At 63.9% G+C, this 56446-nt stretch carries 54 protein-coding genes and 2 tRNA genes (1 of these 56 cut by a window edge); 30 read left to right on the forward strand and 26 right to left on the reverse strand.

Annotation, left to right across the window (positions count from 1 at the left end; genetic code table 11):
• Positions 1-127 precede the first annotated feature (127 nt).
• Genes VF673_RS10215 through VF673_RS10230 form a run of 4 tightly spaced genes read left to right on the forward strand, consistent with a single transcriptional unit; the run spans position 128 to position 3855 of the window.
• On the forward strand, positions 128-1672 hold the full coding sequence (locus VF673_RS10215; protein ID WP_090535760.1) for a 2-isopropylmalate synthase: 1545 nt from the start codon (positions 128-130) through the stop codon (positions 1670-1672).
• Positions 1672-2484, forward strand: coding sequence for a hypothetical protein (locus tag VF673_RS10220; RefSeq protein ID WP_440291855.1), 813 nt, complete (start codon positions 1672-1674; stop codon positions 2482-2484). The genes VF673_RS10215 and VF673_RS10220 overlap by 1 nt, the downstream gene beginning before the upstream one ends.
• On the forward strand, positions 2484-2936 hold the full coding sequence (gene rimI / locus VF673_RS10225; RefSeq protein ID WP_440291856.1) for a ribosomal protein S18-alanine N-acetyltransferase: 453 nt from the start codon (positions 2484-2486) through the stop codon (positions 2934-2936). Before VF673_RS10220 ends, rimI begins: the two co-directional genes overlap by 1 nt.
• 31 nt (positions 2937-2967) lie before the next feature.
• Entirely contained in the window at positions 2968-3855 is an 888-nt protein-coding gene (locus tag VF673_RS10230) for a DMT family transporter (protein ID WP_440291857.1), read from the forward strand.
• A gap of 176 nt (positions 3856-4031) precedes the next feature.
• Here VF673_RS10230 and VF673_RS10235 read toward each other — a convergent pair.
• The 4 genes from VF673_RS10235 to VF673_RS10250 form a co-directional block, all read right to left on the reverse strand.
• Positions 4032-4108: transfer RNA gene (locus VF673_RS10235), tRNA-Met, on the reverse strand.
• Positions 4109-4204: 96 nt separating this feature from the next.
• Positions 4205-7081: a DUF748 domain-containing protein gene (locus tag VF673_RS10240; protein ID WP_440291858.1), complete on the reverse strand. Its 2877-nt coding sequence runs from the start codon at positions 7079-7081 to the stop codon at positions 4205-4207.
• A gap of 263 nt (positions 7082-7344) precedes the next feature.
• A complete protein-coding gene (locus VF673_RS10245; RefSeq protein WP_440291859.1) occupies positions 7345-8568 on the reverse strand; it encodes a type II toxin-antitoxin system HipA family toxin in 1224 nt (407 codons plus the stop codon).
• Complete coding sequence (locus VF673_RS10250) at positions 8565-8876, reverse strand: helix-turn-helix domain-containing protein (protein ID WP_087838477.1); 312 nt, start codon at positions 8874-8876, stop codon at positions 8565-8567. The genes VF673_RS10245 and VF673_RS10250 overlap by 4 nt, the downstream gene beginning before the upstream one ends.
• Positions 8877-9404: 528 nt before the next feature.
• Here VF673_RS10250 and VF673_RS10255 point away from each other — a divergent pair.
• Genes VF673_RS10255 through VF673_RS10275 form a run of 5 tightly spaced genes read left to right on the forward strand, consistent with a single transcriptional unit; the run spans position 9405 to position 11871 of the window.
• The gene (locus VF673_RS10255; protein WP_440291860.1) at positions 9405-10061 is read left to right on the forward strand and encodes a hypothetical protein; all 657 of its coding nucleotides are present in this window, start codon (positions 9405-9407) and stop codon (positions 10059-10061) included.
• A 17-nt stretch (positions 10062-10078) separates the two neighbouring features.
• A complete protein-coding gene (locus VF673_RS10260; RefSeq protein WP_440291861.1) occupies positions 10079-10717 on the forward strand; it encodes a hypothetical protein in 639 nt (212 codons plus the stop codon).
• The gene (locus VF673_RS10265) at positions 10714-11130 is read left to right on the forward strand and encodes a hypothetical protein (protein ID WP_440291862.1); all 417 of its coding nucleotides are present in this window, start codon (positions 10714-10716) and stop codon (positions 11128-11130) included. The genes VF673_RS10260 and VF673_RS10265 overlap by 4 nt, the downstream gene beginning before the upstream one ends.
• The gene (locus tag VF673_RS10270; protein WP_440291863.1) at positions 11127-11603 is read left to right on the forward strand and encodes a putative molybdenum carrier protein; all 477 of its coding nucleotides are present in this window, start codon (positions 11127-11129) and stop codon (positions 11601-11603) included. Before VF673_RS10265 ends, VF673_RS10270 begins: the two co-directional genes overlap by 4 nt.
• On the forward strand, positions 11590-11871 hold the full coding sequence (locus tag VF673_RS10275; RefSeq protein ID WP_440291864.1) for a hypothetical protein: 282 nt from the start codon (positions 11590-11592) through the stop codon (positions 11869-11871). Before VF673_RS10270 ends, VF673_RS10275 begins: the two co-directional genes overlap by 14 nt.
• A 356-nt stretch (positions 11872-12227) precedes the next feature.
• Here the strand turns inward: VF673_RS10275 and VF673_RS10280 are convergent, their stop codons facing one another.
• The 12 genes from VF673_RS10280 to VF673_RS10335 form a co-directional block, all read right to left on the reverse strand.
• A complete protein-coding gene (locus VF673_RS10280) occupies positions 12228-13091 on the reverse strand; it encodes a DUF7281 domain-containing protein (RefSeq protein ID WP_440291865.1) in 864 nt (287 codons plus the stop codon).
• Between the two features lie 2 nt (positions 13092-13093).
• Positions 13094-15847, reverse strand: coding sequence for a hypothetical protein (locus VF673_RS10285; RefSeq protein ID WP_440291866.1), 2754 nt, complete (start codon positions 15845-15847; stop codon positions 13094-13096).
• On the reverse strand, positions 15847-16461 hold the full coding sequence (locus tag VF673_RS10290; RefSeq protein ID WP_440291867.1) for a condensin complex protein MksE: 615 nt from the start codon (positions 16459-16461) through the stop codon (positions 15847-15849). The genes VF673_RS10285 and VF673_RS10290 overlap by 1 nt, the downstream gene beginning before the upstream one ends.
• Positions 16458-17717, reverse strand: a complete 1260-nt coding sequence (locus VF673_RS10295; RefSeq protein ID WP_440291868.1) for a hypothetical protein — start codon at positions 17715-17717, stop codon at positions 16458-16460. Before VF673_RS10295 ends, VF673_RS10290 begins: the two co-directional genes overlap by 4 nt.
• 484 nt (positions 17718-18201) lie before the next feature.
• A complete protein-coding gene (gene ychF / locus VF673_RS10300) occupies positions 18202-19302 on the reverse strand; it encodes a redox-regulated ATPase YchF (protein ID WP_440291869.1) in 1101 nt (366 codons plus the stop codon).
• 36 nt (positions 19303-19338) lie between these two features.
• Positions 19339-19914, reverse strand: a complete 576-nt coding sequence (gene pth, locus VF673_RS10305) for an aminoacyl-tRNA hydrolase (protein ID WP_440291935.1) — start codon at positions 19912-19914, stop codon at positions 19339-19341.
• 44 nt (positions 19915-19958) lie between these two features.
• Positions 19959-20594: a 50S ribosomal protein L25/general stress protein Ctc gene (locus VF673_RS10310; protein ID WP_440291870.1), complete on the reverse strand. Its 636-nt coding sequence runs from the start codon at positions 20592-20594 to the stop codon at positions 19959-19961.
• 101 nt (positions 20595-20695) lie between these two features.
• Positions 20696-21637, reverse strand: a complete 942-nt coding sequence (locus tag VF673_RS10315; RefSeq protein WP_320331587.1) for a ribose-phosphate pyrophosphokinase — start codon at positions 21635-21637, stop codon at positions 20696-20698.
• A 126-nt stretch (positions 21638-21763) separates the two neighbouring features.
• Positions 21764-21838: transfer RNA gene (locus VF673_RS10320), tRNA-Gln, on the reverse strand.
• Positions 21839-21872: 34 nt separating this feature from the next.
• Positions 21873-22724, reverse strand: coding sequence for a 4-(cytidine 5'-diphospho)-2-C-methyl-D-erythritol kinase (gene ispE / locus VF673_RS10325; RefSeq protein WP_440291871.1), 852 nt, complete (start codon positions 22722-22724; stop codon positions 21873-21875).
• Entirely contained in the window at positions 22721-23335 is a 615-nt protein-coding gene (gene lolB / locus VF673_RS10330) for a lipoprotein insertase outer membrane protein LolB (protein WP_440291936.1), read from the reverse strand. Before lolB ends, ispE begins: the two co-directional genes overlap by 4 nt.
• Positions 23336-23340: 5 nt before the next feature.
• A complete protein-coding gene (locus VF673_RS10335) occupies positions 23341-25065 on the reverse strand; it encodes a tetratricopeptide repeat protein (RefSeq protein WP_440291872.1) in 1725 nt (574 codons plus the stop codon).
• A gap of 214 nt (positions 25066-25279) precedes the next feature.
• Between VF673_RS10335 and hemA the strand changes: the two genes are divergently transcribed.
• The 6 genes from hemA (at position 25280) to VF673_RS10365 (ending at position 30598) form a co-directional block, all read left to right on the forward strand.
• Entirely contained in the window at positions 25280-26557 is a 1278-nt protein-coding gene (gene hemA / locus VF673_RS10340) for a glutamyl-tRNA reductase (RefSeq protein ID WP_440291873.1), read from the forward strand.
• Positions 26554-27636: a peptide chain release factor 1 gene (gene prfA / locus VF673_RS10345; protein WP_440291874.1), complete on the forward strand. Its 1083-nt coding sequence runs from the start codon at positions 26554-26556 to the stop codon at positions 27634-27636. The genes hemA and prfA overlap by 4 nt, the downstream gene beginning before the upstream one ends.
• Entirely contained in the window at positions 27636-28469 is an 834-nt protein-coding gene (gene prmC, locus VF673_RS10350; RefSeq protein WP_440291875.1) for a peptide chain release factor N(5)-glutamine methyltransferase, read from the forward strand. The genes prfA and prmC overlap by 1 nt, the downstream gene beginning before the upstream one ends.
• Positions 28462-29220 (forward strand): molybdopterin-synthase adenylyltransferase MoeB, encoded by a 759-nt coding sequence (locus VF673_RS10355; RefSeq protein WP_440291876.1) that lies wholly within the window; start codon positions 28462-28464, stop codon positions 29218-29220. The genes prmC and VF673_RS10355 overlap by 8 nt, the downstream gene beginning before the upstream one ends.
• Complete coding sequence (murI, locus tag VF673_RS10360; RefSeq protein ID WP_440291877.1) at positions 29213-30004, forward strand: glutamate racemase; 792 nt, start codon at positions 29213-29215, stop codon at positions 30002-30004. The genes VF673_RS10355 and murI overlap by 8 nt, the downstream gene beginning before the upstream one ends.
• A 69-nt stretch (positions 30005-30073) precedes the next feature.
• Positions 30074-30598: an acyloxyacyl hydrolase gene (locus VF673_RS10365; RefSeq protein WP_090535794.1), complete on the forward strand. Its 525-nt coding sequence runs from the start codon at positions 30074-30076 to the stop codon at positions 30596-30598.
• 39 nt (positions 30599-30637) lie between these two features.
• Here VF673_RS10365 and VF673_RS10370 read toward each other — a convergent pair whose 3' ends face one another.
• Entirely contained in the window at positions 30638-31615 is a 978-nt protein-coding gene (locus tag VF673_RS10370; protein ID WP_440291878.1) for an NAD(P)/FAD-dependent oxidoreductase, read from the reverse strand.
• Between the two features lie 472 nt (positions 31616-32087).
• Here VF673_RS10370 and hemH point away from each other — a divergent pair, with 472 nt between their 5' ends.
• Positions 32088-33107, forward strand: coding sequence for a ferrochelatase (gene hemH / locus VF673_RS10375; RefSeq protein WP_440291879.1), 1020 nt, complete (start codon positions 32088-32090; stop codon positions 33105-33107).
• Positions 33108-33123: 16 nt separating this feature from the next.
• Here the strand turns inward: hemH and VF673_RS10380 are convergent, their stop codons facing one another.
• Positions 33124-33759 (reverse strand): LysE family transporter, encoded by a 636-nt coding sequence (locus VF673_RS10380; protein WP_440291880.1) that lies wholly within the window; start codon positions 33757-33759, stop codon positions 33124-33126.
• Positions 33760-33825: 66 nt separating this feature from the next.
• Between VF673_RS10380 and VF673_RS10385 the strand changes: the two genes are divergently transcribed.
• From VF673_RS10385 to VF673_RS10405, 5 genes are all read left to right on the forward strand, one after another.
• Complete coding sequence (locus VF673_RS10385) at positions 33826-34791, forward strand: 2-hydroxyacid dehydrogenase (protein ID WP_440291881.1); 966 nt, start codon at positions 33826-33828, stop codon at positions 34789-34791.
• Between the two features lie 155 nt (positions 34792-34946).
• Complete coding sequence (gene pilV, locus VF673_RS10390; RefSeq protein ID WP_177197752.1) at positions 34947-35423, forward strand: type IV pilus modification protein PilV; 477 nt, start codon at positions 34947-34949, stop codon at positions 35421-35423.
• On the forward strand, positions 35420-36196 hold the full coding sequence (locus VF673_RS10395) for a PilW family protein (RefSeq protein WP_440291882.1): 777 nt from the start codon (positions 35420-35422) through the stop codon (positions 36194-36196). The genes pilV and VF673_RS10395 overlap by 4 nt, the downstream gene beginning before the upstream one ends.
• A gap of 5 nt (positions 36197-36201) precedes the next feature.
• Entirely contained in the window at positions 36202-36771 is a 570-nt protein-coding gene (locus VF673_RS10400) for a pilus assembly PilX family protein (RefSeq protein ID WP_440291883.1), read from the forward strand.
• Positions 36768-37172 carry a type IV pilin protein gene (locus tag VF673_RS10405; RefSeq protein WP_440291884.1) on the forward strand — a complete coding sequence of 135 codons (405 nt, stop codon included), beginning with the start codon at positions 36768-36770 and terminating at the stop codon, positions 37170-37172. The genes VF673_RS10400 and VF673_RS10405 overlap by 4 nt, the downstream gene beginning before the upstream one ends.
• Before the next feature lie 7 nt (positions 37173-37179).
• On the opposite strand, the gene VF673_RS10410 is transcribed toward VF673_RS10405, so the two are convergent.
• On the reverse strand, positions 37180-38448 hold the full coding sequence (locus VF673_RS10410; RefSeq protein WP_440291885.1) for a uracil-xanthine permease family protein: 1269 nt from the start codon (positions 38446-38448) through the stop codon (positions 37180-37182).
• Positions 38448-39089, reverse strand: coding sequence for a uracil phosphoribosyltransferase (gene upp, locus VF673_RS10415; RefSeq protein WP_440291886.1), 642 nt, complete (start codon positions 39087-39089; stop codon positions 38448-38450). Before upp ends, VF673_RS10410 begins: the two co-directional genes overlap by 1 nt.
• A 155-nt stretch (positions 39090-39244) precedes the next feature.
• Here upp and VF673_RS10420 point away from each other — a divergent pair, with 155 nt between their 5' ends.
• The gene (locus VF673_RS10420) at positions 39245-39802 is read left to right on the forward strand and encodes a hypoxanthine-guanine phosphoribosyltransferase (RefSeq protein ID WP_440291887.1); all 558 of its coding nucleotides are present in this window, start codon (positions 39245-39247) and stop codon (positions 39800-39802) included.
• 3 nt (positions 39803-39805) lie between these two features.
• Here VF673_RS10420 and dauA read toward each other — a convergent pair whose 3' ends face one another.
• Complete coding sequence (dauA, locus tag VF673_RS10425; RefSeq protein WP_440291888.1) at positions 39806-41536, reverse strand: C4-dicarboxylic acid transporter DauA; 1731 nt, start codon at positions 41534-41536, stop codon at positions 39806-39808.
• Positions 41537-41746: 210 nt separating this feature from the next.
• On the opposite strand from dauA, the gene VF673_RS10430 reads away from it, so the two are divergent.
• Entirely contained in the window at positions 41747-42049 is a 303-nt protein-coding gene (locus VF673_RS10430; RefSeq protein WP_440291889.1) for a PA4642 family protein, read from the forward strand.
• A 43-nt stretch (positions 42050-42092) separates the two neighbouring features.
• Positions 42093-42677 carry a YajG family lipoprotein gene (locus VF673_RS10435; RefSeq protein WP_440291890.1) on the forward strand — a complete coding sequence of 195 codons (585 nt, stop codon included), beginning with the start codon at positions 42093-42095 and terminating at the stop codon, positions 42675-42677.
• A 52-nt stretch (positions 42678-42729) separates the two neighbouring features.
• On the opposite strand, the gene VF673_RS10440 is transcribed toward VF673_RS10435, so the two are convergent.
• The 5 genes from VF673_RS10440 to gatC all read right to left on the reverse strand — a co-directional run bounded on the left by VF673_RS10440 (position 42730) and on the right by gatC (position 48611).
• Positions 42730-44760, reverse strand: coding sequence for a BCCT family transporter (locus VF673_RS10440; RefSeq protein WP_440291891.1), 2031 nt, complete (start codon positions 44758-44760; stop codon positions 42730-42732).
• Between the two features lie 72 nt (positions 44761-44832).
• Entirely contained in the window at positions 44833-45231 is a 399-nt protein-coding gene (locus VF673_RS10445) for a septal ring lytic transglycosylase RlpA family protein (RefSeq protein WP_440291937.1), read from the reverse strand.
• Between the two features lie 56 nt (positions 45232-45287).
• Positions 45288-46733, reverse strand: a complete 1446-nt coding sequence (gatB, locus tag VF673_RS10450; RefSeq protein ID WP_440291892.1) for an Asp-tRNA(Asn)/Glu-tRNA(Gln) amidotransferase subunit GatB — start codon at positions 46731-46733, stop codon at positions 45288-45290.
• Between the two features lie 123 nt (positions 46734-46856).
• Entirely contained in the window at positions 46857-48302 is a 1446-nt protein-coding gene (gatA, locus tag VF673_RS10455; RefSeq protein WP_440291893.1) for an Asp-tRNA(Asn)/Glu-tRNA(Gln) amidotransferase subunit GatA, read from the reverse strand.
• 21 nt (positions 48303-48323) lie between these two features.
• Positions 48324-48611: an Asp-tRNA(Asn)/Glu-tRNA(Gln) amidotransferase subunit GatC gene (gene gatC / locus VF673_RS10460; protein WP_090535830.1), complete on the reverse strand. Its 288-nt coding sequence runs from the start codon at positions 48609-48611 to the stop codon at positions 48324-48326.
• A gap of 259 nt (positions 48612-48870) precedes the next feature.
• Here gatC and mreB point away from each other — a divergent pair, with 259 nt between their 5' ends.
• From mreB to VF673_RS10490, 6 genes are all read left to right on the forward strand, one after another.
• Entirely contained in the window at positions 48871-49908 is a 1038-nt protein-coding gene (gene mreB / locus VF673_RS10465) for a rod shape-determining protein MreB (RefSeq protein WP_090535832.1), read from the forward strand.
• A gap of 95 nt (positions 49909-50003) precedes the next feature.
• Positions 50004-50945 (forward strand): rod shape-determining protein MreC, encoded by a 942-nt coding sequence (mreC, locus tag VF673_RS10470; RefSeq protein WP_440291938.1) that lies wholly within the window; start codon positions 50004-50006, stop codon positions 50943-50945.
• Positions 50935-51408, forward strand: a complete 474-nt coding sequence (mreD, locus tag VF673_RS10475) for a rod shape-determining protein MreD (RefSeq protein WP_273127021.1) — start codon at positions 50935-50937, stop codon at positions 51406-51408. The genes mreC and mreD overlap by 11 nt, the downstream gene beginning before the upstream one ends.
• Positions 51398-51988, forward strand: coding sequence for a Maf family protein (locus VF673_RS10480; protein ID WP_440291894.1), 591 nt, complete (start codon positions 51398-51400; stop codon positions 51986-51988). The genes mreD and VF673_RS10480 overlap by 11 nt, the downstream gene beginning before the upstream one ends.
• Positions 51989-52044: 56 nt before the next feature.
• Positions 52045-53502: a ribonuclease G gene (rng, locus tag VF673_RS10485; protein ID WP_090535840.1), complete on the forward strand. Its 1458-nt coding sequence runs from the start codon at positions 52045-52047 to the stop codon at positions 53500-53502.
• Between the two features lie 33 nt (positions 53503-53535).
• Positions 53536-56446, forward strand: the 5' portion of a protein-coding gene (locus tag VF673_RS10490; protein WP_440291895.1) for a YhdP family protein. 965 nt of this gene lie beyond the right edge of the window; 2911 of the gene's 3876 nt are visible here — the first part of the coding sequence; it begins with the start codon at positions 53536-53538; its stop codon lies off the right edge, out of view.

A 56446-nucleotide genomic window follows, 5' to 3' on the forward strand; every position in this document is an offset into this window, starting at 1 on the left:
TTCAAATAGAAAACCCCGATCTGGAAACAGGTTGGGGTTTTTTCTTTGCCGTTGCGCATCCTCTCTCGCTCCTGGCGTTGAGGTATACTTTCCGGCATTACCGCAGTACCACCGAGGAGACAGGCAGATGAGTCAGGATCGCGTCATCATTTTCGATACCACCTTGCGTGATGGCGAGCAGAGCCCCGGTGCGTCCATGACCCGGGAGGAGAAGCTGCGCATTGCCCGTGCCCTGGAAAAACTGCGGGTAGATGTGATCGAAGCCGGTTTTGCGATTGCCAGTCCGGGTGATTTCGAGGCGGTGAAAAGCATTGCCGACACCATCAAGGACAGCCGGATCTGCAGTCTGGCCCGGGCGGTGGACGCGGATATCGACCGTGCCGCCGAGGCGCTGGCCAATGCCAATGCCGGTCGTATCCACACCTTCATTGCTACCAGTCCGATCCACATGGAATACAAGCTGCGCCTGCAGCCCGACCAGGTGATCGAACAGGCCGTGCGGGCGATCAAGCGCGCGCGCAATCTGTGTGAGGATGTCGAGTTCTCCTGCGAGGACGGCGGTCGTTCCGAGATCGACTTCCTGTGTCGGATCATCGAGCAGGCGATCGACGCCGGCGCGCGGACCATCAATATTCCCGATACCGTCGGTTATGCGATTCCCCACCAGTTCGCCGAGACCATTCGCCAGATCATCGAGCGGGTGCCCAACGCGGACAAGGCGATCTTCTCCGTGCATTGCCATAACGATCTGGGACTGGCAGTAGCCAACTCGCTGGCCGCGGTCACCGCCGGTGCGCGCCAGGTGGAATGCACCATCAACGGTCTGGGCGAGCGAGCTGGTAACGCAGCGCTGGAGGAGATCGTCATGGCGTTGCGTACCCGCCAGGACGTATTCCAGGTGGATACCGGTATTGTTACCGAACACATCCTCAGTACCTCGCGCCTGGTATCGAGCATCACCGGTTTCCCGGTGCAGCCGAACAAGGCCATTGTCGGCGCCAACGCCTTTGCCCACGAATCGGGCATTCACCAGGATGGGGTGCTCAAGCACCGCGAGACCTACGAGATCATGAGTGCCCAGTCGGTTGGTTGGCATGCCAACAAGCTGTCCCTGGGCAAGCTGTCGGGGCGCAACGCCTTCCGTACCCGTCTGCAGGAGCTGGGTATCGAGCTGGCCGATCAGGACGAGCTGAATGCAGCCTTCGCCCGCTTCAAGGAGCTGGCAGACAAGAAGCACGAGATCTTCGATGAGGACCTGCAGGCGCTGGTTTCCGACAGCATTACCGATGTGCCGGAGCGCATGCGCCTCAGTTATCTGGATGTCACCAGCCGCACCGGTGAAACACCGGTGGCGAAGATCAGCGTGGAAGTCGATGGCGTTGAACGCCAGGCCTCGGCTTCGGGCTCCGGTCCGGTTGACGCGGCCTTCCGTGCACTGGAGGAAATCGCACACTCAGGTGCCAATCTGCAACTCTACTCGGTCAATGCCATTACCGAGGGAACCGACTCGCAGGGCGAGGTAACCGTACGACTGGAGAAGGATGGCCGCATCGTCAACGGCAATGGCGCTGATACCGACATCGTGATTGCCTCGGCCAAGGCCTATATCAATGCCTTGAACCTGATCCAGTCCGGTGTGCTCAAGGCCCATCCGCAGGTTGAAGGTATCTGATGCTGGAGTCCACACGCCTGGCGTATCTGGAAGCCATGGGCGTGGTTGGCTGGGTGCCGCGTCAACCACTGGCCAATGCGGCCTGGCGTCTGCCGCCCCTGATGCCGGAGTGGGAGGACGAGCCTGACGCCCACACGCAGGCGCCTGAGTCCTCGCTGCCTGAACAGCGTATCGTGATCCGGCCCGGCCCGCAGTCGACCGGCAATAACGCCGGCTCGGCCGTGGAGCAGATCCGTGCGCGTATCGCCGGTGCCGATACCCCCCGCCAGCAAGCTCAGCCAGCCCCTGCTGCCGAAGCGCCGGCGCCGTCCCGGGAGGAGCCTGTAAAGGCCGAGCCACTGGAGTCTTTCTACCTGCAGCTGTGGCAAGCCGGTTCCTGCGCCCTGTTGCTCGAGGTGCACGAGCCGGGACTGGAAAGCGCCTCCCCGGAGCTGAATCTGCTCAGGGATATTGTCAGGGCGGTGCAGTTGCCCCCGCCGGCCTTTGTGGCCGATTTTCGCTGGCCGCTGAACCGCAATCCGCAGCTGGATCGCAGCGCGCCCGCGGCCAGCCGGGCGTTGCAAGTCTTCATGCAGGGGCGTCTGGAAGGGCGTCAGGCGCACTCCGTCGGCTGCTTTGGTCGCTTCCCCCAGCTGCTGCTCGGACCGGACCTGCTCGGCGAGGGCCAGCAGCCCGAGGGTGAGCAGATGCTGGAGGCGTTACCGCCGGCCTGGTTTGCTCCGACGCTGGAGCAACTGCTGGGCGAGCCCCGCTACAAGGCGCGGCTGTGGAGCCAGCTGCAACGCATCATGCATCGCTGGCAGGGTGAGTAATGGTAGAACCGACGTTTCGCCCGATGACCGAGGCGGATGTGGAGGCGGTGCTGACAATCGAGTTCAGCGCCTTCAGTCATCCCTGGACACGGGGCATCTTCCTTGATTGCATCAAATCCGGCTACGAGTGCTGGCTGATGTTCCTCGGCGATCAGCAGGTGGGGCACGGAGTGCTGTCGGCCGCCGGAGATGAATGTCATCTGCTCAACCTGACGGTCAAGCCGGAAAGCCAGTCCAACGGTCTGGGTGGCAAGCTGCTCGATCATCTGCTGTTGCAGGGGCGCGGGCGGGGAGCCGAGACCGCGTTTCTCGAGGTGCGCGAATCAAACCAGCCCGCTATCCGCTTGTACGAGCGCACCGGGTTCAATGAGATCGGTCGTCGACGTGGCTACTACCCCGCAGTGGGTGGCCGTGAGGACGCGCTGGTGATGGCTTACACTCTGCTCGATTGAAGCAAGACCAGCAGATACACGCGGGGTATATATGGGCGTGCGGCAACGGGCCGTGTTCTGGTTGGTGCTGACCGCACTGGCCTGGGCTGGCAACGCACTGATTGCACGGGCTGCGATTGGCATTCTGCCACCGATCGGCCTGTCCTTCTGGCGCTGGAGTCTGGCTCTGATCCTCTTGTTGCCGTTTACGGCCAGAGGGTTGTGGCAGCACCGGCGCGCGCTGCTGGCCAGCTGGAAACAGCTGGCGGTACTGGCGGCGCTGAGCATCTCTTCCTACAACACCCTGCTGTACCAGGCTGCGCAGAGCACCTCGGCGATCAATCTTACTCTGGTCGGCACCGGGCTGCCGGTGGCGGCATTCTTCTGGTCCGTCCTGCTGCTGCGCCAGTGGCCGAACCGCGCGGCCATCAGCGGTACCCTGTTGGGCCTGGCTGGCCTGCTGCTGGTGTTGTCCGCTGGTCAGCTTGGACGTCTGCTGCAGCTGGAGTTCAACCGAGGCGACCTGATCATGGTAGTGGCGGTGCTGTCCTGGGGGCTGTATTCGGTGCTGCTGCAGCGCTGGCCGATCCAGGCGCCGGGTCTGGTGCTGATGGCCGCCATGCTGCTGTGCGGTGTGCCCCTGCTGACTCCCTTCTTCCTCTGGGAGCAGGCGCGGCTCGGCCCCATGCCGCTCACCTGGCACACGGCAGGCGCGGTGAGCTACACCGCCCTGTTCGCCTCGTTGCTGGCCTACGTGGCCTGGAATCACGGAGTGAAGGTGCTGGGACCCTCCGCTGCTTCACTGTTCAGCTATCTGGTGCCGGTATTCACCGCACTGCTCGGGGTGCTGCTGCTGCAGGAGCAGCTGCGGTGGTTCCATCTGGCCGGTGGTGCGCTGACCTTCATGGGGCTGCTGGTGGCGACCCGCTGGAAGCGTTGACACCCCCGCGCCGCGTAATTGGCGTTACCTGTCTCTGCACGCTACTCAGCTGCTTGTATGGCAGCAGCATGCTAGCTCCACGCGGTCGACGGCGGTGGCGACGATCGGCGGAAAAATCCGAGGCAAATCCGAAGGGCAAAAAAAAGGCCTAGCCGAAGCTAAGCCTTTGAATTTGTTGGTGGCTACACCTGGACTTGAACCAGGGACCCCAGCATTATGAATGCTGTGCTCTAACCAACTGAGCTATGTAGCCATCTGAGGCGCGCATTATTCCCATACGGGAGAACCTTGTCAAGAGGGATTTCGCGCAATTGGTAAAATTTTCAATCGCTTACCCGGGAGGGCGAGCCTAGCGGATCCCCAGCTGCAGTCGCGTGGCGATCTGCCCCTGATCTGCCTTACCGGTCTCGTCCACGTCGAGAAGATGGATGCGTTCAGGCTCCAGCCTGCCTTCATCCACCAGCCAATCCTTGATCGCGGCGGCGCGCTGCTGGGCCAGGCGGCGCAGCGCCACCGGGTTGTCGCTCCAGTGCGCGATCAGGGCCTGGCTGCGGGCCTCGGTGCGTTCATCCCGTGACAGCGCCTGCCATTCCTCCGGCTCGGCCAGCTGCAGCTGTTCATGCAGGGTGCGGATCAGTTTGCGCCGGTCGCGCTCATCCAGCTCCAGGGTGGACGGGTCTTCCGGCGGGCGGCGCATTTCGCTGGCGGCGAGCTGACGCAGTTCCCGCTCCAGGCGGGCTGCGGCCAGCTGCGGCCCGTCGAGTTCGGCAGCGCCGACACCTTCCACTTCGAGGGCCAGCTGCGGGCGCTCGGACAGGGCCTGGGCCAGGGTAGCCAGCACCTGGGTGGCGTTGGCATCGAGCTCGCTGCTGCCGGCGCTGAAGCCGAGCTGACTGAGGTCGGCGTCACCGCCGCCGGCCAGCCCGGCGATGAACTTGAACGGTGCCTGGGTGGCACGCAGTACCAGATTGCGCAGGGTCTGCCAGATGATGGGCATGACGCTGAACTCGGGATTGTTCAGGTCGCCGGCCACCGGCAGCTCGATATCGATGTTGCCCCGGGTGTCCTTGAGCAGGGCCAGGGCCAGGCGTACCGGCAGGTCCACCGCGTCCGGGCTGTCGACCCGTTCGCCGAGCTGCAGGTCCTCAAGCAGGACCCTGTTGTCGGCCTGCAGCTGGCCCTGATTGATGCGGTAGTGCAGATCCAGATTCAGCCGTCCCTTGCGGATGCGGTAGCCGGCGAACTTGCCGGAGTAGGGCGTCAGGGTGGTCAGCTCGACGTTCTTGAAGCTGGTGGCGATGTCCAGACTGTTCAGCGGGTCGAAGGGGGTGAGCTCGCCGCGGATGGTGACCGGGGCGTAGCGATCCACCTTGCCCTGGAGATCCACCCGGGCCGCCTGGGTACGCTGGTTGTCCAGGGTACCGATGCTGCCATTGAGCTGTTCTATGCCGGTGGCGAAGTTGGGCGTCAGGCTGAAGTCAGCGAAGTTGGCCGAGCCGTCGGCGATGCTGATGCCGCCGATGCGGATACCGAAGGGTTCGCCCTCGGCTGCCGGGGCCTCGCGCTCGGGTTGGGCTCTCACCAGGTCGCTGAAGTTGGTGCTCATGTCGCGGTTGATGATGAAGCGTACATAGGGTTGCTGCAGGGCAACTCGGCCTATATCCAGGCGACTGCCCCGGTAGTGCAGCTCGTTCAGATCCATGCTCGACCATTTCAGCAGATCCCGTTTGGCCGGGCCGTCGACCACATGCAGCTGGCGAATGCTTGCCTGACCGCCAACGTCCAGCTGCAGCGGTTGCAGCTGGTCGAGCTTGACCTGCAGCTGGCTGTTCAGGCGCCCTGAGCGCAGCTCAAGATTCACCAGCGGGGCAAGGTAGGCCTGGGCCAGGGTCAGGTCGATGTCGCCGGTCTCCACCTGCAGCGCCGCCCGCACGGGGTTGATGCCGGCGGTCCCCTGGATGGCTAGCCGGGCCTCCTGGTTCAGCAGGGTGTCCAGGCTCAGCTCGAATACGCCTTCGGACTGGCTGTCGAAGTCGTTGAGGCTGAGGTTCAGCGGTCCCACTTCAATGGTCACCGGAGTGCTCGGTTGATGGTCGGTCAGCTGCAGTCGGTAGCCCTGCAGCTGCGCCTGATCCACCAGCAGCCGCCATGGCGGCGCCGGCTCGCTGTCCTCTTCCGGGGCAGCCTGAGGCGTCTCGGCTGCGTCGGGCTGCTGTGCCCCATCGCTGCGTTCGAGCAACTTCAGCCAATCGATCTGTCCATCCGCCAGGCGGCTGGCCTGCAGCTGCAGGCCCTGGCTGGTTACCCGGCCCAGACGCGCCTCGCGCCGGGCCAGATCCAGGGTGCTGTCGCTGATCTCCAGACTCTCCAGTTGCAGCGACGGCTGGCCGGCACTGATCAACGCCAGCTGACTCAGCTGCAGGTAGGTATCGCTCAGCCGCAACTCGGTGGTCTCGGCCAGATCCAGTTCATAGCGGGTATCCAGGCTGATGTCGCCGCTGCCCAGATTCAGTGGCAGGTGGTCACGAACATAGGGCCAGAAGGTGCTCAGGTGAATCTGATCTATCTGCAGGCGACCGCTGGATTTCAGTGGCAGCAGGCGCACCTCGCCCTCCCAGGTGATCAGCGCTCCGTAAGGCCCGCGGGCGCTGACCTGCATCTGCGCATTGTCCTCGGGCAGGGTGCTGAGCCGGGTCAGTTGGATATCCACCGCGTCGTAGCCGAACTCCACCGGCTCGGCCGGGCGCAGATCCTGGAACTGCAGACTGTTTCCGAGCAGCGCCAGGCGATCGATGCGCAGGGGGAAGGGGCCGCTGTCCTCGGTTTCCGTCGGCTTATTCTCCGGCTCGGGCAGTACCAGCAGGCGAGTCAGATTGAGGCTGCCGTCCTCGGCAAACAGCACCTGCACCCGGGCCTGTTCCAGCTCCACGTCGCGCAGGTGCAGGGCGCCGCTCCACAGGCTGTCTAACTGCAGGTTGGCATAGAGGCGGTCGAAGGCCACCTGCGGTGCGTCCGGCTCGCCCATATGCAGCTTGCGCAGGGTCAGTTCAAGGGTGAAGGGATTGAAGCGGATGGCTTCCAGATGGGCCGGCACAGTCGCCCGCTCTTCGAATTGCCTGTTTATCAGGTAGACGCCCAGTGCGGGCAGCAGCAGGAAACCCAGCAGGGCATACAGGGTGACAGCTGCGGCCAGGCTGATCAGCAGGGTTCTTGGTTTGATGCGCATGGACTCTACCCGTCTCGCTTGAAGCTATGGGCAGTATCGCACGGTGGAAGGCAAAAAAGGATGGGGAAGTGGTACGGGGCGGTAGTGGATACCGCCCCTGGCTGAAGGGTACGATTAGACGTTGAACAGCGATTGTGACTGCAAGTCATTGAATGAACAGTTCACCATGCTGCTCCATTAAAAAATATACTCATGTTTGTACTCAAAAAACTCAGCATTGAGTACGTTCAACCCTGATCTGGCGCCGTTGCGCCGGCTCGGATTCAACTTTCCAGGCGCCTGCGACAGGCATCAATGGTGGATGTTATCTGCTGCGCCAACATCTGCCTGATCGGAGCACGCTCAAATCGCTCACCTAATGAGCTTGCCTGCAGCAACATCCGCTCGATGACCTCTTCCGCCCGTTTCCTTGGGACGCCACCTTCCTCCGCCAGACGCAATAAATGCCGGCGTTCGATGGCAGCACCTTCGCCGCAAACGTCCAGGTGATGCTGGCCCATCGGGCCTTCGCTGAAGGTCAGGTCGAATGCCGGAGCCAGACGCCAGCGCCGGTCAGGCCCGAGACGCCACGCGAAATTCTTGGGATGGTCGTCACGGTTGTGGAAAAGCACATTGAAGACGACTCGTGCGTAGGCTTTCTCCACTTCGCGCTCGTCGCGCGTCAGGAAACGGGTAGCCCGCAGGAAGGCGGTATAGTCGGTGGCACCGGGCAGGCGAAAATCCACTTGCAACAATCCAGCCAGACTGTGCACCGGGACGCGTTGCCCTCCCTCCCGGTCGAAGCGCGCGACGCCGAAGGCGGCCAGTTCGGGGCTAAGGTCGAACCAACGACTTTCGGGCACATCCAGTCCGCAATCCCGAGCCAACTCGGCATAGAGCTGCTCGATGACGCAAACCTCTTTGTGTTCGTTCTGCGCCGGGAACTTGACCAGCCAGGGACTGCCGGGCGCATCCGGACGGGTGCTGACTTGCCCGGTCATTGCGTCGTACTGCACCAAGGCCTTGGGTCGAGCCCCTTGCGGTGAGCCGCCGGTGAGCGCGAGCTCGCGCAGGGCTGCCCCCGCCTCGCCCGCGAGCGCGAGACGGCTTTGCTCGGCCAGCGCCAGCAAGGACCAGTCGGGCTCGTGGGCGCCGGCGTCGCTTGCCGGAACGAAGCGCAACGCGCCCATCGCGCGCTCACCAATGAAGGCCAGGCGGTCCAGTGGCCCGGGATGGCGCAAGCCGTGTTGACGGAACAGGCGATCCATCAGCAGCAAACCCCAGCCGTCAGGCAGACTGTCGGCGATCAGGCCCGGAAGGCGATGCAAATGGGTCGGAAAACCACCGTAAGCATCCGCACGCAGCTTGAGGTGCAAGGGCGACAATTCCAGGCCCTGAGACAGAGCTTCGGGAGAATATTCGAAGAGCAGGGATTGACCGTCATCGGCCAGGCGTCCCAACGGCCAGTCTTCTCCCCAGCCGCAATAATGCACGGTAAGCAGCTTCATGATGTTCTCTTACGCGGCGCACGCTGGCGGCGGCTGACAAGGTCCACCTGCTCCATCTGGGCGATGGATTGCCGTTTGAGCACGAAGAGATCGTCCAGCGCCTCCAGCAAGCCAAGTGCCTGCGCGACACGGACCAGCGTTTCCAGCGAGCACTGACCGTCGCTTTCGAGTTTGCGCAACGCCCCCAAGGACAGTCCGGCCATTTGCGCCAGTTCACGCTGCGTAAGCGATTGGGCAAGCCGCTGCTCGCGCAGACGAGCACCCAGCGCGTGCAGGATCTCAGCGGGAGTCGAGAGATGAAAAGTCACTTTTATGACCCTTAATGCGGAAAAAATTGCGTAAGTGCCATTTTAATGTACTTTACTTATTCTTGAAAGCAGATGGCTGCGATAGCTGCCGCGAGCGACTAGGCAGTGACCATCGTAACGTTACGCTACCGTAGTGCTACGATGTTACGGTGCCGGCTCCTGTCCAGCAGCCGGCGCCTCCAGCAGTACTGAAGGCTCCACCCCCAGCGCCTCGGCCAGCTTGAAGATGTTGAGTAAGGCGATGTTGCGTTGCCCACGCTCAACACCCCCCCAGATAGCTGCGCGCCAAGCCACTTTCCAGTGCCAGGTGTTCTTGCGACCACCCTCTGGTCTTTCTGATTTCTATCAGCTTCAAGCCGAAGCGTAGTCGGGGATCAAGGGCCATATTTCTCTCTTCTTAAAGAGAAATGACTCTATGAGTACCCCCTCTATAGGGCTACGCCCGATAAGTGCCCGGACTATAAGTAACAATTTAATTCAAGCGCCATAGAATGACCTCTATGAGTAACAACATGGAGGTGATGACGTATGGCAAGCGTCTGGAAGACTGCCGGGGTCGGGGCGGCTGCGGGGCTGGCAGTTCCGGTGGCTGGGCTTTCAGGTCTTGCTGCCACTGCTCTTACGCTGATTCTTGTACTGGCGATGTTCGGCGTGGGGCCTGCGCGCCTGTCACAGACATCGCTTTGGGGACTGTTGACCAGTGAGCTGATGCTCTATCTGCTGATTTCGCTGGCGATCTTCATGCTGTCCTTCTGCTTTCTGGCGCGCTTGCAGGCCCGCTGTCAGGCACTTGTGGCCAAGCTCAACGCTCAGCAGGGGCTGTCATTCGATGCTGGACATCTCTTGGGCTACCCCGCGCCGGCCTTTCTAGTGTTTGACCGGCAGCATCGCAAACTGGCTGTCTGCTCAATCGTGGCTGAAGCCTGGCGTATCCACGACTTCTCCTGGCTGCTTGGGTGGCGGATGACCTGGCGCGAGGTCGAGAGCATGGAGATGAACGGCGGCAGCCGTCAGGTCAACGCCAGCTGCATGAGCGTGCCGACCTTCGAGCGCACGGTACGCGCCAAGGACTTCGCCATCGAGCTGCAAACCGCCGACCCGCAACGACCGCTGCTCAGTTTTCCCATGAGCCGTCGGGCGGCGGAAACCTGGTGCGCCCGGCTCAATGCCCTCTTCAACGGATAACCTTGCGAGGAACTGCGATGAAACACTACCGGAGCTTATTGCTTCTGCCTTTTGTATTGACAGGTTGTGCCACAACCGACATGCAGGGGGCGCTGGATTCCCTGAACGGACTGGGACAATCCATTGGGACCAGTCTGTCGCAAGCGGCTACGCCCGAAAGCGCGGCAAACCGCAACAGCTTGCTGGGCACTCCACTGCACAACGCCTTGCGCCAGAATCTGTCTACCGACGGTCGCGCCCCGGAATGGCCCAAGGTGGTGATCAGCAATCTGCAAATTCCGGCTGATCAGATGACGCTGACCCGCAGCCTCACGCTCAAAGCCAGTGATTGCATTCGCTTTGACGCAGTGCTCTGGCACGACGCCAAGCGCTCCGAGCGCTTCAGCAATCTGTCGCTTTGCGCGCCGGAGCTGCCGAAACAGTCAAACAACTTCGTGCTGACCTGGAAGAGCTTTTCCATTTCCGGCAAAACCAGCGGTCAGGTTCGTAGCGATGGACCGACCCCGCCTTACAGCAAGTTGCCCGGCGACCCGGAGCGTTGGTTGATGAATCAGTTCGGCCTTTACTATGTCGGTTCGCTGCTGACCCTGGTCGGCTACGACCCCAACTTCACGGTCGATGACCGCCGCTTCTGGATCAGGAACATCAAGGGATGAAAGCGTTGCTGCTGGCGGCCATGCCGGTGGTGCTGATGGATGGCACTACCCCAGACCTCAACCGCTGGTTGCAGATCGAGCCAGCCATCGTCGCCGCCGTGGAATGCCGTCAAGCCTTGCCGTTGCACGTACTGGACGGGATTGCGCCCAATGCTCCCGGCAGTTGGTCGCTGACGCCGGCGCGCAGCTTCACGGCATTCGGCCTTCCGGTGACGCGTATCGAGCTGTTCATCGACGCGGATGGTGAGCTGGGTGCAAGCTATACCGCAGTTATTGAAAAGCGCAGCCTGGAACAGGTGCGCAAGCAACTGAAGCTTGCCAGCAAGCGCGGGCGCATCGGTCAGCTGTCGGCAGATCAGCCCAGCGCCGAAGTTCAAGTGAGCTGCACGGTCGCAGCAACGGGGCAAGGGTGAATATTCAGCGCATTCTCTCCGGCGGCCAAACCGGCGTAGACCGGGCTGCGCTGGATTTCGCCATTGCCCGGCAGATTCCGCACGGCGGCTGGTGCCCGGCAGGCCGACGGGCTGCTGATGGCGTACTGGATGCTCGCTACCAGTTGATGGAGACCGAATCCAGCGGCTACCACCAGCGTACCAAACGCAATGTTCTGGACGCTGATGCCACGCTGATCATTTACCGGGATCGGCTCGAAGGTGGCAGCCTGCTCACTCGCGATCTGGCGGCGGGGCACGGCAAGCCGCTGCTGCTGTGCAATTTGCATGTCCCTACAGAAAAGCTGTTGGCGGCATGGCAAGACTGGTTGGTTAGCCATCCCATCGCTATTCTCAACATTGCTGGCCCGAGTGAAGTACGCAACCCCGGTATTTACCTGCAGGCGAGCGCGCTACTGGAGCTTTTGTGGAGTACGGAACATGAACCGATCTGATGCCCGTTGTGCGACACCTTATATCTACTCGGGTGAGTTGCAGATTCGCCCCGAAGTGGATGCCGCACTGGCTGCGCTGAAAGACAAACCCTACACCGCCATCCCCAGCTGGAAAAACGACGGAACCTGGGAACTGTGGACGGTGGAAGGTGATGCTGAAACCGAGCTCTGCATCATCAGCGGCCCAGCGACAACCTATCCCAGCGAGGCCGATGCGCTGGCCGCCGGTGCGGCCTGGATCGCCAACCTCAATTCCATCCCTCGCTGACAAAGCCAACACTACGGTGGCTGATCTCCACCAGCGGCCTGATGTCTTGCACCTGGACGACTCCTCGGTCATCACGAGCTGCCGAGCCCAAAGCCCGCTGCACCCCTGCAGCATTGGCCGGGGTGCCAATCGACTCGTTGGCATCAGCACACAACGTCCTCTTGGCGCTGGCGGAGCAGGCCGCAGCGGATGTGGGTGACGAAGAACTGCTGGAAGGACTGATGTTCCACCTGACAGAAACCGTTGGTAGCAATGCCGCCTCGCCGCAAGATTGGCAGCGGCTGGAGCTGATTCTGAGACAGGCTCTGGAAGCGGGTATGTTCCCAGGCGACATAGCACGCTTACTCGAAAGGCACCTACAGAACAGGTAGCCAGACCGCTTCCTGTTCGAGCGCCAGTCCGGATTGGCGCATCTGTTCGGTTAACGGGTCCAGATAATCAGGCAACTGCGGAACAGCACTGGTGAACTCCCGAAGCGTATCCTGCCATAGCCGCTGGCTACCATAGCGTGCCAGTTTGCTTTGCCAGTCGGGCATCAGCCAGCATTCGCAAGTGTCGCCAAGCTGTGCAAAGAGTCGCGCGAAATTGGCCAGCCCCACGCCGTCATAGTCCGGGAACAGTACGACACGGCTTGCACGCGGGCGCTGCCCCAGCCAAGCGAGAAGCCGGCCATCGAGCTGGCCGCCGTAGTACAGCAGGGAGGCTTGCGTTCCTACTGGCAGCCAATCCGTGCGGTCAAACAGCGCCTGGTTCTCCACCAGCCAGAGCGGCTGCCCGCTTTGCCAGGTGTCGCTAGTTTCAATGCGCAGGCTGGTAGCCCCGAAGTGGTGCGTGAGCTGGCTGAGTGGCAGTTCGCTCCCGTGTTCGCCTTGCCGCCAGAGAACCTTTTCGCCAACGGCCTTGAGCAAGGGGTAGTAGCACTCATGCTGATGATTGCGCGCTTTGCTGTCGCGCGCGTGGGCGATGTGTTGCGCCCGCAGCGGCAGGTCGTCCGTGGATAGCATCCCGACTTGGGGGGAGAGTGCGCTCAGATGGATATCGAATAGTCGCGGATCGCTGACACGGTAAACATCACCGCGCCCCTGACGCTGGCAGATTACCGCTCCTGTCTGCCGGGCAAAGCGATCCAGAGCGCTGCGCTGAGCGGCGGTGAAATAGCTGGCCGGCAGGGCTTGTTGGCCATGCAGTTTGAGCAAGGCTGCGCGCAGGGTTCGATCCATGCTCAGGCGTCCAGCGGTTCGATGATCTGCCAGCTATGACGGCTGATCTGGTTGCTGCCGTTGCGCGTGTGAATCGGCACGCAGTAGCGCACGGTGGTCAGCGGCGCGGGTGAGGCAAAAATCAGCGAGAAGCCGAACTCCGCCGCCGTGTCGATCAGGCTGCGCTGATTGCGGGCGTCCAGGGCCAGTGCCTCGTCCAGGTAGCAGATACCCTGGATGGGGCGACGCTGATCCTGCATCAAATGCAGCATCGCCAGCCCCGTCACCAGTTTGGCCATCAGCACGGTGCCATTGGAGGCGGCACTGTCGAGGTCATCGAAGGCTTCCGGCTCGCGATCTGCCTTGCCGACCCAGAAGCGCAGGCGAAACAGGTCGGCCACACGCAGGCCATGGCGGGCGTTGCCCTCTTCGATCAGCAGGGTCTTTGCGCGATTGAGTTGATCATCGTCGAGCACGCTCTGCTGGTTGAACAGTTCGAAGGTTTCGCCACTGTCCACAGTGGCGGCGGTACTGATCAGCAGTTCGATGGCCTCGACCAGAATGGTTTCGTCTTCGGGTTCGATCTTGAACACGGCCAGATCGGAAAGTTGCCGGCCGCTGATCTTGCGGTTGAACTCGCGCATCCGACGCTTGAAAGCAAACAGGCCGTCGCGCAGTTCGCGCAGGCAGGCGGCCACATTCACCACCGCCGAGCGTACTTTCTTTTCCAGGGCTTCGGCTTCCTGTGGCAGGTGATGGGCGAATTCAACGAGACGAACAATCTCGCTTTCCGGTTCGCCGACAAACTGATACTTGGTCAATCCGCCGCTATGGATTTCACCCAGCAGATGGCGGATCTGCTCATCCAGCTCCAGCAACTGGCGGCAGTCGGCCTGATAGGTCTGCAGGCGCTCGGCCAGCTGTTCCAATGCGAACTCGGGCTGGACCAACCAAGGGCTGTGCGGCAGGTCGGCCAGCCAGGTGAAGGGGCCTTCGTGGTCGACTCGCTGATGACGGCGTTGCTCGATCTGCCGGTGTTGCTGCTGCAAGGCCGCCAAATCCTGTTGCCGCTGCTGCCGCTGCTGATCCAATGCGCGGTGCCGCTCTGCCGACTGCGCCAGACTGGCGCCGAGTTCGGCGAGCTTTTTCGCCAGTGTCTGCAGCCGCTCCTCGCGCTCGGCCTCGCTTTGCCGCAAGTCCTGCATGTGCGCGTAGTCCCGCAATTCGGCATCCAGTTCGGCTAGTTGCTGCTCCAGCGCTTGGCGTTGCTGTTTGACGTTTTCCAGAGCCAGGGCGGTGGCCAATTGTTCTTGCAGCTGAGTCTGCTGTTGCTGCAACTCCTGCTGCAATTCGCTCAGTTCCGCCAGGGTCCGTTGCTGATACTGTGCCGGCAGGGCTTCCAGCCGCAGTTGCAGGCCAGGTAAATTGAATTGCCCGGCATTCGCATCGACCAAGGCCGCAAGCAGGGCCTTGCCATCAAGGCGGAAATCCTCGCTGCCCAGGGTCAGTACCGGCTTGGCCAGCACCTTGTTCAGCGCGTTGAGTTGTTCCGCAGATACGACACCAGCCAATTGCTGATAGAGATTCTGCCCCTGGGTGCGCAACTCCTGCGCCAGCTGCGCGGATTCCCGTTCGATCCGTGTCAGCTCGCGCTCGATGGCCGCAGGCGTGCGGCTCTGGGCCTGGCCGATACGCACCACCAGCGCATCCCGTTGTTCCTGCAGCTCGCGGCGGCGCGCCTCCAGCAGGGCGCGGTCGGGGATCAAGGCAAAACGCTGCTGCAACGCGCGCAACTGTTCGCTTTGTTGGCGGAGCTGCTTTTGTTCCAGTTCGCACTCTTTTTTCTCGCCAGCCGACCGCATATCCTCTTCGCGCAGGCGCTGCAGCTCGACATCGCACTGCGCCAACTCATGCTGCAAGGTTTGCTGGCGGGTCTCGTAATGCTGTTGCCACTGACCCAGTGCCGCGTCGATCAAGGGGCGCCAGCACAGCAATTTGCCGCGCAACACCAAGCGGGCCTCCTGCTTCTGTTCCAGTTCGCTCAGAGTGGCTTGCAGCCGCACGGCGGCCAGGTACTGGCTGCGTTCGGCATTGAGATCCGCGAATGCCTTGTCCCATTCCGCCTTGAAGTCGATGCTGGCATCCGGCAGATCGCGGCGGAAAATCCGCAGCAGATAGTCCTTTACCTCGCTGGAGCGCAGTTTGTCCAAGCGCAGTGTGCGGGTCAGCACCCGCTGAAAAACGCTGGCATCGCTGGCGTGCTCCAGGCGGAAAACGCAGAAATCCTGCTGACTGGCGAGCTTGCGGTTGCGCCCGCCATACACCATGTCGGCAAATTCGCTGCTGCTGTAGCTGAACACCCGGCGCCCAAAGCTCGCCAGATGGCTGGCCAGTTGCGGTTGTGCCACCAAAGTGCCATCCGGCAGGCAGAACTCCTCAACCTTCAGCGGCCCGGCATAGGCGAAATACTCGTACTCGAAGCTCACCCCTTTGCCCACGCAGCCCAGCACGACGGTGCCGGACTCCGGCAGCGACACCTCCAGCAGCACATAGGCGCTGTTGTTGGGGAAATAGAAGCGCCGGCTCTTGTCCACATCGTGCGCCCCGAAATCCATACGGCGGCGGTCGATGATCAGCAGGAACTGCAGGGCATTGATCAGGCTGGTCTTGCCGGTGTTGTTGGGCGCCACCAGAGAGACCGCACCATCGAGCGGCAGCTCGGCGCGCGAGTAGCCGGCACTCCCCAGCAGGACCAGACGTTGGAAGCCGTACTGCATCAGGTGTTCTCCTCGTCGTCTGGTGCATCCGCAGTCCAGTCTTCCGCTGCGGGCGTGCTCTCTTCGTCGCCATCGGTCTTGGCCGCCAACGCCAGGCTTTCGAAATGATCGAGGTAGCGGCATACAGCGGGCAGCAGTCGCCAGCCGGTCGGCTCAGCCACAGCAAAGCCCAGGTTGCAGGCGCGGCCCATCAGCTCCACCAGGGCGTCGAGGTTGAGGCCCTCGGCATCCAGCAGGTCTTGCTGTTGCTTGTAAACCTCGGCCAGCCAGGCGCTGTCGATCAGCCAATCGGTAAAACGCTGCAAGGCCTTGCCGGCGTTGGCCTGGGCATCGAAGATCACCATAAACAGCAAGGCCAGCTGGCGGCTGATCTTGCCGATGTTGCTGTTGGCCTCACTGTTGTGAAACCAGGCAAAGCCCCTGGCATCCAGGCGCAGCTCGAACCCCAGCGCGGCAAACAAGCCGACATAGCTGGCCTCGTGCTGTTCCAGCTCCGCCCACAGCGCGGGCTCGGCCATTCGATTCAGGTGTTTGCCGGAGAGAAACAGGCGGAACAGCTCGGCCAAGGCCGGCATCTGCGCCAGCGCAGCGGCTAAAGCGGGTGGAATCGTCATGGCAAGCTACTCACACGATGAGGGTGATGCAGGACGCGAATCGTCTGCAGCGTGGTTTTTTCAGGCTGGCTGGCTGCCTCGAACTGCCAGCCGGGCTCATGTTGCAGGTCATGGAACAGGCGCAGCAGGGTGGCATCCTGCAGGTGGGCGTAATGGCGGTGCAGCCAATCGAGCAGATTTTCCACCGGCAGGCTGCGGGCCAGATGCGCACGAATAGCGGCTTCGTCCACCTGCTCCAGCAAGGGAGCGTCATCGCCAGGCTCATCCTTCGGAAAGGCCACCGCCTGCGGCTGGTATTGGCGCGCGGCAGCCATGACCGCCCGTACCTCATCGCCCAATTGCAATTTGAAACCGCGCTCATTGCGCCAGACGGGGAGTGCGGTCTCATCCGCCGGGCGCGACAGTGCGCGACGCAGGCCGCGTTTGCGCACCTGACCCAACAGCAAGCTGATGGCACTGGTCAGTGCGTTGTGCTGACGCAGCTCTTCGCGCAGGGGCAGCAGTGTATCGGCGCACTGTTGCGCAACCAGCCGGCCAAAGCGCCGCAGCTCCTTGGCCTGGTGCGCCACCTGACGTAACTGCAGGCGATGCGAGTAGAGCGCACCCTGTACCGACAATTGCTCTAGGCTCAAGTCGAGCGCACGCTCCGCTTCTTCCAGATAGCGATAGAAGGTGCCCTGCGAGCCGCTGTCCATCATCTGGTTCATCGGCTCCACATAATGATCGTAGGCTTCCAGCACCTCGCGGTAGCGCTGGCTGATCGGCATGCTGCTGTCGGCGCTTTTGGCGTTTTCCGCCAGCTCAAAGAGCGCGTGCCGGTCCTGATCGAGCTGCAGGCTGATCTGGCGGAAGAGTTCTGCCAGCTTGTTGGCGGCCCCGCGCACGCGATCCATGTCGGCTCCGAGCATCCCTTCATTGAGTGCTTCGGTGGCTTCACGGATCGCAGCAACACGAGCCTGCAGTACGGCAGCCAGGCCCAGCTCATGTTCACGGGTGAGGCCGCGCACGAACTCCAGCACATAGGCATTGAGCTGCAGATCGCTGCTGCGCGGCAAGGTTTGCAGGATGTCCGCATTGACCAGGGCACGCAGTACCGCGCCCTGCGTTTCGGCATCCCGTTGCCCGGATACCTTGGCAATACCGTTCAACACCTGATCGCTGGTCAGCACGGCAAACTCGCGCGACAGCCGCACCAAAAGCTCCACGGTGTCCCAATGGGTGTAAAGCGCGTAGACCAGCGAGCGAGGGTTGGCCATGTCAGTTCAGTCTCCCACCACCGAGCAGGCATGCCCTGTGCGGCATGCTCTCACCCGCCAGCCGCACAGGGCGGCAACCCGGCGCATGGCCGCAGCGGGGTTTCATAAGGTGCAGGCTGGACGCATCGACCATTCGTTGTCCCCACGCCGCCGCGCCCGATTTCAGGCGAAATCGAGCCCAGCGGCCACATTCTTTGTGCTCTTGCGAGCCAGCACAAAGAGCTTCTCCCTGGGCTTGGCGTTGCGGCAGTGCGTGTCGGTAAGCATGGTGGCTGACTCCTTGTCATGGCGACAGCGGCACTATACTCACTTATTCGTACATACTCCAAGAGCTGTACTCGCTAGCGTACTCAGGCATGCATTGACTGCTCGGGAAGCTTGAAGCAGCGCTATGAAACAATAAAACCGCGCAACTGCACGGTTTTATTGGGATTTTTATGCTTTCCTGGTGTTTCATGAAACATCAGGAAAACGGCTTGGCGACTCAGATGTTGAAGCGGAAGTGCATGACGTCACCGTCCTTGACGATGTAGTCCTTGCCTTCCAGACGCCACTTGCCCGCTTCCTTGGCACCGGCTTCGCCGTTGTACTGGATGAAGTCGTCGTAGCTGATGACCTCGGCACGGATGAAGCCCTTCTCGAAGTCGGTATGGATCACGCCCGCCGCCTGGGGGGCGGTGGCGCCGACCTTGACCGTCCAAGCACGTACTTCCTTGACCCCGGCAGTGAAGTAGGTCTGCAGGTTGAGCAGTTCGTAACCGGCGCGGATCACCCGGTTCAGGCCGGGCTCTTCCATGCCCATGGACTCGAGGAACATGAGCTTTTCCTCTTCGTCATCCAGCTCGGCAATCTCCGCCTCGATCTTGTTGCACACCGGAACCACCACGGCACCTTCGGCGGCGGCGATCTCGCGTACCACATCCAGGTAGGGGTTGTTCTCGAAGCCTTCCTCGGAGACGTTGGCGATGTACATCACCGGCTTGCTGGTCAGAAGATGGAAGCTTTTGATCAGCTTGCGTTCATCGTCGCCCAGCTCCTTCATCAGGGTGCGTGCCGGCTTGCCTTCGGTAAAGTGGGGGATGAGCTTTTCCAGAAGCGCCTTCTGTGCCACGGCTTCCTTGTCACCGCCCTTGGCGGTGCGGGTAACCCGCTGCAGCTGCTTTTCGCAGCTTTCCAGGTCGGCGAAGATCAGCTCCAGATCGATGATCTCGATATCGCGCTTGGGATCGACGCTGTTGGACACGTGGATCACGTTGTCGTCATCGAAGCAGCGCACCACATGGGCGATGGCGTCGGTCTCGCGGATATTGGCGAGGAACTTGTTGCCCAGACCTTCACCCTTGGAGGCGCCTTCCACCAGGCCGGCGATGTCGACGAACTCCATGGTGGTCGGCAGCACCCGTTCGGGCTTGACGATGGCGGCGAGGGCATCCAGACGCGGGTCGGGCATGGGCACGACGCCGCTGTTGGGCTCGATGGTGCAGAACGGGAAGTTCTCGGCACCGATACCGGCCTTGGTCAGCGCATTGAACAGGGTGGATTTGCCCACGTTGGGCAGTCCGACAATACCGCAATTGAATCCCATACTGGTGTCCTCTGCCGCGGCTGCGGCGAAAATGAATCAGGCCTTGAAGCTGTGCAGGCGCTGCATGACGCGGGTCCAGTCGCCGGCCAGCATGCCGGGGACCTCGCGGAGCGCCTCATCGATACAGGCGTCCAGCGCCTGCTGCTCGTCCCTGGGAGCACGCCCCAGGACGTAGCCCGTCACCTGCGAGCTGTGGCCGGGATGGCCGATGCCCAGGCGCAGGCGATGAAATCCGTTGTTGTTGCCCAGTTGGGCAATGGTGTCGCGAAGTCCGTTGTGCCCACCGTGACCACCGCCTTTCTTGCAGCGAACCACGCCGGGGGGCAGGTCGAGCTCGTCATGGGCGACCAGGATCTCCTCGGGGGCGATGCGATAGAAGCCGGCCAGCGCGGCAATCGCCTGACCGCTGCGGTTCATGTAGGTGGTGGGGATAAGCAGACGGACATCCTGACCATTGAGGGTCAGGCGGCCGGTGAGGCCGAAGAACTGTTTTTCCTGGCGTAATGACACGCCATGGGCGGCAGCCAGCCGCTCAACAAAAAGGGCGCCCGCGTTGTGCCGGGTCATGTCATATTCCGGTCCCGGATTGCCGAGACCGACGATCAACCTGATTCCCTGCGTCACAACGGGCGCCCCTCCAGGGTGTCAGCGGGATATTACTCCGCGGACTCCTCACCTTCACCAGCTTCCTCATCAGCAGCGCCAGCGGCAGTACGCTGAGCCATGATGGTCACCACCGGCAGGTTGTGATCATCGCCCAGAGCCAGGCTGGGGATGGTCACGCCTTCGGGCAGCTTCAGGTCAGCCAGGTGCAGGGCCTGACCTACTTTCAGCTCGGCCAGATCAACCTCGATGGAATCGGGCAGATCCTTCGGCAGGCAGCTAACTTCCACTTCCGGCAGGTTGCGGAATACCATGCCGCCTTCCTGCTTCACGCCTACGCAGGTTTCTTCGTTGAGGAAGTGCAGGGGAACCTGAACGGTTACCTTCTGTCCAGCAACGACGCGCTGGAAGTCGGCATGCATGACACGCGGCTTGGCCGGGTGGCGCTGCAGGGCCTTGAGCAGAACTTCTTCATTCTTGCCATCAATGGACAGGCCGATGATGGAGGAGTAGAAAGCTTCGTTTTCCAGAGCCTTGTTCAGCTCGCGCGCGGCGATGGAAATGCTCTGGGGTTCCTTGTTGCCACCGTAAACGATAGCGGGAACCAGGTCGGCGTTACGACGCAGGCGGCGGCTCGCACCTTTCCCCAGATCGTCACGCGCATTCGCATTCAAGGTGAAGTCGACCATCATAGTCTCCTTGCTGTGCGTCCGGGTGCTTGCGACCAGCACGTCGGACGATTGATAAAACCCGGCGTTATTGCCGGGCTGTTTGAACCAGCGCCTGCTCCTTAACGGAACATGGCGCTGATGGATTCTTCATTGCTGATACGGCGCATGGCCTCGGCAATGATCGGAGCCATATCCAGCTGACGGATGCGCTCGCAGCTGTCGGCGGCGGGCGTCAGCGGAATGGTGTTGGTCACTACCAGCTCATCCAGTTGCGAGGCGTTGATGTTGTCGATCGCCTTGCCGGACAGGATGGGGTGGGTGCAATAGGCGGATACGCGCATGGCGCCGAAGTCCTTCAGGGCCTTGGCGGCGGCACACAGGGTGCCGGCGGTATCGACCATATCGTCGACCAGAATGCAGTTGCGGCCTTCCACGTCACCGATGATGTGCATCACCTCGGACTGGTTGGCCTTGGGGCGACGCTTGTCGATGATCGCCAGATCCACGCCCAGGCTCTTGGCCACGGCGCGGGCGCGAACCACACCGCCGATGTCCGGGGACACGATCAGCAGGTCGTCCAGGCGCTGGGCCTGGATGTCGTCGATCAGCACCGGGGAGCCGTAGATGTTGTCCACCGGGATGTCGAAGAAACCCTGGATCTGGTCGGCATGCAGGTCGACGGTCAGTACGCGGTCGACACCGACCACGTCGAGCATGTCGGCCACGACCTTGGCGCTGATCGGCACACGGGCCGAACGCGGGCGGCGGTCCTGACGGGCATAGCCGAAGTAGGGAACGACAGCGGTGATTCGGGAGGCAGAGGAGCGACGCAGGGCATCGGTCATGACAACCAGTTCCATCAGGTTGTCGTTGGTCGGTGCGCAGGTCGGCTGGATGACGAAGACATCCTTGCCGCGAACATTCTCATTCAGTTCAACGCTCACTTCGCCGTCGCTGAAGCGACTAACCAGGGCGTCACCAAGGGGGATATGCAATTGGCGTACAACGCGCCGTGCCAGGTCGGGGTTTGCATTCCCGGTGAAGACCATCATCTTGGACACGCTACATTACCTTCTGGGTAGTGGGTCTAATGCGATGAGTCAGTGAGAGAGCCGGGCGAAATAAAAAGACGCCTGGCCGGTCGAGCCGGACTCAAGATGTCATGAATTATTGCTGCCGGAAGAAAATGGCAGGGGCGGCTGGATTCGAACCAACGCATGGCAGGATCAAAACCTGCTGCCTTACCGCTTGGCTACGCCCCTGTATACTGTCCGGATGCTTCGGGTTGCATCCTTCTTACGTCGCTTTGTTGAGTAAAGCATGTAACGGTGAGGTGTTACATCCCTTGGCAACAAAGGCTTGCAGAGTGGCTGGCAACCGGGCGCGAACTTTATCAGCTTCGCGTTCATTTGGGAAGGCCCCAAATAAGCAACTGCCAGTTCCGGTCATCTTAGCTTCACAAAATTTGTTTAGCAAGATCAACGTGTTACGAATTTCAGGGTAACGCGCTGTGACAACCGGCAGGCAATCATTCCGACCGCCGTGCTCTCGAAAGGCCGCTAATGTAATCGGCGTTGTGTCGCGAGTCAACCTTTCATCGGAAAATATTTCCGCGGTGCTCACATGGCAGGGCGGAACCACCACCAGGTACCAGGGCTCGTCCACCTCCACCGGGGTCAGCTGCTCGCCCACCCCTTCGGCCCAGGCCGCCCGCCCGCGCACGAATACCGGCACGTCCGCGCCCAGCTCCAGGCCCAGGGCGGCCAGCCGGTCCTCGCCCAGATCGGTCTGCCACAGGTGATCGAGGCCGACCAGGGTGGTGGCGGCATCGGAGCTGCCTCCGCCGATACCGCCGCCCATCGGCAGGCGTTTGTCCAGCACGATATCCGCGCCGAGCCGGGTGCCACTGACCTGCTGCAGGCGCCGCGCGGCGCGAAGGATCAGGTTGTCCTCGGTGGCAACGCCGGGCAGTTCGGTCAACAGGCGGATCTGCCCGTCTTCCCGGGGGGTGAAATGCAGGGTGTCGCCATGATCGAGAAACTGGAACAGGGTCTGCAGCAGGTGATAGCCGTCCGCCCGGCGTCCGGTGATGTGCAGGAACAGGTTCAGCTTGGCTGGTGCCGGCAGGCTCAGGGTTGCCCTATTCATGGTCGGCGGCGCGGCTCCCAGCGGGTGATCACCAGGGTCAGCAGCATGTCGTGGCCGGACAGTTGCAGGCGCTGGGGCAATTGCACGCCCTCGACTTCCTGATAGCGGCTGTATTCCACCGTCCAGCCGGCCTGTGCCAGCCGCGCCAGGCGGCTGTCGGGATTGAGCTGCAGGCGGCTGGGGCTGTCCGGCGCCGGCAGGCCGCGCACCCACCAGAGCAGGTTCTCCACCGGCAGACGCCAGCCTATCTGCTGCTCCAGCAGGTCCTCGGCCGATTCCGCCGTCAGGGTCGGTTGACCGGCGATATCCAGGGTCACGCCGCGGTCATCGCCCTGGATGCGGGTTGCCCCCCGACCCAAGGGGCCGGACAGGCGGATGTCGTAATAGTCCCGTTGCTGCAGCCAGAGTACGGTGCCGCTGCCAGATTCGCTTGGCGCCTTGACCCCCAGCTTGCCCTGCAGAGTCCAGCTGTCCAGCGGATCGACCGCCTTGCGGTGGGCATTCCAGGCGGCTGCATCGCCACCGAATTCGAGGGTTTCGCGCTGGTGCAGGTTGCTGCAGGCAGTCAGGGTCAGCAACAGGGCCAGCAGCAGGAGAGGGCGGACGATGATCACGTTCAGTTGGCCTTCAGGCGTTCGCGGGTGGCATCGATCAGAGAGCTGTCTTCGGCATCGGCGGCGGCTTCATCCCACACGTCCCGGGCTTCGCGATGCTTGCCCAGCTGCCAGAGCACCTCGCCCAGGTGGGCACCCACTTCGGCATCGGGGAATGCGGCATAGGCCCGGCGCAGCAGCTCCTCGGCCAGCTCCAGGTTGCCCAGCCGGTAATGTACCCAGCCGAGGCTGTCGAGAATCGCCGGGTCTTCCGGACGCAGGCGGTGGGCCTTCTCAATCATCTCCAGGGCCTCATCCAGGCGCTGGTTGCGGTCAGCCAGGGTGTAGCCCAGCGCGTTCAGGGCCATGGCATTGTCCGGTTCCAGGTCGAGTATGCGCTGCAGGTCGGCTTCCAGGCCGGCGGGCTTGCCCAGACGCTCGGCGAGCAGGGCGCGGGTGTACAGCAGGCTGCTGCTGTCCTCGAACCGGCTCAGGGCTTCATTGCTCAGCTGCATGGCGCGCTCGGGGTCGCCGGGGGCCAGTGCCTCGATCTCCAGCAGATAGAGTTCCAGGCCCTGCTGCGGATAACGGACACGCTCATCCTGCATCAGCTGCGCCAGTTCACCCACCCTGTTCTGCTCGACCAGCAGTTGCGCCATGCGCCTGCGCGAGGGCAGGTACTCTTCTCCGGCACGGATGGCGCGCCAGGCCTCGATGGCTGCATCGGTCTGCCCTGACAGGGCGAGTGCCTGACCCAGGTGGTAGCGAGCGCTGCTGTTGTCGGGATCCAGCTCCAGCAGTGACTCCAGCTCGGCAATGGCAGCCTGGTGGTCGCCGCTTTCCATCTCGATCAGCGCCAGGGCCAGCTGGATCTCCGGATCCTCGGGGTTCTGCCGGGACAGCTCGCGGAAATGGCGAACCGCTTCCGGATAATCCTCGGTGTTGACCAGCATGCGTGCCAGCAGCAGGCGCAGTCGATGGTCCTCGGGGAAGCGGCTGACGCCGCCCTGCAGTACCGATATGGCCTGTTTCATGTTGCCACTGCCGGCCAGCAGCCGGCTCTGGAGCATGATCAACGCGGCCGAAGGGTTGTCCCCGCTGTGCTTGCGCAGCAGCTCCAGGGCTTCCTCGGTACGCTGCTCTTCCTGCAGCAGCAGGGCGGCGGCGAAGCTCAGCTGCGGATTGTCCGGATGGCGCTGCAGCAGCGCCATCAGGTTGTTCAGCAGTCCGGCGCGGGTTTCGCTGTCCGCCTGCAGGGAAGCCAGGGCCAGCAGGTCGAAATGGGTGTCGTCATCCAGTTCCAGCACACGCTGCATTACCTGCAGGGCGTCCTCGTGCTGGCCGGCTCGGGCCAGCTGCAGGGCGGCTGCACGCAGCGCGTCGGGATCCTCAGGGCTCACCTCCATCCACAGCTGGGCCATCTCCAGTGCCTGCTGGCGGGCGCCGAGGAACTCGGAAATCTCCATGGCGCGTTCGATGATGCCGGCATCCCGGGTTACCACCGCCTGCTCCAGATAATTGTTCAGGGCAATATCGAAGCGGTTGCGCTGACCGGCGATCTCCGCCGTGAGCAGGGCGAAGAGCGTGTCGGCAGAGAACTGGCCATACTGGATCTGCTCTTCAGCGGCGGGCGGCGCTTCGGGTGCAGAGGGTGCCGGTGCTGATTCGGACGTGGGGCCGGTGGCCGCACAACCGCCGAGCAGCATGCCTATTGCCAGGGCCAGGGTGGGGAGTCGGGGTGCCGTCATGGATAATCTCTTTGAGCCGCTGTCTGCGGGTATTGCCTGCAGATGATGATACAGGATGAGTGGCAAACCCACAGTGTGCAAGTGCAGTATCCCTGGGATGGCTCGGGTGTCGATTTCGTTCCGCCGGTGGCCGGGGAATTGATTGACGCCCCCATACATAGGACAATTGGCCGTTTTTAACCCGGTAATGTCGGGCTTTTATCATTGAGGTGTCATGGGCTTTCTCGCAGTCGGGATCAATCACAAGACGGCTTCGGTCGACGTGCGCGAGCGTGTCGCCTTCGCGCCGGACCAGCTGGCGGATGCGCTGCAGCAGCTGCGTGATGAAACGGCCGCTCGGGAAGTGGCGATCCTGTCCACCTGCAACCGCACGGAAATCTACTGCACGCAGGACCAGGCCCGGCCCGAGCAGCTGATCGAGTGGGTGGCGCGCTATCACGGCCTGAACCCGGAGGATGTGGCCCGCTGCAGTTACGTGCATCAGGAGGCCGGTGCGGTCAGCCACATGATGCGGGTGGCCGCCGGTCTGGACTCCATGGTGCTGGGCGAGCCGCAGATCCTCGGCCAGATGAAGGACGCCTGGCAGTATGCCCGCACCGCAGGCACCCTCGGCCCCCGCCTTGATCGTCTGTTCCAGAGCACCTTCAATACCGCCAAGCAGGTACGTACCGATACCGCCATCGGCGCCAACCCGGTGTCGGTGGCCTTCGCCGCCGTGAGTCTGGCGCGGCAGATCTTCGCCGATCTGGGACGCAGTACCGCGCTGCTGATCGGCGCCGGAGAGACCATCGCCCTGGTCGCCCGCCACCTGAACGAGCAGGGCGTCAGCAGGCTGATCATCGCCAACCGCACCCTGGAACGGGCCGAGGAGGTCAGCGCGCCCCTCGGTGGTCGGGCCGTTACCCTGAACCAGATACCCGATGTGCTGCACGAATGCGATATCGTCATCGCTTCCACTGCCAGTCCGCTGCCGATCCTGGGCAAGGGCGCGGTGGAGCGGGCCCTGAAGCAGCGCCGGCACAACCCCATGTTCATGGTCGATATCGCCGTGCCCCGGGATATCGAACCCGAGGTCGGCAAGCTCGCCGATGTCTATCTGTACAGTGTCGATGACCTGCGTGAGGTCATCGAGGAGAACATGCGCTCGCGCCAGGATGCGGCCCAGGCGGCGGAGCGGCTGATCGAGCTGGGTACCGAGGAGTTCATGCAGCGCATGCGTGCCCGCGCCGCGGTGGATGTGCTCAAGCGCTACCGGCAACAGGCCGAACTGCAGCGTGACCAGGAACTGGGCAAGGCGCTGGCCCGTCTGGAACGTGGCGGCGACCCGGCACAGGTGATGGCGGAAATGGCCCGCGCCCTTACCAACAAACTACTGCATGAACCCAGCGTGCAGCTCAAGCGCATGAGCGCGGAGGGGCGCACCGAGTCCCTGTCGCTGGCGATGGAGCTGTTCGGGCTGGACAATGAAACCAGTGCACGGGGCAAACAATGAAAGCATCACTGCTGCAACGTCTGGACACCCTGCGCGAGCGCTTTGAGGAGCTCTCGGCGCTGCTCAGCGATGCCGAGGTCATCAGTGACCAGACCCGGTTCCGCGCCTATTCCCGTGAATATGCGGAGCTGGAGCCGACGGTGCAGTGCTACAACCAGTGGCTCAAGGTCAGCGCCGATCTCGAGGAGGCCCGCAGCCTGCTCAAGGACAGCGATCCGGATATCCGCGCCATGGCCGAGGACGACGCGCAGAGCTGCAGCGCCGCGCTGGCCGAGCTGGAAGCCGAGCTGAACCTGTTGCTGCTGCCACGCGACCCGGATGACGAGCGCAACGTGTTTCTGGAAATCCGCGCCGGCACCGGTGGTGACGAGGCGGCAATCTTCGCCGGTGACCTGTTCCGCATGTATTCACGCTACGCCGAGCGGCGTGGCTGGCGTATCGAGGTGCTGTCGGAGAACCCCGGCGAGCATGGCGGCTACCGTGAAATCATTGCCCGCGTGGATGGGCAGGGCGTCTATGCCCACCTGAAATTCGAATCCGGCGCCCACCGCGTGCAGCGGGTGCCGGAGACCGAATCCCAGGGCCGCATCCACACCTCCGCCTGCACCGTGGCGGTCATGCCCGAACCGGATGAACAGGCCGCCATCGAGATCAACCCCGCCGACCTGCGGGTGGATACCTTCCGCTCCTCCGGCGCCGGTGGGCAGCACGTCAACAAGACCGACTCGGCGATCCGCATTACCCACCTGCCCAGCGGCATCGTGGTGGAGTGTCAGGAGGAGCGTTCGCAGCACAAGAACCGCGCCAAGGCCATGGCCCTGCTGCAGGCGCGGCTGGCCAACCAGCAGCGCGAGGCCCAGGAGAAGGCGATTTCCGATACCCGCCGCTCGCTGGTCGGCTCCGGTGACCGCTCCGAGCGCATCCGCACCTACAATTTCCCCCAGGGCCGGGTCACCGACCACCGTATCAACCTCACGCTGTACAGCCTGGACAGTGTCATCGAGGGCGAGCTGGATGCGGTGATCGAACCGCTGCGCCGCGAGTATCAGGCCGATCAGCTGGCCGCGCTGGATTCCTGATGGGCCGGAGCATCGCTGCCATTCTGGCCGCAGCCAGCCTGCCGGCGTCGGATACGCCGGTGCTCGACGCCGAGCTGCTGCTCGCCCATGTGCTGGGCAAGCCGCGCAGCTACCTGCTGACCTGGCCCGAGCGCGAGCTGGACGAGACCCAGCTGGCGCAGTTCGATGCGCTGCTGGCGCGGCGCCGTCAGGGTGAACCGGTGGCCTACCTCTTGGGCCAGCAGGGTTTCTGGTCGCTGGATCTGAAGGTCGCTCCGGATACGCTGATACCCCGCCCGGACACCGAGCGCCTGGTGGAAGTGGCCCTGGAGCTGGGCCCCGCCGGCCCGGCCCGGTTACTGGATCTGGGCACCGGCACAGGCGCCATTGCCCTGGCGCTGGCGGCGGAACGCCCCCGGTGGCAGCTGATCGGGGTCGATCGCATGCCGGCTGCGGTGGCCTTGGCCCGGCGCAATGGTGAGCGACTCGGGCTGACCCATGCACATTTTCTGCAGAGTGACTGGTTCAGCGCCCTCGACGGGCAGTGTTTCGACATGATCGTCTCCAATCCCCCCTACATCGCCGCAGACGATCCGCATCTGGCGCTTGGCGATGTGCGCTTCGAGCCGGCCAGTGCGCTGGTCAGCGGTGAGGATGGTCTGGACGATATCCGCCGCATCATCGCCGAGGCCCCGGATCATCTCGCGCCGGGCGGCTGGCTCTTGCTCGAGCATGGCTGGCAGCAGGCACCGGCGGTATGTCAGTTGCTGCGCGAGCGCGGGATGAACCTGGTGCAGAGCTGGCGCGATCTGGGTGGTCAGCTGCGGGTCAGCGGAGGGCAGTGGCATGCTTGACGAACAACTGTTGCGCTACAGCCGGCAGATTCTGCTGGAGCAGATCGACGTGGAGGGTCAGCAGCGCCTGCTCGACAGCCGCGTGCTGATCGTAGGCATGGGCGGACTGGGCAGTCCGGCTGCGCTCTATCTGGCCGGTGCCGGGGTCGGCGAGCTGTGGCTGGCGGATGACGACCGGGTGGATCTGACCAACCTGCAGCGGCAGATCATCCATGCCACCGCTGATCTGGACCGACCCAAGACCGACTCCGCTGCCGCGCGGCTGGCCGCGCTCAACCCCGAGGTGCGTATCCATCAGCTGGACCAGCGCCTGCTCGGCGAGCAACTGCGCGAGGCCGTGGCCCGGGTGGATCTGGTTCTCGACTGCACCGACAACTTCACCACCCGCCAGGCGCTGAATTCCACCTGCGTTGCCCTGCGCAAGCCGCTGGTCTCCGGCGCCGCCATCCGGCTGCAGGGGCAGGTCAGCGTGTTCGATCCGCGGGATCCGGCCAGTCCCTGCTACCAGTGCCTGTACGGCGACGGCGATGATGTGGCGCTGAGCTGCAGCGAGGCCGGGGTCATAGGTCCGCTGGTGGGCATGGTCGGCAGCCTGCAGGCACTGGAGGCGCTCAAGCTGCTGGCCGGTTTCGGTGAGCCGCTGGTGGGTCGATTGCTGCTGATCGATGCCCTCAGCAGCCGCTTCCGTGAACTGCGCATCCGCCGCGACCCGGGCTGCGGCTGCTGCGGGGCAGGGCAGGGCAATGTCTGAACAACCCGTCGGCGTGTTCGACTCGGGGGTCGGCGGGCTCTCGGTACTGCGCGAGATCCGCCACTTGCTGCCCGCCGAATCCCTGCTGTATGTCGCCGACAGCGGCTTTGTCCCCTATGGCGAGAAACCGCCGGAACTGATCATCGAACGCAGCTGCTGGATCGCCGACTTCCTGCTGTCCCGGGGAGCCAAGGCACTGGTGCTGGCCTGCAATACCGCCACGGCAGCGGCGGTGGGTGAGCTGCGCGCCCGCTATGGAGTGCCCATCGTCGGTATGGAACCGGCGGTCAAGCCCGCCACCCTGGCCACCCAGACTGGCGTGGTGGGGGTGCTGGCGACCACCGGAACCCTGCGCAGCGCGCGTTTTGCTGCACTGCTGGACCGCTTCGCCGGCTCGGTGAAGGTGGTCACCCAGCCCTGCCCGGGGCTGGTGGAATGCATCGAGCGCGGTGAGCTCGACAGTGACTACCTCACCCAGTTGCTGCTTGGCTATACTCAGCCACTTCTGGAGGCCGGCTGCGATACGCTGATCCTCGGCTGCACCCACTACCCGTTTCTCAAGCCCGCTCTGCAGCGCCTGCTGCCCGGGCATATCCGCCTGATCGACACCGGCGCTGCGGTAGCCCGACAGCTGCGCAACCAGTTGCAGCGGTTCGACCTGCTGGCGCAGGGGCCGGCCCGGCCCGAGCAGTTCTGGAGCAGTGGCGATATCCAGCAGTTGCAGCAGGTATTGCCCATACTCTGGGGGGAGTCGGCACCGGCAGTGCAGGCCCTGGAGCGCTGAACAAGCGCAGCGGAACCAGTTATTGAAGTCTGTATCAAAGCAGTACAACTCTGGTAAGGAAACGACACGATGAAAAGAGCTGCCCTGGCACTATCCTGCGTAATGTCATCCCTGCTGACCATGCCCGCCGCCCACGCACTGGACGGGATTACTGTTCAGATCGGGGAATCCTCCGAAAGCACCACTACCTACCGCATCGGCGCCCAGTTCGAGTTCGGCCGCACCCTGTGGCAGAGTGATTCCGGCGGTGTGCTGCTGAATGGCTACTGGGATGCCGGGGTAACCCGCTGGAGCGGGCTGGATGCCACCAGTGTGACCCTGACCCCCATGTTCCGGCTGAACTTCGGCGCGTCCGAGGGCGGCGTCACGCCCTTTCTCGAGGCCGGCATAGGTGCGGCCTACTTCACCGAAACCAATCTCGATAGTCAGGACCTGGGCAGCAAGTTTCAGTTCGAGGACCGGTTGGGCGCCGGCCTGCGCTTTGCCTCGGGTTCGGAGGTCGGCGTGCGCTACTACCACTACTCCAACGCCGGCATCAAGCAACCCAACGACGGCATCGACATGGGCGCGCTGTATTACCGCCTCGCCTTCTGATCTGTCGCAACCGGGCAGGGATGCCCGGCTCGCACGGGCTCAGCTGTCGAGCAGCGCCCGTGCCGCCTGACGACCGCTGAGCCAGGCATTTTCGATTCGTCCCCCCAGACACCAGTCGCCGCAGACGTACAGGTTCAGTCGCGGGGCGGCCAGTGCGCCCCATTTCAGTTGCTCGGCAGGCCTGGCCTGGGGCCAGAACTGTGCCTGACTGGCGCCCGGCTCCGGTAACGGCTGACCCAGAACCTCCGCCATGGCCTGAGAAAGCTCGGCAATCACCTCCTGCTCGCTGCTGTCGGCATGCCGCTCGGCCCAGCTGGATGTGGATTGCACTACCCAGACTTCCCCTTCGCCACGCGCCGGCTTGCTGCTGTTGCGGGCCAGCCAGTCCAGCGGCCCATCACGCACGAAGCAGGCCTCGACCTGGGTCTGCAGGGGCTGCGCGAAGGTCAGGGCCACACTCCAGCAGGGGCGCAGGTGGACCCGCGCCACATCCTGCTGCAGCGGGGGAGCGACCTCCAGCAGGGGGGCGGCTACATCGGCGGGGACCGCCAGCACCAGGGCGTCGAAGGGGCCGTGGGTGGTGCCGTTGCCGGCATGTACCAGCCAATCGCCCTCGGTAGTCCGCCGCAGGCGCTCGACAGCGCAGTGCTCGAACGGGGTGGCCTGGCGCAGCTGTTGTGCCAGCGCAGCCATGTGGGGGACCGCGACCATGCGCTGGATATCGTCGGAGGAGGGGCGCAGGCCGTATTCGTGGTCATGCAGGTAGAGGTGTGGCGTCCAGTCGGCTATCCACCCCCGGTTCTGCCACTCGCGGGTGGCCTGGCGGAAGGCGGGATGCCTGGCCGTGAAATACTGTGCCGCCATGTCCGCTGGACCTTCGTGTCCGAGCCGCCCGCCCGGCCGAGGCTGGCTGTCGAACAGGGTGACCGGCAACCCGGCGTCGGTCAGAACCCGGGCCGCGCTCAGCCCCGCCAGTCCGGCGCCGATGACGGCGATTCCCTGTTGAGTGATGCGCATGGCTCGGGCCCCTGATTTCGTGGCTGGTCACGGTGCTGCACAGCATCACCGAATCGCCGCCCAGCCGCAATACCTCCGGCATCACCGCCTCTGCACATATTCGCACCCGGGGCGGGTGCTCCTACGGTTGGGAGGAGGGGCTGTTTTTGTGTAGGAGCACCGCCCCGGTGCGAACGGGGCGGGCATGTATCGCACCCGGGGCGGGTGCTCCTACGGTCGGGAGGAGGGTCTGTTTTTGTGTAGGAGCACCGCCCCGGTGCGAAAGGGGGCGAGCATGTATCGCATCTGCGGCGGGTGCTCCTACGGTCTGGGGGAGGGTCTGTTTTTTTGTAGGAGCACCGCCTCGGTGCGAAACGCGGGGGCACGCTCTCTGCCTGTGATAGGCGCGTCCTATGGCGGCCATTGCAGTAAAAGCCCAGCCGGCAGGGTACAATCCGGTTTCCAGTCACCATCGCCACGCGGGAGAAAACTGATGTCTGAACGGGGAGTGCTCCTGGTCAATCTGGGGTCGCCAGCCAGTACCGAGGTGGCGGACGTACGCCGCTATCTCAACCAGTTCCTGATGGATCCCTGCGTGGTGGATCTGCCCTGGTTGCCGCGTCGCCTGCTGGTCAGCATGATACTGCTGCGCCGCCCCAAGGCCTCCGCCGAGGCCTATGCCTCGATCTGGTGGGAGGAAGGCTCGCCCCTGGTGGTAATCAGTCAGCGGGTGCGGGACCAGTTGCGCAGCCGACTGGACATGCCGGTGGAGCTGGCGATGCGCTACGGCGAGCCGTCCATCGAACAGGGCATTCTCGCTCTGGTGCAGCAGGGCGTCAGCGAGATACTGCTGATGCACCAGTATCCGCAGTTTGCTGACAGCACTATCGCCACGGCCGTGCGTGAGGCCCGGCGGGTCATCGATCAGCATGGCCTCAAGGTACACCTGACCGAGCTGCCGGCCTTCCATGACCGCCCCGACTATCTGGACGCCCTGGCCGAAAGTGCCCGCCCTCATCTGGAGGGTGGCTTCGACCATCTGCTGTTCAGCTATCACGGATTGCCCGAGCGTCATCTGCGCAAGGCCGACCCGACCGGCGGCCACTGCCTGAGTTCGCCGGACTGCTGCGAGCGGCCGTCCCCCGCCCATGCTCGCTGCTACCGCTCGCAGTGCAAGTCGGTCAGCCGGGAAGTCGCCCGGCGCTTCAACCTCGGGGATGATCAGTGGAGCCTGGCCTTCCAGTCCCGCCTGGGGCGGGCCAAGTGGATTGAGCCCTACACCGAGGCGGAGCTGGAGAGGCTGGCCGCCCGGGGTGTCAAGCGCCTGCTGGTCATGTGTCCGGCCTTTACCGCCGACTGCATCGAGACGCTGGAGGAGATCGGTGATCGTGGGCGGGAGCAGTTCATCAACGCCGGGGGCGAGGAGCTGGTGCTGATTCCCTGCCTGAACGATCACCCGCAGTGGATGGATGTGCTGGCGGACTGGGCGCGGCGGGAGCCGGTCAGCGCGTGAACTGGGAGGGCGTGGCTCAGCTGCGCCTGAGCCACTCCGACAGGGCCAGGTGCAGCCCCAGACCGACTAGCACCGCTCCCATCAGTCGGTCGAACCAGTGCCCCATGCGGGCAAAACCGCGGCGCACCGCCGGCTGGCTGAACAGCAGGGCCACCAGACAGAACCACAGGGTGGTGGCCAGCGCCAGATAGACACCGTAACCGGCCTGGACCAGGGTCGGCGTCTGCGGACTGATCACCAGGGTAAACACCGACAGGAAGAACAGGGTGGCCTTGGGGTTCAGGCCATTGGTGATGAAACCGACACTGAAGGCCTTGCCGGGGCTCATGCTGACCTGCGAGGCAGACAGGTCTCCGGCATTGGCCTGTGGCCGTGCGCCCAGCGCTTTTATGCCGATGTACAGCAGGTAGGCGGCAGCCAGCAGTTTCAGTAGGTTGAACAGCCAGATCGACTGGGACACTATGAGGCCGATCCCCAGCAGGGAATAGGCCACGTGCAAAAAGATACCGCTGCCGATTCCCAGGGCCGTCATCAGGCCCGCCTGGCGCCCGGCGCTCACGCTGTTGCGGATAACCACGGCGAAATCCGGCCCGGGGCTGATCACCGCCAGCAGATGCACCAGGGCCACTACCAGAAATTCATTCAGATACAATGTGGTTGCTCCGGCCCAAAAGCGGCCATTTTAACGCTCCACTGGACTTTGCACACGGGTCACACAATGAAAAAGCTCTCGGCGGTATTTCTCGATCATGCCTCGCTGGATCAAGGCGACCTGGACCTGCAGGTGCTGCGCGAGGCTGCCGGTCAACTGACGCTGCATGGGGCCACTACCCCCGACCAGGTGGTCGAACGTATCGCCGGACATCAGGTGGTGATCACCAACAAGGTGGTTATCGATGAGCAGGTGATGCAGGCCTGTCCCGGCCTTCAGCTGATCCTGATCGCCGCCACGGGGACCAACAATGTGGACCTGCAGGCGGCCCGTCAGCGGGGCATCGCGGTCTACAACTGCCAGGGGTACGGCACCCCGTCGGTGGCCCAGCACAGCCTGATGCTGATGCTGGTGCTGATCACCCGCTTCGAGAGCTACCGCCGGGCGGTGCGTGACGGCGCCTGGCAGCGCAGTACCCAGTTCTGCCTGCTGGATTACCCCATAGGCGAGCTCGCCGGCCGCACCCTCGGCATCCTCGGCTATGGCGAACTGGGGCAGGAGGTGGGCCGCCTGGCCCGGGCCTTCGGCATGCAGGTGGTGGTCGGTGCGGTTCCCGGGCGGCCGCACCCCGAACGGCCTTCGCTGGAGGCCCTGCTGCCCCGGGTGGATATTCTCAGCCTGCACTGCCCGCTGACGGACAGCACCCGGAACATGATAGGTCGCAACCAGCTGGCGCTGATGAAGCCCGGCAGTCTGCTGATCAATACCGGTCGCGGTGGTCTGGTGGACGAGCAGGCGCTGGTCGACAGCCTGCGCAGCGGGCACCTGGGTGGTGCCGGCTTCGATGTGCTCACCACCGAACCGCCGGCGGCGGGCAACCCGTTGCTGGCGGACGATCTGCCCAATCTGGTGGTGACCCCCCACAGTGCCTGGGGCAGCCGCGAGGCGCGCCAGCGTATCGTCGGCCAGCTGGCGGAGAACCTGCTGCATGCCGCCGGTTCCGGCACCGGCCCCGCACGCCGGGTAGCCTGACGGGGAGCGGTCGGCAATCCGCCCGCGACCCCGGTCACAGATTACCCATCATCACCCCTTGGGGTGATGTAGGCAGAGCGCCCGCTCGCTAGAGTCGCCGGTCCATGCCAGGAGCCGGCATTCCCTGGGGCAACTCAACTGCTGCAGGGGGCGCCATGCCGGACGCTTACGCCATCCATACAGCCCGGTTCCACCGCACCACAGCACAGCAGGGCGCCAGTCTCATCGAGGTTCTGGTTGCCCTGCTGATTCTTGCTGTCGGAGGGCAGGGTGCGATGCTGCTGCAGGCCCAGGCGTTGCGGGTCAGTGCAGCGGCGGCCGACCTCACGCATGCCTCCTTCATCGCCTATGACCTGCTGGATCGCATGCGTGCCAATCCTGACGCTCTGGCGCAGTACGCCATGCAGCTGGATCAGGGTTGTCATCCCGCGACACCGGGAGCGTCGGTAGTACAGACCGACCGCAACGATTTCATGCATGCCGTCACCTGCGAACTGCCCGCCGGGCATGCCCGTGTGCAGGTGCAGGGTCCCCAGGTCAGCATTCACATCGGCTGGTCCCAGGAGCGCCTGGATGGGCCGGGAGCCCAGGCCAGTCTGCTGCTGTCCACGCGCATCAGGGGCCTGCCGTGAAGGGGCGAGGGAGAACCACCCAGGCCGGAGTGGGCCTGGTAGAGCTCATGGTGGCGATGGCCGTGGGGCTGCTGCTGGTGGCCGGTGCGATTCAACAGCTGTTGGCCAACCGCAGCAGCTTCGTGCTTCAGCAGCAACTGGCTGCAGTGCAGGAAAATACCCGCTTCGTGCTAGCCCGCCTCGGTCGCGATATCCGTCAGGCTGGTGCCTTCGGCTGTCTGGATCTGCAGCGGCTGCCCGCGCCGATGGCCGCCCAGCTGCCAGGGCCCCTGGCCACGCCCATCTCGCATTCGGCGGGTGTGCTCAGGCTTGTCAGCGCCGTGACCGTGCATGATCCGGTGCATACAGCGGAGCAGCGCGATGCGGCCGGCTATGATGCACGCTGGCTGCTGGCTACCAACTGCCTGGACGAGGTGCGCGTGGCGGAGGCCGGCGAGACGCTGGCCGTGACCCCGGGGGATATCCTGATTCCCGTACGCAAGGTGGAATACCGGCTGGCCGGCCATAACCTGCAGGTGCGTACCAATGGCGCGGGCAATTTCGAGACGCTGATCGAGGGCGTGGCCAGCTTCGGCGTGCAGTTCGGTCTGGCTGCCAGTGCTGACGAGGACGGTGTGGCAGGGGCCTATGTGGCGACGTTGCAACCGGATGAAGGGCCCCGGGTCCGCAGTGTGCGTATCCTGCTGGCGCTGTCCGACAACCCTGCCGGCCGGGGGCAATTGCGTCAGCGCCGGTACACCCTGGTCAGCGCCCTGCGCAACCGGCTGGAGTGAGCCCGATGTCGCTGCCCAGGTATCGACCCATTCGACCTTGTCAGCGGGGGGCCGCCCTGCTGGTCAGTCTGGTCATGCTGTTGCTGCTGACCCTGATCGCCCTGGCTGGGGTATCCGACTCCACGCTGCAACAGCGCATGGCACATAACTCCCGCCAGCTGAACAAGAGCTTCCAGGCTGCCGAAAGTGCCCTGCGTTATCTCGAGCAGCAGCTCGAAGCCGGATTGCTGAGCTTGCCAACGGATCCCTGTCAGCCGCTCTGTGAGGTACCGGTGACGGTGTTGAACGGGGCTGCGGGCAGCGCGCCGGGGGCGGACTGGAGTCAGCTGCCGGTGAGCGGTAGCGAGGTGGAAGTCTGGTTCCGCCTGGTGCGCCAGGGGGACAGCAGTCTGCTGCCCGGTATCGCGCCTGGCAGCGACGGGACGCTGTACCGGGTCACCGTACTGGCGCGGCAGGGCCAGGTCAGCACGCTGCTCGAGGCCGGCTATGCACAGCAGCAGGGTGCCGCTGCGATGACGGCGTCGGGTGTGGGGCCGCAGGCGTTCCGGCGGGTTGCCTGGAGGCAGCTGCAGTGAATCAGCGACGGGGGCAGGGGTTCAGCCTGATCGAGATCATGCTGGTGGTGCTGGTCCTCGCCATACTGGCGGGTATTGCCCTGCCGTCCTATCAGGAGCACGTGCGCCAGGCCCGGCGCGCCGAAGTGGCGGGTATCCTGCTGGAGAATGCCCAGCGGCTGGAGCGGCACTACGTGCGCCATGGGGGCTACGATGCGGGTACGGTGCCGCAGCTGACGCTGCAGAGTCCGGCCAGCGGCACGCCACTGTATATCCTGCATGCGGCGCTGGGGGCGGAGAGTTTCACCCTGACCGCCACTGCGGTACCGGGCGGGCTGATGGCTGGCGATCCCTGCGCCAGCTACAGCCTGGATCAGATCAATCAGCGCACGCCGGCGGACAGCCGTTGCTGGCGGCGCTGAATAGGGATCAGGAAGGGTTGGATTCTGCCGCTGCTCCAGTGGCCGAGGCGGGGGCCGCCGGCAGTATCAGGTTGAGCAGTATCGCCACCACGCTGCACAGGCTGACACCCTGCAGGGTCAGTTCGTGACTCCCGATGGCCATGCCGCCGATGCCGAACACCAGGGTAACCGAGACGATGCATAGGTTGCGCGCCTCGGACAGGTCCACCTGGTTGCGGATCAGGGTATTGATCCCCACCACCGCAATGGAGCCGAACAGCAGACACAGAATACCGCCCATTACCGGCACCGGAATGCCCAGCAGAACCGCTCCGAACTTCTCGACGAAGGCCAGGCCCATGGCGAAGAAGGCGGCCCAGATCATCACCATGGGGTTGAAGTTGCGGGTCAGCATCACTGCGCCGGTGACTTCGGAGTAGGTGGTATTCGGCGGCCCACCGATGAACGCGGCCGCGGATGTGGCCAGGCCGTCACCCATCAGGGTACGGTGCAGCCCGGGCTTGCGCAGGAAATTCCTGCCGGTCACCGAGCTGATCGCCATGACATCGCCGATATGCTCGATCACCGGAGCCAGCGCGACGGGAATCATGAACAGAATGGCGGCCAGGTGAAATTCCGGAGTCACGAAGGCGGGCATGGCAATCCAGTTGGCGGTACCTATGTTGGTGAAGTCCACCACGCCCAGTATCCAGGACAGGCTGTAGCCCACCACTACTCCAGCCATGATCGGCAGCAGGCGGAATATGCCCCTGGCATAGACAGCCACCACCAGGGTGGTGAGCAGTGCCGCCAGGGAAATGATCATGGCGGCGGATTCGTCCACCAGCTGCAGGCTGCCGTCCCCGGACTTGCCCAGGGCCATGTTCACTGCCGTACCCGCCAGCCCCAGACCGATCACCATGATCACCGGGCCGACCACCACCGGCGGCAGCAGGCGCTGAATGAAATCAGGCCCGCGCAGATAAACCAGCAGGCTCAGCACCAGGTAGACCATGCCTGCCGCTATCAGCCCGCCCAGGGTGGCGGCGATCCCCCAGGTCTGGTTGCTGTACAGGATGGGTGCAATGAAGGCGAAGCTGGACGCCAGGAACACGGGAACCTGGCGTTGGGTGATGAACTGGAAGATCAGGGTGCCAAGACCGGCGGTGAACAGCGCCACACTGGGGTTCATGCCGGTGATCAGGGGCATCAGCACCAGGGCGCCGAAGGCCACGAAGAGCATCTGCGAACCGGCCAGGGCGCTGCGCCAGCCGGTGGTACTCATATCCTGCTGCATCAATGCACGTCCTTCTGCCGTGTGCCGAAGATCTTGTCACCCGCATCGCCCAGGCCGGGAATGATGTAGCCATGCTCGTTCAGATGCTGGTCCACCGAGGCAGTGAAGATCTCCACGTCGGGGTGGGCTTCATTGACCCGCTTGATGCCTTCCGGTGCGGCAACCAGCACCAGTGCGCGGATCTCGTGGGCACCGGCCCGTTTGAGCATGTCGATGGTGGCGATCATGGAGCCGCCCGTGGCCAGCATGGGGTCGATGATCAGCGCCCGGCGCTGGTGCAATTCGTTGACCAGCTTCTGCAGGTAGGTGTCGGCCTCGAGGGTTTCCTCGTTGCGCACCAGACCTATCATGCTCACCTTGGCACTGGGGATCAGGCTGAGTACACCGTCGAGCATGCCCAGACCGGCGCGCAGGATGGGTACCACGGTGATCTTCTTGCCGGCCAGCTTCTCGACTTCCACCTTGCCGCACCAGCCATCGATGGCATGGCTTTCGACCGGCATGTCCTTGGTCGCCTCGTAGGTCAGCAGCGCAGCGATTTCCTGTGCCAGTTCACGGAAGTTCTTGGTGCTGATATCGTTGCGGCGCATCAGGCCGAGCTTGTGACGGATCAGCGGATGGCGGATTTCCTGGATATTCATGGGGCAGGGTTCCTGGCGGGAAAGATACGCGGATAGCCTAAACTAATGCTCGATGCCGGTCATCCGCAATTGGGCGGTAAATCGCCACATTACCTTGCGTGACCGCGGCAGGTGCAGTATTTTGCGTCGCTTTCACCCTTGCCCCGGAGGCTTGCATGTCCCTTGATCTCGATCACGTCAGACAGGTGATGGACGAGGCGGATTGCCTTTATACCCAGCAGCAGGTGGAAGCCGCGATGGATCAGATGGCCGAGGCCATCACGGAGAGGCTGAAGGACAGCAACCCGATCGTCTACAGCGTCATGAACGGCGGTCTGATCATCGCCGGGCAACTGCTGACCCGTTTGAACTTCCCCATGGAAGTGGGCTATCTGCATGCCACCCGCTACCGCAACAAGCTGTCGGGCAGCGAGCTGTTCTGGAAGGCTCGCGCCGAGCATTCCCTGGTCGGGCGCACCGTGCTGATCATCGATGACATTCTCGATGAGGGGCATACCCTGGCCGCGATCATGGAGTACTGCCGCGATGCCGGCGCGGCACAGGTACTGACCGCCGTTCTGCTGGACAAGACCCACGACCGCAAGGCCTTCCCGGGCATGCGTGCCGACTTCACCGGGCTGGATGTGGTTGATCGCTACGTGTTCGGCTATGGCCTGGACTACAAGGGCTACTGGCGCAACGCCGCCGGTATCTACGCGCTCAAGGATTTCTGATCCTCAGGCCTGCACCGGCGCAGCGTCCTCCTGCTGCGCCCGGATCAGTCTGGCTGCCAGCTCCGGCGAGGCGGTAAAACCGATCTCCCCGCGACGGGCGTGGATACCGGCCCGCTTCAGCTTGAGCCGGATGCGGGGCTTGACCCCGCTCAGATAGACCTGCACACCGCGCCGGCGGATGTCTCCCAATGCCTGCTCGAACAGCACCAGGGCGCTCATGTCCATGCTCGGCACCGCGCGCATGTCGATGATCAGATAGCGGATCTGCTCCTCGAACTGGCTGAGCGCGCGCAGCGCCTTGTCGGCGGCAGCGAAGAACAGCGGGCCCTGGATACGGTACAGCACCACGGCGTCCGGCAGCTCGACCTGCAGCTCCCGGTCCGGCCGCGCCCGCACCCCTTCACTGAGATCGGCCATGCGCTTGATGAACAGCGCCGAGGCCATCAGCAGCCCCACACCCACCGCCAGTACCATATCGAACAGCACCGTCAGCAGCAGGCAGATCAGCAGGACCAGCACGTCCTGGCGGGGGCCCACGCGCAGCAGGTGGATCACCCGTTTGGCCTCGCTCATGTTCCAGGCCACCATCAGCAGCATGGCGGCCAGGGACGCCATCGGCAGCCAGGCAAACAGCCGCGCCAGCAGCACCACCGCCAGCAATATCACCAGCGCGTGCACCACGGCGGCGATGGGCGAGCGGGCGCCACTGCGTACGCTGGTGGCGGTGCGGGCGATGGCGGCGGTGGCGGTGATGCCACCGAAGAAGGGCACCACCAGATTGCCCAGGCCCTGGCCGATCAGCTCGGCGTTGGGATCGTGGCGGGTACCGGCCATGCCGTCAGCCACCAGGGCACAGAGCAGCGACTCGATGGCGCCGAGCATGGCCACCGCCAGGGCGGAGGGCAGCAGCTGGCGCAGCAACTCGAAGTTGATCTGCAGTGGCTGGCCGTCGGCACCGGGCAGTTGCCAGGGCAGGACCCATTGCGGTGCCAGCGGCGGGATGCCGGCGTGGGTCACGCCGTCCAGCTCGTAGCTGAAGCGGCTGCCGAGGGTAGCCACCGACACATCCAGGCCCATCAGCAGCAGCCCAAGCAGGCTGCCCAGCAGCAGGGCGATCAGGTGGCCGGGGATGCGCCGGGTCAGGCGCGGCCAGAGAATCAGTACAGCCAGGGTGACCGCCCCCACCAGGGTGTCACCCGGACTGATGCTCGGCAGTGCCCGGGCCAGCGCCTGCAGCTGGTCCAGATAGTGGGTGTGCGGCCCTACGTCCTGCAGGCCGAAGAAGTCCTTGATCTGCAGGGTGGCGATGACGATGCCGATCCCCGCGGTGAAGCCCATCACCACCGGGTAGGGCACGAACTGGATCAGGTTGCCCATGCGGGCCACCCCCAACGCCACCAGTATGGCGCCGGCCATCAGGGTCACCAGCAGCAGGCCGCCCAGCCCGTAGGCCTGGGTAATGGGCAGCAGTATCACCACGAAGGCGGCGGTGGGACCGGAGATATTGAACCGCGAGCCGCCGAACAGGGCGATGATCAGCCCGCCGACGATACCGGTATAGAGACCATGCTGGGGCGCCACGCCTACGGCGATGGCCAGGGCCATGGCCAGCGGGATGGCAATGATGCCGACGGTGATGCCGGCAAGTACATCGCTGCGCAGGCTGCTCAGCGAATAGCCCTGACGGAAGCTGTCGCGCAGGGCAGCGAACAGGGGCAAGGACAGGTTGGACATGCTGATTCCTGTATTGACATCGCAGGGGCGGATTGCCACAACAGATCTTGATTGTCCGTTTCCAGGCGCGCCCCAGGGAAGAACCGGCCACAAGGCCCTATCAGCATACTCCCTCCAGCCGGGCCCTGTGTAGTCGCAGCGCCAGGCTGATGCCCGACCTCCGGGAGTGCTACAATCCCCTCCTTTCGATTTCACTGAAGAGGGTTGTCCGTGCGTAAAGACAAGAAGAAGGTGGTTGGCGAGCCGATGACCGATGAACAGGTCGCGGTGTTTCTCACTTTCCGTCCCCATGGTGACGAGCCGGTGGATCATTACATGCTCGCGCGGGCTTATCGCAGTCTGCGGGCCCACGATTTCGTCCGCTTCCTGGATATGTTCAAGGCCGCCGGCCATGACGTGAATGGTGAGGACGCCCAGGGGCGCACCTTCCTGCAGGTCATTTCCGAGCATGACCAGGCCGAGGAATACGTCGCCGCCCTGCTCGAAGCCGGTGCCCGGCCGCTGGACGCCTGATCCGAACCCAACGCAGGTTCATTCCGCTGAAGGAGATGCAGTCATGACGAGGTTTTCACGCTGGCTGGGACTGGCGGGACTGGCACTGGTGCTGGTCGGTTGCGCCCACAGTCCGCAGCAACTCAATGTCACCCCGAGTGTCACCACTACCCTGAGTCCGGTCGCCCGACAGCAGCCCGTGGTGGTGACCGTGCGCGACACCCGCAGCTCGCCGGTACTCGGCACCCGCGGCGGTCTCTACCCGGAGACCAGCAACCTGACCATCAACCCGCAGGCCCTCAACCATATCCGTCAGCAGGTGGAAGGGGCGCTGCGTCAGCTGGGCTTCAGCGTGGTGCCCGAAGGTACCCCCAACGCCAACAGCCTGGTGGTCAGCCTGTCAGAGCTCAGCTACATCTCGCCCAAGGATGGGGTCTACGTGACCCAGGCAGACATCGGGGCGACCTTCAGCGCCGAAGTGCGCTCGCTCAATGAGCGCTACAACGGTCGCTACAGCGCCTCCGCCCAGCATCGCTTCGGCTATGCGCCCAACCAGGCCACCAACACCCGTCTGGTCAGCGAAGTGATGAGCGATGCCCTGTCGCGCATCTTCCGTGATCCGGAAATCATCCGCCTGCTGCAGCAGTGATCGGAACGACCGGCAGGCCCTGACGGCCTGCCGGTATCCTCAATACCTCACCTCAACCTTCCTTCGGCGTATTCAGCAGCTCGTCATGCTCGGCCATGTTCCATGGCAGCACGCCCGGTGACAGCTGCAGGAAATCCAGATACTTCTCGAAGTGATCCAGGATGTCGCTGATCAGCTCCTTGTCCTCGTAACCATAGACGTCGTAGGCCAGACCACCCCGGCGCAGGAATACCTCGGCACGGTAGTAGTAGCTGTCCTCGTCGGCGGTCTCGCTGGTATCCGGGTTGGCGAAGGCCGGACGCAGGTACTCGCGCAGGCGGATCTCGTAGAGGAAGTCGAGCTGGTCGGATACCACCTCCAGATAGGCGCGGGTATTTTCCTCGTCGTAGTGGACCTCCGCGGGCCAGGACTGTGCCTGAAGTCCCTTGGCGACGCGGATCATGGCGGTCAGGGCGGTGCCCTTGATGAACTGTTCCACCTCATCCTTCTCAGGATAGGTGACTATGCCGGCCAGGCGCTTGCGCCACAGGCTCGGGCCGCTGCTGCGGCTGCTGTGGCTGACCCTCTGGTGATGGCTCTCGATCACCAGGGCGCGCCACATGCCCACGGCCGACAGCAGCATGATGATGGCAAAGGGGAGTGCGCTGGCAATCGCCATGCTCTGCAGCGCCTTGAGTCCCCCGGCCAACAGCAGGACCGAGGCCAGCACGCCGCTGAGGATGGCCCAGGCGCCGCGCTGCCAGGCCGGTGTTTCCAGAGCACCCCCGGAGGCCAGCGAGTCGACCACCAGCGCTCCGGAGTCCGCCGACGTGATGAAGAACAGGGTGATCAGCAGCACGGTCAGGAAGGAGGCCACCGAGGTGAAGGGGAACTGCTCCAGCAGCTTGAACAGCGCGATGGCGTTATCCGTCTTGACCTGATCGATCAGCTCGCTGTAGCCCTGGTTGATGATCAGGTGCAGGGCGGTGTCGCCGAATACCGAGAACCAGAAGAAGGTGAAGAAGGTCGGTACCAGCATCACACCGAAGACGAACTGGCGGATGGTGCGACCACGGCTGATCTTGGCGATGAACAGGCCGACAAAGGGTGCCCAGGCGATGGTCCAGCCGAAGATGAACAGCGTCCAGTTACCGATCCAGTCACTGCGCGAGTAGGCCTGCAGGTTGAAGGTCCGCTCGACGATGTTGTTCAGGTAGCTGCCGGTGTTCTGCAGGAAGGTCTCGAGAATGAAGATGCTCGGCCCCAGCAGGAAGACGAACAGCATGAGCGCCGTGGCGATCACCATGTTGAGCATGGCCAGACGCTTGATGCCCTTGTCCATCCCGGCTACCACCGAGCCCATGGTCAGCAGCGTGATGCCGGCAATGCAGGCAACCTGAACCCAGGTATCCACCGGTATCGCCGGCCACAGATAGTTGAAGCCGGCATTCATCTGCGCAACGGAAAGGCCCAGGGTGGTGGCAATGCCGAACATGGTGCCGAGAATGGCGAAGATATCCACCGCGTGACCGATGGGGCCGTAGATGCGGTCACCGATCAGTGGGTAGAGCGCCGAGCGGATGGACAGCGGCAGGCCGTGGCGGAAGGAGAAGTACGCCAGCACCAGGCCGGTCAGTCCATAAATGGCCCAGATGTGAAAACCCCAGTGGAAGAAGGCGATCTGCATGGCCTGCTTGGCCGCATCCACTGTCAGTCCCGCACCCACAGGGGGGTCGGCATAATGCAGCACGGGTTCGGCGACGCCGAAGAACAGCAGGGCGATACCGTAGCCGGCGGAGAACAGCATGGCGAACCAGGCCGGGAAGCTGTACTGGGGTTCGGAGTGGTCAGGCCCGAGCTTTATGTTGCCCCAGCGGCTCAGGGCGACTATCACCACAAAGACCAGGAATATCGCCACGGCCAGCATGTAGAACCAGCCGAAGCTGCTGGTGATATAGGCCAGCAGCGAGGAAAACAGCTCCCCGGCCAGATCAGGTTGACTGGCGGTACCTATGACCAGCAGCAGGATGAAGAAGAACGCCGGTATGAAGACCGGCAGCACAATGGTGGTGTTCCAGAGTCGTTTCCGTGTCGTTTCCGTCATGGGCGACCAGTTCCTTGTTTTCCTGTAAGTATCCTTTGGAGTCTAGTACAGCCGCGCTGGTGCTCCAGCGTTTCAGTTATCCTCATCGTTATCATCATTGCAGGTCTTCACCCGCACCCGGGCGGTGCCGGCGCGGAGCATGCCCAGCTCTCTTGCCGCGGCAAGGGATACGTCGATGATGCGCCCGCGGACAAAGGGCCCGCGGTCATTGACGCGCACCGTGGTGCTGCGGCCATTGAACAGGTTGGTCACACACAGCCGGGAACCGAAGGGCAGGCTGGGATGGGCGGCGGTCATGTCCGACTCGTCGTAGGGTTCGCCGCTGGCGGTGCGCCGCCCGTGCAGACGGGAGGAATAGTAGGACGCACGGCCCTCGGCGGTATAGGTCAACCCGCCTTCGCTGTCCGGCAGGTCGGTACCTATGGCGGCGGGGCCGGCCAGCAGGAGCAGGGCAGCGAGTACCGCCCGCACCGCCAGCCGCAGCACGCCCGGGCGGCCGCATTGACCTCGCAGGGGCAATGCCAAGATCAGCCGTCCAGCTTCTGCTTGAGCAGCTGATTGACCTGCTGCGGGTTGGCCTTGCCCCTGGATGCCTTCATCGCCTGGCCGACGAAGAAGCCGAACATCTTGCCGCGCTTGGCCTCGTCACTGGCACGGTACTGCTCGACCTGGGCGGCATTGGCTGCCAGTACCTCGTCGAGCATGGCCTCGATGGCGCCGGTGTCGGTCACCTGCTTGAGTCCGCGTGCCTCGATGATCTGGTCGGCGTCACCTTCGCCGTTGGCCATGGCCTCGAACACCATCTTGGCGATCTTGCCGGAGATGGTGTTGTCCTTGATGCGCAGGATCATGCCGCCCAGCTGCTCGGCGCTGACCGGCGACTGGTCGATCTCGATATCCGACTTGTTCAGCAGGCTGGACAACTCGCCCATCACCCAGTTGGCCGCCAGCTTGGCGTCGCCGCAGGTGCGCTGGACCTGTTCGAAGTAGTCGGCCATCTCGCGGCTGGCCGAGAGCACGCTGGCGTCGTAGGCGGAAAGGCCGAACTCGCTCTGGAAGCGTTCGCGCTTCTGCTGCGGCAGTTCCGGCAGCTCGCTGCGTACCTGTTCGACGAAGGACGGCTCGATGACCACCGGCAGCAGGTCCGGATCGGGGAAGTAGCGGTAGTCGTTGGCCTCCTCCTTGCTGCGCATGGAGCGGGTTTCGTCCTTGTTCGGATCGTACAGGCGGGTTTCCTGAACCACCTTGCCGCCGTCCTCGATCAGCTCGATCTGACGCTGCACCTCGGTATTGATCGCCCGCTCGATGAAGCGGAAGGAGTTGATGTTCTTCAGCTCGCAGCGGGTGCCGAACTCGGTCTGGCCCTTGGGCCGTACCGACACGTTGCAGTCGCAGCGGAAGGAGCCCTCGGCCATGTTGCCGTCGCAGATGCCCAGGTAGCGCACCAGCGAGTGGATGGTGCGGGCATAGGCGACCGCCTCCTTGGCGCTGCGCATGTCCGGCTCGGAGACGATCTCCAGCAGCGGCGTGCCGGCCCGGTTCAGGTCGATGCCGCTCATGCCCTGGAAGTCCTCGTGCAGGCTCTTGCCGGCGTCCTCTTCCAGGTGTGCGCGGGTCACGCCGACGCGCTTGACGGTGCCGTCATCCAGGGTGATGTCCACATGGCCCCTGCCGACGATCGGCAGGTCCATCTGGCTGATCTGGTAACCCTTGGGCAGGTCGGGATAGAAGTAGTTCTTGCGTGCGAACACGTTGGTCATGCCGATCTCGGCGTCGATGGCCAGGCCGAACTTGACCGCGTTCTTCACCGCCTGGGCGTTGAGTACCGGCAGGGTACCCGGCATCGCCAGGTCGACCAGGCTGGCCTGGGTGTTGGGCTCGGCACCGAAGGTGGTGGCGCTGCCGGAGAAGATCTTCGACGCGGTGGTGAGCTGGGCGTGAATCTCCAGCCCGATGACGATTTCCCATTGCATGTTCAGTGTTTCCTCAAATTCGGTATTGGCCGCTGCCTGCGAGCCTGCTGCCCCTCTCCCGGCCTGTGGGCCACCCTCTCCCGCAGGGGGAGAGAGGCATCGGAGGTGCAGCGTCGCCGCGTCTTACATTGGCGCCCGGGTATGCCAGTCGGTGGCCTGCTGGTACTGATGGGCCATGTTCAGCAGGCGCGGTTCGCTGAAATAGGGGCCGAGCAGCTGCATGCCCACCGGCAGGTCATTGACAAAGCCCGCCGGCAGGGCGACGCCCGGCACGCCGGCGAGGTTGGCTGTGATGGTGTAGATGTCGGTCAGATACAGGCTGACCGGGTCATCGACCTTCTCGCCGATGCGGAACGCGGGAATCGGCGACGTCGGGCTGAGAATGACATCCACCTGCTCGAAGGCGGCGAGGAAATCGTTCTTGATCAGGCGGCGGATCTTCTGTGCCTGCAGGTAGTAGGCATCGTAGTAGCCAGCCGACAGAGCGTAGGTGCCGACCATGATGCGGCGCTTGACCTCGGCGCCGAAGCCTTCCTCGCGGGAGCGCAGGTACAGGTCCATCAGATCGGTCGGGTTCTCGCAGCGGTAGCCATAGCGCACTCCGTCGAACCGGGACAGGTTGGACGAGGCTTCTGCCGAGGCGATCACGTAGTAGGCGGGGATGGCCAGCTCGGCGTTGGGCAGACTGACCTCCCTTATCTCGGCGCCCAACGCCTGCAGCTGCTTGACCGCCTGATCAATGGTATTGGCGATGCCGGCGTCCAGACCCTCACCGAAGTACTCCTTCGGCAGGCCCACGCGCAGCCCCTGCAGCGGCTGGTTCAGCTCGGCGCTGTAGTCCGGCACCGGATGCTCGACCGAGGTGGAGTCCCTCTCGTCGAAACCGGCCATGGCCTGCAGCAGCAGCGCACAGTCTTCGGCAGTGCGAGCCATGGGGCCGGCCTGATCCAGACTGGAGGCGTAGGCGATCATGCCCCAGCGCGATACCCGGCCATAGGTGGGCTTGAGGCCGGTCAGGCCGGTAAAGCCCGAGGGCTGGCGGATCGAGCCGCCGGTATCGGTACCTGTGGCGGCCGCACACAGACGCGCGGCTACGGCGGCGGCCGAGCCACCGGAGGAGCCGCCCGGAATCAGCTCCTGATTCCAGGGGTTGCGAACCGGGCCATAGAAACTCGACTCGTTGGAAGAGCCCATGGCGAACTCGTCCATGTTGGTCTTGCCCAGGGTCACGGCGCCGGCATCGATGAAGCGCTGGGTCACGGTGGACTCGTAGGGGGCAACGAAGTTGTCCAGCATCTTCGAACCGCAGCTGGTGCGCACACCGCGGGTGCAGAACAGGTCCTTGTGGGCCAGCGGAATGCCGGTCAGCGGGCTGGCACTGCCGCCGGCCAGACGGGCGTCGGCGGCGCGGGCCTGCTCCAGAGCCAGTTCCGGGGTGACGGTGATGAAGCTGTTGATGGCGCCATCGAGCTGCTGGATGCGCTGGAGGTAGTGTTCAGTCAGCTCGACGCTGGAGATCGCCTTGCTGTGCAGGGCCGCAGACAGTTCGGCCAGGGTTTTCTCATGCATGGAAATGGAATCTCGTCTCGGTTATTCGATGACCCGCGGCACCAGATACAGCCCCTGTTCGGTGGCCGGTGCTATGGCTTGAAGGGCGTCGCGCTGGTTATCTTCGGTGACCACGTCGGCGCGCAGGCGCTGGGTGGTTTCCAGGGGATGGGCCAGGGGCTGTACGCCGCTGGTATCCACTGCCTGCATCCGATCGATCAGCCCCATGATGCTGGACAGCTTGTCCGCATAGGCGGGAATCTCGGCCTCCTTGAGACCAATGCGCGCCAGATGGGCCAGGTGTTCCACGTCGGAGCGATCCAGGGCCATTATAGTTCTCCTCGAAATCGAATAGGGCGGGTTGCGTGAGCAATGTCCGGGAAAAGGAGAGGAATTTACCACATCCGCGCCTTGCCCAAAAACCCCGCCATTGTTAGAGTTGCGACACTTCGGGATGTGTCGATTCAAATGCCTGTGTTCGAGTCATGTTGCCGCTGTTTATCGCAGGTTCGGTGGCCATTTGCCAGGTAAATACCTGTTTCGTGCTCCCCTCATTCAAACCTAGATGCCCTCGGGGTATATAAACAGCATGTTCAAGAAAATTCGCGGCATGTTTTCCAGCGATCTGTCCATCGACCTGGGAACCGCCAACACCCTGATCTACGTCCGCGATCGTGGCATAGTGCTGGATGAGCCCTCGGTTGTCGCCATCCGCACCCATGGTAACCAGAAAAGTGTTGTCGCAGTGGGTACCGACGCCAAGCGTATGCTGGGGCGTACTCCGGGCAACATCCAGGCCATCCGGCCGATGAAGGACGGTGTCATCGCCGACTTCAGCGTCTGCGAGAAGATGCTGCAGTACTTCATCAACAAGGTCCACGAGAACAGTTTCATCCAGCCCAGCCCGCGGGTGCTGATCTGCGTGCCGTGCAAATCCACCCAGGTGGAGCGGCGGGCCATTCGCGAGTCGGCCCTGGGCGCCGGTGCCCGCGAAGTCTACCTGATCGAGGAGCCCATGGCCGCTGCCATCGGTGCCGGCCTGCCGGTCGAGGAAGCCCACGGTTCCATGGTTGTGGACATCGGTGGCGGTACCACCGAGATTGCCCTGATCTCCCTCAACGGCGTGGTCTACGCCGAGTCGGTGCGGGTCGGCGGCGACCGCTTTGACGAAGCCATCATCACCTACGTGCGCCGCAACTACGGCAGTCTGATCGGTGAGTCCACCGCCGAGCGCATCAAGCAGGAAATCGGCGTGGCCTTCCCCGGTGGTGAAGTACTGGAAGTGGACGTGCGCGGCCGCAACCTGGCCGAGGGTGTGCCGCGGGCTTTCACCCTGAACTCCAACGAGGTGCTCGAGGCCCTGCAGGAATCCCTGCAGACCATAGTCCAGGCGGTCAAGAGTGCGCTGGAGCAGTCTCCGCCGGAACTGGCGTCGGACATCGCCGAGCGCGGCCTGATCCTCACTGGCGGTGGTGCACTGCTGCGTGATCTGGACAAGCTGCTGGCCCAGGAAACCGGTCTGCCGGTCATCGTTGCCGAGGAGCCGCTGACCTGTGTGGCTCGTGGCGGCGGTCGTGCCCTGGAGATGATGGACCAGCATGCCATGGATCTGCTGTCCACCGAATGATAGGCCGGCAGGCGCATCCCGGCACCGCAGGTGCCGGGACTGACCGCTGAAGCCCACCCTGCAGTCGCAAGGAGCCCGTCATCAAACCGCTTTTCATCAAAGGCCCGTCCCTCGGGGTTCGCTTCATTGCATTGACGGTGCTTTCGATCGCGCTGATGGTGGTGGACGCTCGCTTCGAGGCACTCAAGCCCGTGCGCTCGCAGCTGGGCATGCTGCTCACCCCCCTGTACTACGTGGCCGACCTGCCGGTGCGTGCCTGGGATACGCTCTATCTGCAGCTGACCAGTCGTGCCGATCTGATCGCCGAGAACGAGCGCTTGCGTGCCGAGGCCCTGCTGGCCAAACGCAAGCTGCAGAAACTCGCCGCGCTGACCGAGCAGAACGTGCGCCTGCGCGAGCTGCTCAATTCCTCCGAACTGCTGGATGAGAAGGTGCTGGTTGCCGAACTGATCGGCATCGACCCCAATGCCTTTTCCCAGCGCATCCTTATCGACAAGGGCGAGCGTGACGGAGTCTTCCTCGGTCAGCCGGTGCTGGATGCCACCGGTCTGATGGGCCAGGTAGTCGAGGTGATGCCCTTCACTTCTCGGGTGCTGCTGATCACCGACGTCTCACACAGTCTGCCGGTGCAGGTCAACCGCAACGGCCTGCGCGCCATTGCCAGCGGAACCGGCAGCAGCGACTGGCTGGAACTGCGGCATGTCAGCGACACCGCCGATATCCGCGTCGACGACATCATCGTCAGCTCCGGGCTCGGCCAGCGCTTTCCCGCCGGTTATCCGGTGGGGCGCGTCACCTATGTCAACCGCGACTCCTCACAGCCCTTCGCCGAGGTTCGCGTCGAGCCCACCGCCCAGCTCAACCGCAGTCGCTACCTGCTGCTGGTGTTCAGTCCCGAAAGTGCCTATGGCGATGTCTTCCCCTCCCTGAGTCTGGAGGGGGACGACGAGCCGACGGAGGAGGCGCCGGAGCAGCCCGCCGCCGAGGCGCAGCAGCCGGCTGACACCCGGACGGAGGAACCAACGGATGCGCAGTAGTCTGGTCATCGGCCTGTCCTTTGTTGCGGCACTGATTCTCAGTGTGGTGCCCATGCCGGCGCCCTTCGACGCCGGCCGTCCCATGTGGCTGGCCATGGTCGTGGCCTACTGGGTAATGGCCCTGCCACACCGGGTGGGGCTGCTGACCGCCTGGGTCGCCGGACTGGCCACCGACGTCCTGTTCGGCGAGCTGTTCGGGCAGAACGCCCTGGTGCTGGTCATGGTCGCCTGGCTGGTGCTGCTGCTGTATCAGCGCATCCGCCGTTTTCCCCTGTGGCAGCAGAGTCTGGTCATGCTGCCGGTGCTGGGCATAGCCCAGATGGTCTCCCTGTGGCTGAGCAGCCTGGTCGGCAACCGACCGCCGACCCTGCTGTATCTGCTGCCGGCGTTGGTCAGTACCGTGCTCTGGCCCTGGGTATTCACCGTGCTGCGCTTGCTGAGGCGACGTTTCCATGTGCTCTGAGCGCCTGGTCCATCTGGCCTCGGCTTCGCCCCGGCGGCGTGAACTGCTGGAGCAGATCGGCGTGCCGGTGACCCTGGTTCGTTGTGCCGTCGACGAGCAGGCGTTGCCCGGGGAAGCCCCGGCCGATTACGTGCAGCGGGTGACCCGGGACAAGGTGGTGGCCGGCGTGGCGGCTGCGCCGGCGGGCGCCGTGGTGCTGGCCGCGGATACCGCGGTGGTATTGGGCGATCGGATTCTCGGCAAGCCCGGAGATCGGCAGCAGGGGCTGGCCATGCTGCGGGCACTGTCCGGCCGGGAGCACCAGGTGATGACCGCCGTGGCGGTAGCGCAGGGGGAGCAAATCCGCCTGGAGCTGGTCAGCACCCGGGTGCGCTTTCGCCCGCTGGAGGATAACGAGATCCAGGCCTACTGGGACACCGGCGAGCCCGAGGACAAGGCCGGAGGCTATGGGATCCAGGGGCTGGGCGCGGTGTTTGTCGAGCACCTGGTCGGCAGTTACAGTGCGGTGGTGGGCCTGCCATTGATGGAAACTGCCCGTCTGCTGGCCGGTTTTGGCGTTCCCTGCTGGCAGTCGCGCTGACAGGGCAGGACGCTGCAGGTATCCTGATGGGCTGACAACAGGTGCGAGAGGGCTCCATGAGCGAAGAAATACTGATCAACATTACGCCAATGGAAGCCCGGGTAGCACTGGTGGAAAACGGTGTGCTGCAGGAAGTGCACATCGAACGCACCCTGCGCCGCGGCATTGTCGGCAATATCTACAAGGGCAAGGTGGTACGGGTGCTGCCGGGCATGCAGGCGGCCTTCGTCGACATCGGCCTGGAGCGGGCCGCCTTCATCCATGCCTCGGAAATCTCCCAGCGCGAAGGCGCGGCCGTCGAACCGATCAGCGCCCTGGTGCACGAGGGCAAGGCGCTGGTGGTGCAGGTCACCAAGGACCCCATAGGCACCAAGGGCGCCCGACTGACCACTCATCTGTCGGTGCCGTCACGCTATCTGGTGTACATGCCACGCACGCCCCATGTGGGTATATCCCTGAAGATCGAGGACGAGGCCGAGCGCGATCGCCTGCGTGACATAGTGGCGCGCTGCATCGAACAGGAAGGCATCGAGGAGCAGGGCGGCTTCATTCTGCGCACCGCAGCGGAGGGCGCCCGGGAGGAGGACATCCTGGTCGATATCCGCTACCTGCGCCGCCTCTGGCAGCAGATCTCCCAGCAGATCAACAGCGCGCCGGCGCCCTCCGTTCTCTATGAAGATCTGCCGCTGGCGCTGCGCACCCTGCGCGATCTGGTCAATCCGCGCATCGAGAAGATCCGCATCGATTCCCGGGAGACCTTCCAGAAGGTCGAGCAGTTTGTCCAGGAACTGATGCCGGGGGTGGAAGGCGTGCTGGAGCACTATCCGGGTGAACGCCCGGTGTTCGACCTCTACGGCGTCGAGGACGAGATCCACAAGGCCCTGGAGCGCAAGGTGATGCTCAAGTCGGGGGGCTATCTGGTCATCGACCAGACCGAGGCGATGACCACCATCGACGTCAACACCGGTGCCTTCGTCGGCCATCGCAACCTGGAAGAGACCATCTTCAAGACCAACCTGGAAGCGGCCACCTCCATTGCCCGCCAGCTGCGGCTGCGCAATCTGGGCGGCATCATCATCATCGACTTCATCGACATGGAGGACGAGGAGCACCGCCGTCAGGTACTGCGTACCCTGGAGCGTCAGCTCGAGCGTGACCACGCCAAGACCAACATAATCGGCATCACCGAACTGGGGTTGGTGCAGATGACCCGCAAGCGTACCCGCGAAAGTCTGGAACAGGTGCTGTGCGAACCCTGTCCAAGCTGTGCCGGGCGTGGTATCCAGAAGACGGCCGAGAGCGTGTGCTATGAAATCTTCCGCGAGATCCTGCGCGAAGCCCGAGCCTATCAGGCCGGAGGCTACATGGTGCTGGCCTCGCAGGCAGTGATCGACCGGCTGCTCGATGAGGAATCGGGCAACGTGGCGGACCTGGAGATGTTCATCGAGCGGCCGATCCGCTTCCAGGTGGAAACCATGTACACCCAGGAACAATATGACGTGGTGCTGATGTAGCACTGCTCCTGCAATGGGGAATCCTTTCTGTCCATGAGCTGGTCGCGCTGGCTTCGGCGTTTTCTTGATGGCCTGATCCTGTTGCTGGTCAGCTGGCTGCTGCTGGCTGCCGCCTATGTCAGCCTGGGGCGTCAGTTCGTCCCGGCGCTGGGCGACTATCAGAACGAGCTGGTGCAGCGGATCGAGCAGGAAACCGGTCGGGCCATCGATCTGGACAGCCTCAGCGCCGAGATGCAGGGCTCGCAGCCGGTACTCCAGCTGCGCGGACTGCGGGTCTACGAGAAAGCCGACCGGGAGAGCCCGGTGCTGCTCGACCTGCAGCACGTGACCGCGCGTGTCGATGTGTTCGCCAGTCTCTGGCAGCGCAAGCCGGTCATGGACGCCCTCCAGCTGGAGGGGCTGGAGCTGGAATTCATCGAGGATGCCGAGGGCCGCTGGCAGCTCAGCGGCCTGGGCCAGACCCAGTCCGGCGGCGACGGGCTGGACAAGGCACTGGAGCGTCTGTTCGACCAGCGCCGCATCACCCTGCTCGACAGCAGCATCCGCATCAGCCCCTGGGAACAGCCCGACTGGGAGTTCACCAACGGCGACCTGACCCTGATCAACCGCGGCAGCCGGCACCGGCTGGATGCCCGCCTGCGCCTGCCGGACCAGCAGGTTGTCAGTCTGCAGCTGGAAGGCAAACTGCCGGGGCGCGACTGGCGCCGGGCGGACCTGCGCTTCTTCGTCGACCTGCCGCCCAGCGACTGGCAGCGCTGGATTCCGGAAGAACAGCTACGGCAGCTGCATGTCGCCCGGGTGGAAGCTGGTGGCCAGTTCTGGGGCCGCTTCCACCAGCGCCGTCTGGGCAGCTTCAGCGGGCAGCTGCAGGCGCCTGTGGTGGCCCTGGACCTGCCCGGCGAGGTGCCGCCGCTCGAGGATGTGCAGCTGCAGTTCGAGATGACCCTCGGCGACGATGAACAGCGACTGGATGTCCAGAACCTCGGGCTGCGTCTGGGCGAACAGCGCTGGCCGGAAACCCGCCTGCAACTGACCCGACACCCCCGCTGGCACACCTGGCAGGCACGGATCGATCGCCTCCAGCTGGATCTGCTGGGGCAGTGGTTGCCCTCCGTCATCACCCACGAGCGTACCGCAGAGATCATCCGCAGTCTGGAGCCCGGCGGCGAGCTGCGCAATGTGCTGGTCAGCGGCGCGGGACTGGACCGTTTCCGCGACTGGACGCTGCAGGCGGCGTTGCACGAAGGCCGGGTCGCAGCGCGCACCGTGACCCCGGCCATGAGCGGCATCAGTGGTGTGGTGGCCGGCTCTCCGGCCATGGGCGAGCTCTGGGTCAACAGCGCCGACTGGAGCATGCACCTGCCCAATCTGTTCCCGGAGCCCTGGCATTACCAGAGTCTGCAGGGTGCGGTGCGCTGGCGCTGGGAGGACGAGCAGGGGGTGCGGATCGACATTCCCGGTGCCGAAGCCCAGGGCGAGGATGGCCGGGTCAATGCCCTGATGCACCTGCACCTGCCGCTGCAGGGACGAACCCCGAGCATGACCCTGCGGGTAGCCCTGCGTGAAGGGCTGGCGGATATCTACCGCCGCTACCTGCCCAGTCGTACCGCCGCACTGGGCGACGAACTGGAGCAGTGGCTGGAGGCGGCAGACTTCTCCGGCCAGGTGCCGCTGGCGATCTTTGCCTGGGACGGCTCCCTGCGCAGCGAGGCCAGCGAGCAGGAGCGCACCTTCGAGCTTTATGCACAGCTGGAGCAGGGCCGATTCAATTTCCAGCCTGGCTGGCCGGCCCTGGAGCAGGTGGAGGCCCGGCTGTGGCTGCACAACCATGACCTGCAGATCTCGGGTGCCACGGGGCAGTTGCGCCAGACCCGGCTGGACGACGTGCGGGTCGAGCTGGATCGCGCCGGGGAGGACAAGGAGGCAGGCTATCGTCTGTCCATCGCCGGGCAGATCGATGGGCCGCTGGAAGACGGGTTGCATATCATGCAGCAGACGCCGCTGGCCGAGTACACCGGCGACCCTCTGGCCGATTGGAGCGGGCGTGGGCAGCTGCAGGGCGCCCTGGAGCTGGGTATTCCCATCGGCCTGCCCGAAGGCCAGCCGCGCAGACTGGATGTGCAACTGGATCTGCAGGCCGAGGCCGAGGAGCTGAACATTCCCCAGCTGAAGGCGGCGCTGCGCCATGCCAGCGGCCAGTTCCGCTATCAGCATGGTCAGGGCCTGAGCAGTGAGGCTGTCACCGCGCAGTTTCTCGGTCAGACGGTCAAGGGCAGCCTGGAGGCTCGGGACGGTCGGCACCGACTGCGCATGAACGGCACCCACAGCACCGACAATCTGTACGGCTGGTCACTGCTGGCGCCTGTACCCAAGGGGCTGGCTACCGGTCGGGCGGCGTGGAACGCGGAACTGACCATCGGTGGACGCACCCCGCGTCTGACAGTGCAGAGCGACCTGCAGGGGCTGGCCCTGAAGTTGCCGGGAGAACTGGAGAAGCCCGCAGAGAGCCTGATGCCCAGCCGTCTGCAGCTGGACATGGGCCCGACGCTGAACTGGCAGTTCCAGCTCGGCGATACGCTGCGCGGGGTGTTGAACAGCCGCGAGGACATGCTCGCCGGGGATATCCGCTACCGTCGTGGACTTCCCGAACGGCCGGCGGTCGAGGGCATCATGGTCCATGCCCGCTTCGATCGCATCGAGCTGGAGCAATGGCGGGACTGGTGGGAGCACTCCGGCCTCGGTGGTACCGCTGCAACGGGGGGCGCGGCCGCAGGCCAGCCGGTGCCGCGCACCGGACTGATCAACAGCGTGCATGTCCAGACCGGCCACCTGAGTGGTTTCGGGCTGGATCTGCAGGATATCGAAGTGCTGGCCATGCCCCAGTCCGGCGGCTGGGTTCTGAGCACCGATCACCCGCAGCTCAGCGGCGAGGTGCGCCTGCCCT

This window comes from Halopseudomonas sp. Lyrl_26, from assembly GCF_051948695.1.
Taxonomy (GTDB): domain Bacteria; phylum Pseudomonadota; class Gammaproteobacteria; order Pseudomonadales; family Pseudomonadaceae; genus Halopseudomonas; species Halopseudomonas formosensis.

Coding starts and splice junctions, on each gene's coding strand:
- VF673_RS10215 (WP_090535760.1), top strand. CDS start 128: ATGAGTCAGGATCGCGTCATCATTTTCGATACCACCTTGCGTGATGGC.
- VF673_RS10220 (WP_440291855.1), top strand. CDS start 1,672: ATGCTGGAGTCCACACGCCTGGCGTATCTGGAAGCCATGGGCGTGGTT.
- rimI (WP_440291856.1), top strand. CDS start 2,484: ATGGTAGAACCGACGTTTCGCCCGATGACCGAGGCGGATGTGGAGGCG.
- VF673_RS10230 (WP_440291857.1), top strand. CDS start 2,968: ATGGGCGTGCGGCAACGGGCCGTGTTCTGGTTGGTGCTGACCGCACTG.
- VF673_RS10240 (WP_440291858.1), bottom strand. CDS start 7,081: ATGCGCATCAAACCAAGAACCCTGCTGATCAGCCTGGCCGCAGCTGTC.
- VF673_RS10245 (WP_440291859.1), bottom strand. CDS start 8,568: ATGAAGCTGCTTACCGTGCATTATTGCGGCTGGGGAGAAGACTGGCCG.
- VF673_RS10255 (WP_440291860.1), top strand. CDS start 9,405: ATGGCAAGCGTCTGGAAGACTGCCGGGGTCGGGGCGGCTGCGGGGCTG.
- VF673_RS10260 (WP_440291861.1), top strand. CDS start 10,079: ATGAAACACTACCGGAGCTTATTGCTTCTGCCTTTTGTATTGACAGGT.
- VF673_RS10265 (WP_440291862.1), top strand. CDS start 10,714: ATGAAAGCGTTGCTGCTGGCGGCCATGCCGGTGGTGCTGATGGATGGC.
- VF673_RS10275 (WP_440291864.1), top strand. CDS start 11,590: ATGAACCGATCTGATGCCCGTTGTGCGACACCTTATATCTACTCGGGT.
- VF673_RS10280 (WP_440291865.1), bottom strand. CDS start 13,091: ATGGATCGAACCCTGCGCGCAGCCTTGCTCAAACTGCATGGCCAACAA.
- VF673_RS10285 (WP_440291866.1), bottom strand. CDS start 15,847: ATGCAGTACGGCTTCCAACGTCTGGTCCTGCTGGGGAGTGCCGGCTAC.
- VF673_RS10290 (WP_440291867.1), bottom strand. CDS start 16,461: ATGACGATTCCACCCGCTTTAGCCGCTGCGCTGGCGCAGATGCCGGCC.
- VF673_RS10295 (WP_440291868.1), bottom strand. CDS start 17,717: ATGGCCAACCCTCGCTCGCTGGTCTACGCGCTTTACACCCATTGGGAC.
- ychF (WP_440291869.1), bottom strand. CDS start 19,302: ATGGGATTCAATTGCGGTATTGTCGGACTGCCCAACGTGGGCAAATCC.
- VF673_RS10310 (WP_440291870.1), bottom strand. CDS start 20,594: ATGGTCGACTTCACCTTGAATGCGAATGCGCGTGACGATCTGGGGAAA.
- ispE (WP_440291871.1), bottom strand. CDS start 22,724: ATGAATAGGGCAACCCTGAGCCTGCCGGCACCAGCCAAGCTGAACCTG.
- VF673_RS10335 (WP_440291872.1), bottom strand. CDS start 25,065: ATGACGGCACCCCGACTCCCCACCCTGGCCCTGGCAATAGGCATGCTG.
- hemA (WP_440291873.1), top strand. CDS start 25,280: ATGGGCTTTCTCGCAGTCGGGATCAATCACAAGACGGCTTCGGTCGAC.
- prfA (WP_440291874.1), top strand. CDS start 26,554: ATGAAAGCATCACTGCTGCAACGTCTGGACACCCTGCGCGAGCGCTTT.
- prmC (WP_440291875.1), top strand. CDS start 27,636: ATGGGCCGGAGCATCGCTGCCATTCTGGCCGCAGCCAGCCTGCCGGCG.
- VF673_RS10355 (WP_440291876.1), top strand. CDS start 28,462: ATGCTTGACGAACAACTGTTGCGCTACAGCCGGCAGATTCTGCTGGAG.
- murI (WP_440291877.1), top strand. CDS start 29,213: ATGTCTGAACAACCCGTCGGCGTGTTCGACTCGGGGGTCGGCGGGCTC.
- VF673_RS10365 (WP_090535794.1), top strand. CDS start 30,074: ATGAAAAGAGCTGCCCTGGCACTATCCTGCGTAATGTCATCCCTGCTG.
- VF673_RS10370 (WP_440291878.1), bottom strand. CDS start 31,615: ATGCGCATCACTCAACAGGGAATCGCCGTCATCGGCGCCGGACTGGCG.
- hemH (WP_440291879.1), top strand. CDS start 32,088: ATGTCTGAACGGGGAGTGCTCCTGGTCAATCTGGGGTCGCCAGCCAGT.
- VF673_RS10385 (WP_440291881.1), top strand. CDS start 33,826: ATGAAAAAGCTCTCGGCGGTATTTCTCGATCATGCCTCGCTGGATCAA.
- pilV (WP_177197752.1), top strand. CDS start 34,947: ATGCCGGACGCTTACGCCATCCATACAGCCCGGTTCCACCGCACCACA.
- VF673_RS10400 (WP_440291883.1), top strand. CDS start 36,202: ATGTCGCTGCCCAGGTATCGACCCATTCGACCTTGTCAGCGGGGGGCC.
- VF673_RS10410 (WP_440291885.1), bottom strand. CDS start 38,448: ATGCAGCAGGATATGAGTACCACCGGCTGGCGCAGCGCCCTGGCCGGT.
- upp (WP_440291886.1), bottom strand. CDS start 39,089: ATGAATATCCAGGAAATCCGCCATCCGCTGATCCGTCACAAGCTCGGC.
- VF673_RS10420 (WP_440291887.1), top strand. CDS start 39,245: ATGTCCCTTGATCTCGATCACGTCAGACAGGTGATGGACGAGGCGGAT.
- dauA (WP_440291888.1), bottom strand. CDS start 41,536: ATGTCCAACCTGTCCTTGCCCCTGTTCGCTGCCCTGCGCGACAGCTTC.
- VF673_RS10435 (WP_440291890.1), top strand. CDS start 42,093: ATGACGAGGTTTTCACGCTGGCTGGGACTGGCGGGACTGGCACTGGTG.
- VF673_RS10440 (WP_440291891.1), bottom strand. CDS start 44,760: ATGACGGAAACGACACGGAAACGACTCTGGAACACCACCATTGTGCTG.
- gatB (WP_440291892.1), bottom strand. CDS start 46,733: ATGCAATGGGAAATCGTCATCGGGCTGGAGATTCACGCCCAGCTCACC.
- gatA (WP_440291893.1), bottom strand. CDS start 48,302: ATGCATGAGAAAACCCTGGCCGAACTGTCTGCGGCCCTGCACAGCAAG.
- gatC (WP_090535830.1), bottom strand. CDS start 48,611: ATGGCCCTGGATCGCTCCGACGTGGAACACCTGGCCCATCTGGCGCGC.
- mreB (WP_090535832.1), top strand. CDS start 48,871: ATGTTCAAGAAAATTCGCGGCATGTTTTCCAGCGATCTGTCCATCGAC.
- mreD (WP_273127021.1), top strand. CDS start 50,935: ATGCGCAGTAGTCTGGTCATCGGCCTGTCCTTTGTTGCGGCACTGATT.
- VF673_RS10480 (WP_440291894.1), top strand. CDS start 51,398: ATGTGCTCTGAGCGCCTGGTCCATCTGGCCTCGGCTTCGCCCCGGCGG.
- rng (WP_090535840.1), top strand. CDS start 52,045: ATGAGCGAAGAAATACTGATCAACATTACGCCAATGGAAGCCCGGGTA.